41 protein-coding genes, 1 tRNA gene and 1 pseudogene (2 of these 43 cut by a window edge) are annotated in these 57671 nt (G+C 61.7%); 19 read left to right on the plus strand and 24 right to left on the minus strand.

Annotated elements, in window-relative coordinates:
- Positions 1-1597: the 5' portion of a Y-family DNA polymerase gene (locus BMYO_RS04605; RefSeq protein ID WP_094667349.1), read on the minus strand. It extends 152 nt beyond the left edge of the window; only the first 1597 of its 1749 coding nucleotides appear in the window; the start codon lies at positions 1595-1597; the stop codon falls past the left edge of the window.
- A 301-nt stretch (positions 1598-1898) separates the two neighbouring features.
- Here BMYO_RS04605 and purF point away from each other — a divergent pair, with 301 nt between their 5' ends.
- From purF to purD, 3 genes are all read left to right on the plus strand, one after another.
- The gene (purF, locus tag BMYO_RS04610) at positions 1899-3407 is read left to right on the plus strand and encodes an amidophosphoribosyltransferase (protein ID WP_094667350.1); all 1509 of its coding nucleotides are present in this window, start codon (positions 1899-1901) and stop codon (positions 3405-3407) included.
- A 257-nt stretch (positions 3408-3664) separates the two neighbouring features.
- On the plus strand, positions 3665-4711 hold the full coding sequence (gene purM / locus BMYO_RS04615; protein WP_094667351.1) for a phosphoribosylformylglycinamidine cyclo-ligase: 1047 nt from the start codon (positions 3665-3667) through the stop codon (positions 4709-4711).
- Positions 4712-4771: 60 nt separating this feature from the next.
- A complete protein-coding gene (purD, locus tag BMYO_RS04620; RefSeq protein ID WP_094667352.1) occupies positions 4772-6040 on the plus strand; it encodes a phosphoribosylamine--glycine ligase in 1269 nt (422 codons plus the stop codon).
- Between the two features lie 420 nt (positions 6041-6460).
- Here the strand turns inward: purD and BMYO_RS04625 are convergent, their stop codons facing one another.
- The 5 genes from BMYO_RS04625 to BMYO_RS12085 form a co-directional block, all read right to left on the minus strand.
- A complete protein-coding gene (locus BMYO_RS04625) occupies positions 6461-7987 on the minus strand; it encodes an aldehyde dehydrogenase family protein (protein ID WP_094667353.1) in 1527 nt (508 codons plus the stop codon).
- 212 nt (positions 7988-8199) lie between these two features.
- Positions 8200-11079, minus strand: coding sequence for a glycoside hydrolase family 2 protein (locus BMYO_RS04630; protein ID WP_158216950.1), 2880 nt, complete (start codon positions 11077-11079; stop codon positions 8200-8202).
- A gap of 788 nt (positions 11080-11867) precedes the next feature.
- Positions 11868-13940, minus strand: coding sequence for an LTA synthase family protein (locus tag BMYO_RS04635; RefSeq protein ID WP_094667355.1), 2073 nt, complete (start codon positions 13938-13940; stop codon positions 11868-11870).
- Positions 13941-14466: 526 nt separating this feature from the next.
- Positions 14467-15396, minus strand: coding sequence for a metal ABC transporter solute-binding protein (locus BMYO_RS04640; RefSeq protein ID WP_094667356.1), 930 nt, complete (start codon positions 15394-15396; stop codon positions 14467-14469).
- Positions 15397-15688: 292 nt separating this feature from the next.
- A complete protein-coding gene (locus BMYO_RS12085; protein ID WP_233428155.1) occupies positions 15689-16579 on the minus strand; it encodes a hypothetical protein in 891 nt (296 codons plus the stop codon).
- A 53-nt stretch (positions 16580-16632) separates the two neighbouring features.
- Between BMYO_RS12085 and rpmB the strand changes: the two genes are divergently transcribed.
- The 7 genes from rpmB to BMYO_RS04685 all read left to right on the plus strand — a co-directional run bounded on the left by rpmB (position 16633) and on the right by BMYO_RS04685 (position 20285).
- The gene (rpmB, locus tag BMYO_RS04655; protein ID WP_094667357.1) at positions 16633-16872 is read left to right on the plus strand and encodes a 50S ribosomal protein L28; all 240 of its coding nucleotides are present in this window, start codon (positions 16633-16635) and stop codon (positions 16870-16872) included.
- Positions 16873-17032: 160 nt separating this feature from the next.
- On the plus strand, positions 17033-17203 hold the full coding sequence (gene rpmG, locus BMYO_RS04660; protein WP_044089945.1) for a 50S ribosomal protein L33: 171 nt from the start codon (positions 17033-17035) through the stop codon (positions 17201-17203).
- A gap of 196 nt (positions 17204-17399) precedes the next feature.
- Complete coding sequence (gene rpsN / locus BMYO_RS04665; protein ID WP_094667358.1) at positions 17400-17705, plus strand: 30S ribosomal protein S14; 306 nt, start codon at positions 17400-17402, stop codon at positions 17703-17705.
- Positions 17706-17774: 69 nt separating this feature from the next.
- The gene (locus BMYO_RS04670; RefSeq protein ID WP_094667359.1) at positions 17775-18032 is read left to right on the plus strand and encodes a type B 50S ribosomal protein L31; all 258 of its coding nucleotides are present in this window, start codon (positions 17775-17777) and stop codon (positions 18030-18032) included.
- A gap of 40 nt (positions 18033-18072) precedes the next feature.
- Positions 18073-18195, plus strand: coding sequence for a 50S ribosomal protein L36 (locus BMYO_RS04675; RefSeq protein ID WP_003813936.1), 123 nt, complete (start codon positions 18073-18075; stop codon positions 18193-18195).
- The gene (gene rpmF, locus BMYO_RS04680) at positions 18195-18362 is read left to right on the plus strand and encodes a 50S ribosomal protein L32 (RefSeq protein WP_094667360.1); all 168 of its coding nucleotides are present in this window, start codon (positions 18195-18197) and stop codon (positions 18360-18362) included. The genes BMYO_RS04675 and rpmF overlap by 1 nt, the downstream gene beginning before the upstream one ends.
- Positions 18363-18659: 297 nt before the next feature.
- Positions 18660-20285 carry a metal ABC transporter substrate-binding protein gene (locus BMYO_RS04685; protein ID WP_094667361.1) on the plus strand — a complete coding sequence of 542 codons (1626 nt, stop codon included), beginning with the start codon at positions 18660-18662 and terminating at the stop codon, positions 20283-20285.
- A gap of 532 nt (positions 20286-20817) precedes the next feature.
- Here BMYO_RS04685 and BMYO_RS04690 read toward each other — a convergent pair.
- Together BMYO_RS04690 and ileS are read right to left on the minus strand one after the other, a co-directional pair.
- Positions 20818-21741 carry a CTP synthase gene (locus BMYO_RS04690; protein WP_143249115.1) on the minus strand — a complete coding sequence of 308 codons (924 nt, stop codon included), beginning with the start codon at positions 21739-21741 and terminating at the stop codon, positions 20818-20820.
- 839 nt (positions 21742-22580) lie between these two features.
- Entirely contained in the window at positions 22581-25895 is a 3315-nt protein-coding gene (gene ileS / locus BMYO_RS04695) for a mupirocin-resistant isoleucine--tRNA ligase (protein ID WP_094667363.1), read from the minus strand.
- 497 nt (positions 25896-26392) lie between these two features.
- Here ileS and BMYO_RS04705 point away from each other — a divergent pair.
- Together BMYO_RS04705 and BMYO_RS12090 are read left to right on the plus strand one after the other, a co-directional pair.
- Positions 26393-26465, plus strand: a tRNA-Arg gene (locus BMYO_RS04705).
- Between the two features lie 763 nt (positions 26466-27228).
- Positions 27229-29127: an ATP-binding protein gene (locus BMYO_RS12090; protein WP_233428156.1), complete on the plus strand. Its 1899-nt coding sequence runs from the start codon at positions 27229-27231 to the stop codon at positions 29125-29127.
- A gap of 185 nt (positions 29128-29312) precedes the next feature.
- Here the strand turns inward: BMYO_RS12090 and BMYO_RS04715 are convergent, their stop codons facing one another.
- Positions 29313-30182, minus strand: a complete 870-nt coding sequence (locus BMYO_RS04715; protein WP_094667364.1) for a MurR/RpiR family transcriptional regulator — start codon at positions 30180-30182, stop codon at positions 29313-29315.
- Positions 30183-30362: 180 nt separating this feature from the next.
- Here BMYO_RS04715 and BMYO_RS12095 point away from each other — a divergent pair, with 180 nt between their 5' ends.
- The 3 genes from BMYO_RS12095 (at position 30363) to BMYO_RS04735 (ending at position 35857) form a co-directional block, all read left to right on the plus strand.
- Positions 30363-32969: an alpha-L-arabinofuranosidase C-terminal domain-containing protein gene (locus tag BMYO_RS12095; RefSeq protein WP_233428157.1), complete on the plus strand. Its 2607-nt coding sequence runs from the start codon at positions 30363-30365 to the stop codon at positions 32967-32969.
- A 155-nt stretch (positions 32970-33124) separates the two neighbouring features.
- A complete protein-coding gene (locus BMYO_RS04730) occupies positions 33125-35062 on the plus strand; it encodes a serine hydrolase domain-containing protein (RefSeq protein WP_094667365.1) in 1938 nt (645 codons plus the stop codon).
- Between the two features lie 84 nt (positions 35063-35146).
- On the plus strand, positions 35147-35857 hold the full coding sequence (locus BMYO_RS04735) for a type 1 glutamine amidotransferase (RefSeq protein WP_094667366.1): 711 nt from the start codon (positions 35147-35149) through the stop codon (positions 35855-35857).
- Between the two features lie 161 nt (positions 35858-36018).
- On the opposite strand, the gene BMYO_RS04740 is transcribed toward BMYO_RS04735, so the two are convergent.
- The 8 genes and pseudogenes from BMYO_RS04740 to BMYO_RS04780 form a co-directional block, all read right to left on the minus strand.
- Positions 36019-36912, minus strand: a complete 894-nt coding sequence (locus tag BMYO_RS04740) for a serine hydrolase (RefSeq protein WP_094667367.1) — start codon at positions 36910-36912, stop codon at positions 36019-36021.
- 177 nt (positions 36913-37089) lie between these two features.
- A pseudogene (locus BMYO_RS04745) lies at positions 37090-38523 on the minus strand (serine hydrolase domain-containing protein).
- Between the two features lie 107 nt (positions 38524-38630).
- A complete protein-coding gene (locus BMYO_RS04755; RefSeq protein WP_094667370.1) occupies positions 38631-39458 on the minus strand; it encodes an ABC transporter ATP-binding protein in 828 nt (275 codons plus the stop codon).
- On the minus strand, positions 39458-40366 hold the full coding sequence (locus BMYO_RS04760) for an ABC transporter ATP-binding protein (RefSeq protein WP_094667371.1): 909 nt from the start codon (positions 40364-40366) through the stop codon (positions 39458-39460). Before BMYO_RS04760 ends, BMYO_RS04755 begins: the two co-directional genes overlap by 1 nt.
- A 1-nt stretch (position 40367) precedes the next feature.
- Positions 40368-41327, minus strand: a complete 960-nt coding sequence (locus tag BMYO_RS04765) for an ABC transporter permease (protein ID WP_211276826.1) — start codon at positions 41325-41327, stop codon at positions 40368-40370.
- On the minus strand, positions 41324-42430 hold the full coding sequence (locus BMYO_RS04770) for an ABC transporter permease (protein WP_094667372.1): 1107 nt from the start codon (positions 42428-42430) through the stop codon (positions 41324-41326). Before BMYO_RS04770 ends, BMYO_RS04765 begins: the two co-directional genes overlap by 4 nt.
- A gap of 183 nt (positions 42431-42613) precedes the next feature.
- Entirely contained in the window at positions 42614-42736 is a 123-nt protein-coding gene (locus BMYO_RS12315) for a hypothetical protein (protein ID WP_267889615.1), read from the minus strand.
- A 37-nt stretch (positions 42737-42773) separates the two neighbouring features.
- On the minus strand, positions 42774-44267 hold the full coding sequence (locus tag BMYO_RS04780; protein WP_094667374.1) for an ABC transporter substrate-binding protein: 1494 nt from the start codon (positions 44265-44267) through the stop codon (positions 42774-42776).
- A 278-nt stretch (positions 44268-44545) separates the two neighbouring features.
- Here BMYO_RS04780 and BMYO_RS04785 point away from each other — a divergent pair, with 278 nt between their 5' ends.
- Positions 44546-45304 carry a serine hydrolase gene (locus BMYO_RS04785; RefSeq protein WP_094667375.1) on the plus strand — a complete coding sequence of 253 codons (759 nt, stop codon included), beginning with the start codon at positions 44546-44548 and terminating at the stop codon, positions 45302-45304.
- 334 nt (positions 45305-45638) lie between these two features.
- Here the strand turns inward: BMYO_RS04785 and BMYO_RS04790 are convergent, their stop codons facing one another.
- The 7 genes from BMYO_RS04790 to BMYO_RS04815 form a co-directional block, all read right to left on the minus strand.
- A complete protein-coding gene (locus tag BMYO_RS04790) occupies positions 45639-47270 on the minus strand; it encodes an ABC transporter substrate-binding protein (protein ID WP_094667376.1) in 1632 nt (543 codons plus the stop codon).
- A gap of 302 nt (positions 47271-47572) precedes the next feature.
- On the minus strand, positions 47573-49573 hold the full coding sequence (locus BMYO_RS04795) for a beta-N-acetylhexosaminidase (RefSeq protein ID WP_094667377.1): 2001 nt from the start codon (positions 49571-49573) through the stop codon (positions 47573-47575).
- A gap of 226 nt (positions 49574-49799) precedes the next feature.
- Positions 49800-50843, minus strand: a complete 1044-nt coding sequence (locus BMYO_RS04800) for a dipeptidase (protein ID WP_094667378.1) — start codon at positions 50841-50843, stop codon at positions 49800-49802.
- A gap of 183 nt (positions 50844-51026) precedes the next feature.
- Positions 51027-52235: a DmpA family aminopeptidase gene (locus tag BMYO_RS04805; RefSeq protein ID WP_094667379.1), complete on the minus strand. Its 1209-nt coding sequence runs from the start codon at positions 52233-52235 to the stop codon at positions 51027-51029.
- A gap of 158 nt (positions 52236-52393) precedes the next feature.
- Positions 52394-52564 carry a type II toxin-antitoxin system PemK/MazF family toxin gene (locus tag BMYO_RS12320; RefSeq protein WP_267889616.1) on the minus strand — a complete coding sequence of 57 codons (171 nt, stop codon included), beginning with the start codon at positions 52562-52564 and terminating at the stop codon, positions 52394-52396.
- Complete coding sequence (locus tag BMYO_RS12325; RefSeq protein WP_267889617.1) at positions 52513-52719, minus strand: type II toxin-antitoxin system PemK/MazF family toxin; 207 nt, start codon at positions 52717-52719, stop codon at positions 52513-52515. Before BMYO_RS12325 ends, BMYO_RS12320 begins: the two co-directional genes overlap by 52 nt.
- Positions 52706-52951, minus strand: a complete 246-nt coding sequence (locus tag BMYO_RS04815) for a type II toxin-antitoxin system RelB/DinJ family antitoxin (RefSeq protein WP_094667380.1) — start codon at positions 52949-52951, stop codon at positions 52706-52708. Before BMYO_RS04815 ends, BMYO_RS12325 begins: the two co-directional genes overlap by 14 nt.
- A gap of 564 nt (positions 52952-53515) precedes the next feature.
- Here BMYO_RS04815 and BMYO_RS04820 point away from each other — a divergent pair.
- From BMYO_RS04820 to BMYO_RS04835, 3 genes are all read left to right on the plus strand, one after another.
- Entirely contained in the window at positions 53516-54316 is an 801-nt protein-coding gene (locus BMYO_RS04820) for an ABC transporter ATP-binding protein (RefSeq protein ID WP_094667381.1), read from the plus strand.
- 3 nt (positions 54317-54319) lie between these two features.
- Positions 54320-57187, plus strand: a complete 2868-nt coding sequence (locus BMYO_RS11850; protein ID WP_211276827.1) for an extracellular solute-binding protein — start codon at positions 54320-54322, stop codon at positions 57185-57187.
- Between the two features lie 352 nt (positions 57188-57539).
- On the plus strand, positions 57540-57671 hold the beginning of the coding sequence (locus tag BMYO_RS04835) for a 2-aminoethylphosphonate--pyruvate transaminase (protein WP_094667382.1). It continues 1077 nt past the right edge of the window; 132 of the gene's 1209 nt are visible here — the first part of the coding sequence; the start codon lies at positions 57540-57542; the stop codon falls past the right edge of the window.

The following is a 57671-nucleotide window of genomic DNA, read 5'->3' on the forward strand; positions in this document are numbered from 1 at the left end:
CGATGCGTCTGCCCGCCAGACCACCATCACCACCTCCGGGCGACGTTCCGGTCGTTGCCCCGGACGTCGCCCCGCGTACGGTCTTCGCCGTTCCGCCCTCCATATCCGGCACTTCCGAATCGGCAACCGCGGCGTCCCCGGAAGGCATCGGAACGCTTCCGCCTCCCCCATCCGACTCCAATCCGTCGAACAGATCGAGCTGCTCGTATCGCTTGCCAGCAGCCAACTCTTCGGGTGTAGCCAGATCATCAGCAATCACGGTCAGGCGTCTGACCATGAGCAACGGGTCCGCGATGCGCTCGAACAACATGGTCATGGCCATGCGAATCCGATCGGATGACGCGGTGAAATCACCCAAACCAATCGATCCAACGGCCGGTTTGGGCACGGTACGGCCATAATGGTCTCGCACGACCGGCCCTTGATAGTCCCGCGCCGCCCGCTCAGCGAGCCGGCGCAGCCCCAGACTTTCACAATCATCCAGCTTCGCGGGATCAAGGCTAGCGATGTCATATCCCACGGCGAGAGTGAGCCGATTCGTACGGACCCCTTTACCTACCAGATCAAGAGCAAGCGCATCCGCCATCTCCTTGGTAATGAGACGGGCAGTACGCCAATCCGCGGGCCCGGTGAGCACCTGCCCGATACTGGTACTGTGTGCGTCCGGCTCATATGACTTGATGTCCGCGATGGTGCATGGCTCCCAACCCCACGCATGGTCGATAAGCAGTTCGGCGTTGACCCCGAACATGCGGTACAGCAGATCCTCGTTGTAGTAGTCGGACGCCCGGCCCATCGAGCATCGGGCGATATCCCCCATGGTCAGCAGACCGGCATGTTCCAGCTTGCGGGCATAGCCTCGCCCCACACGCCAGAAGTCGGTCAGCGGCCGATGATCCCACAACAGCCTGCGGTATGACATCTCATCCAGCTCGGCCACACGCACGCCATCCCGGTCGGCGGGCATGTGCTTGGCCACGACGTCCATAGCGATCTTGGCCAGATACAGATTGGTGCCGATGCCCGCAGTGGCCGTGATGCCGGTGTTCTCGAGGATGTCCTTCACCACCGCCCGGGCCATCTCGTGCGGGGTCATGCCCAACGCCATGAGATACGGCGTGGCATCGATGAACACCTCGTCGATCGAGTAGACATGGATGTGTTCAGGGGCGGCATACTTCAGGTAGATGCCGTATATCCGGCCGCTGACCTTCAGATAATGCGCCATGCGCGGCCGTGCGATCACCATCGACGCCTTGAGCGCCGGCGAACGCGCCAGATCCCTCGCATCGCACGATTCGCCGACGAAACGACCACCGGGAAGCTTCGCCGCGCGCTCGGCATTGACCGTGCCCAACCGCTGCTTCGCCTCAAACAGCCGGGCCCGGCCGGGGATGCCGTAGGCCTTGAGCGAGGGGGAAACGGCCAGACAGATGGTCTTGTCCGTGCGCGTCTCGTCCGCGACCACCAGATGCGTGGTCAACGGGTCGAGCCCGCGGTCATGGCACTCCACCGAGGCATAGAAGGACTTGAGGTCGATGGCGATATACGCACGCCGGCGTCCGCCGTCCGCCTTCGTCCCATATTCCGTATCCATGACCGTGCCCTCCTTTCCCATTAATCGATTCGCATGGCCTTCCGTCCAGTCTTTCGCCCGGAGCACCACCATTCAGGTCGGCGGCGTCCGCCATCACCCGCCATCACCTGTCACCGGTTGCTGACGTCCGCCAGCCCACGAACCTCGCTCGCCCCGCCCGCAAGAGCATCGCGATGTTCTGTGTTCCAATACCATACCACAAAAGTTCGAACATTTGTTCGACACGCCGAGAAGTGGGATGTAGCCGCCGATTGGTAGGGTTAACAGGTAGTGAATCCCATGGTTGAAAAGGAGCTTTGGCTTGTCGGCTGAACTCGAAGACATTCACGAGGAATGTGGCATTTTCGGCGTTTGGGGCCATCCCGACGCCTCCCGACTCACGTATTTCGGTCTGCATGCCCTGCAGCACCGTGGCCAAGAGGGAGCCGGCATCGTCTCCAACGATCACGGCCACCTCATCGGACACCGCGGCCTGGGCCTGCTGACCCAGGTGTTCGGCGACGAACGGGAAATCGAACGACTCCGGGGAGACCGCGCCATCGGCCATGTGCGATACGCCACCGCCGGCTCCGGCACCACGGACAACATCCAGCCCTTCATTTTCCGCTTCCACGACGGCGACGTGGCCCTGTGCCACAACGGCAACCTGACCAATTGCCCGTCACTGCGCCGCAAGCTGGAGGACGAAGGCGCGATTTTCCACTCCAACTCGGACACCGAAGTGCTCATGCACCTCATCCGCCGTTCGCTGCAGCGCACCTTCATGGACAAGCTCAAAGAGGCGTTGAACACCGTTCACGGCGGATTCGCCTACCTGCTCATGACCGAGGACGCCATGATCGGCGCACTCGACCCGAACGGCTTCCGCCCGCTCTCCCTCGGCAAGATGAAGAACGGCGCCTACGTGCTGGCCTCCGAGACCTGCGCGCTGGACGTGGTGGGCGCCGAGCTCGTGCGCAACATCCGTCCGGGCGAGATCGTGGTGGTGAACGACCACGGATACAAGATCATCCAGTACACGAACAACACCCAACTGGCCATCTGCTCGATGGAGTACATCTACTTCGCCCGGCCTGATTCCGACATCTACGGCATCAACGTGCACTCCGCCCGCAAGCGCATGGGAGCACGGCTCGCCGCGGAATCCCCGGTGGATGCGGACATGGTCATCGGCGTGCCGAACTCCTCCCTGTCGGCCGCATCCGGCTATGCGGAGGCCGCGGGTCTACCCAACGAGATGGGTCTGATCAAGAACCAGTACGTGGCCCGCACCTTCATCCAGCCCACGCAGGAACTGCGCGAGCAGGGCGTCAGGATGAAGCTGTCCGCCGTGCGCGGCGTGGTCAAAGGCAAGCGCGTAATCGTCATCGATGATTCGATCGTGCGCGGCACCACCTCCAAGCGCATCGTGCAGCTGCTGAAGGAGGCCGGTGCGGCCGAGGTGCATATGCGCATCAGCTCCCCGCCGCTCAAGTACCCCTGCTTCTACGGCATCGACATCTCCACCACCCAGGAGCTCATCGCGGCGAAGATGAGCGTGGAGGAGATCCGCGACTACATCGGCGCCGATTCGCTGGCCTACCTGTCTCTGGACGGCCTCATCGAATCCATCGGACTGAACGCAGACGCGCCGTACGGAGGCCTATGCGTGGCCTACTTCAACGGCGACTACCCCACCGCACTGGACGACTACGAGGCCGACTTCCTCAAGTCGCTCACGCCGGAGGACCGTGTGCGCCTCCCCGAGTTCGCGCTGTACAAGAGCAAGTACATCGGCAACGAATACAACACCGTGCAGCCTGTCCAGTAAACGACCACAACCGTCGCGGCATCGCGCGATTCCATATGGCACCACGCGATGTCACGACGGACTCTCCTCGGCCGGTTCGGCAGCGACCACCGAACGCCCGATGCCATCGGGCCGCCGGGCACGTCCACGAACGACGCCCGGAGTGACGGCACGAACAGGCCAGTGACACATCAACGAACCATCGAATACCCGACGACCATCATGGACGGCCTTTCCCACGACGAAAGGCCACATCATCAACACAGAAAGGCCATCACATGCCCAAAGCATACGAAAACGCCGGCGTAAGCGTCGAAGCCGGATACGAAGTCGTCAACCGCATCAAGGCGCACGTCGCGCGCACCGCCCGCCCGGGCGCCGGCGGCATCGGCGGTTTCGGCGGCCTGTTCGACCTTGCCTCCCTCGGCTACAAGGAGCCGGTGCTTGTCTCCGGCACCGACGGCGTGGGCACCAAGCTCATGGTCGCCAAGATGATGAACAAGCACGACACCATCGGCCAGGACTGCGTGGCCATGTGCGTCAACGACATCCTCGCGCAGGGCGCCGAACCGCTCTTCTTCCTTGATTACATCGCCTGCGGCAAGAATGATCCGGCGCTGCTCGAGCAGGTCGTCAAGGGCGTTGCCGACGGTTGCGTCCAGGCCGGCGCGGCGCTGGTGGGCGGCGAGACCGCCGAAATGCCCGACATGTACGACGCGGACGAATACGATCTGGCCGGCTTCACCGTGGGCGTGGTCGAGAAGTCCAAGATCATCGATGGCACCAAGATCGCCGAAGGCGACGTGCTCATCGGCCTGCCGTCCTCCGGTATTCACTCCAACGGCTACTCGCTGGTGCGCAAGATCCTGTTCAAGGACCACAACCTCACCGTCGACTCCAAGCCCGAGGAACTGGGCGGCGAGACGCTGGGCGAGGAGATTCTCAAGCCCACCCGCATCTACGCGAAGCCCCTGAAGCCCCTGTTCGCCGGCGACGACCTGCTGCACGGCGTGGCGCACATCACCGGCGGCGCGTTCGTGGAGAAGGTGCCGCGCATCATCCCTGAGGGATTGGCCGCCGCCTTCGACATCACCAGCTGGGACGTGCCGCCAATCTTCCGTCTGCTGCAGCAGCTCGGCGAGGTGGATGAGCTGGAGATGTACAACATCTTCAACATGGGCATCGGTCTGGTGCTTGTCGTCGCGCCGGACAAGGTCGCCGAGGTCGAGCGCATCCTCGACGCCGAGAATGAGGAACACCACACGATCGGCAAGATCGTCAAGGACGTGGACGGCACCCGCGTGCAGCTGCACAAGGGTCTGTGAGACGGCCGCGACGGCAGACGAAGAAACCCCAAGCGAACGAACGGAACAGGAAGGAACAACATGGGACAGAAGGTTCTGGTCATTGGTTCCGGCGCACGCGAGCACACCATCGCCTACACCCTGCTCAAGGGTGCCAGCGTGGATGAAGTGACCGTGGCACCGGGCAATCCGGGCATGCTTAAGGACGGCATCCACATCACGGCGCTGAACGAGTCGAATCATGCGGCACTCATCGATTTCGCCAAGGACAACCAGTATGACTGGGTGTTCATCGGCCCGGAGGTCCCGCTGATCGAGGGTCTGGTGGACGATTTCGCCGCCGCCGGCATCAAGGCGTTCGGCCCCACCAAGGCCGCGGCCCAGATCGAGGGGTCCAAGGACTTCGCCAAGCAGCTCATGGCACGTCATGGCATTCCGACCGCACAATACCGCACTTTCGGCGATCTCGAGCAGGCTCAGGAGTATGTGCACGAGCACGGCGCCCCGATCGTCATCAAGGCGGACGGTCTGGCCGCCGGCAAGGGCGTGACCGTCGCGATGGATGAGCACACCGCCCAACGTGCACTGGAGGACATCTTCATCGATCATCGCTTCGGTACCGCCGGAGCCAAGGTGGTCATCGAGGACTTCCTCGAGGGCCAGGAGTTCTCCCTGATGAGCTTTGTGGACGGCACCCGCTTCTGGCCGATGCCGATTTCGCAGGACCACAAGCGCGCCCACGATGGCGACGAAGGCCCGAACACCGGCGGTATGGGCGCCTACAGCCCGGTGCCGCAGATTCCGCAGTCCGTAATCGACGAAGCCATCGAGAAGATCGTGCGTCCCACCGTCGAAGGCATGGCCGAGGAGGGCACGCCGTTCACCGGCATCCTGTACGCCGGACTGATCGCCACTGCAGACGGCCCGAAGGTCATCGAGTTCAACGCTCGTTTCGGCGACCCGGAGACCGAAGTGGTGCTGCCAAAGCTCACCTCCGATTTCGGTGCCGGCATCAGCGACATCCTCAACGGCGGCACTCCGGAGTTCACATGGGATGAAAACAACGCCACGCTTGGCGTGGTGCTTGCCTCCAACGGATACCCGGAGCATGTGATCAAGGGCGCCCGTGTGCCTGAAATCAACGTGGACGAGGATTCGCATGTCTACTACGCCGGCGTGGTGTCCGACGGCAAGGGCGGTCTGGTGGCCAACTCCGGCCGCGTCCTGCTCGTCGAGACCTCCGCGCCGGACATCAAGTCCGCGCAGGACAAGGTGTACGCGATCATCGACCAGTTGCCGTTGCGCGGACTGTTCTACCGTCACGACATCGGCTTCAAGGCGCTGCAGTAGTGCTAGCATGCTGCGTCATTAATTCGTTGATTAATTCTCACCACCCCTCAGACCCGCTTCGCGGGGGTAGTCCTGCAATTACGGGCGCGCTTCGCGCGTGTTCTGCTGGCTCGCTTGTCGGCTCGCACATTGCCTACAAACAGCTCCGTTGTTTGCTTCACGGCAACGTCCTAACAGGGGGAGCCAGGATATATTCGACGAATTAATGACGCGGCATACTAGGACATATGCCCTTCGGGCTGTGACAAACGAACATCAATAAGGGTGGCTCCTCTTCAGAGAAGGGGAGCCACCGTCGTATGTGGTTGTTGCGTATGTGGTCGTTGCATCTGTCGGTGTTGCGTCTATCAGGCGCCGCATGGTGGGGACATGACAAACGCAACAGGCACTCAATCAGACATGCAGCAGGCAAACACGCAGTCAGCTCAGCTTGGCAATAAGCTCGATGAGCTGTCGCTTGGCCTCATCGAAAGGCGGGTACACCAAGCCAAGCGTATCCGGGAATGACGGCTTGGCAACCACGGTCTTGAGGTGGCTGAATGTATCGAATCCCGCCTTGCCGTGGTAAGTGCCCATACCGGAAGCGCCAACGCCACCGAACGGCAGTCTACTGGATAGCAGGTGGCCCAACGGTAGATCGAATCCCAAGGCACCGGAGCTGGTGCGCCGCTCGAAGGCGAGACGCGTCCCACGGTCGCGTGAGAACACGTACGCGGCAAGCGGCTTCGGCCGTCCGTTGATGAATGCAATGGCCTCATCAGCGTCCTTGACCACCAGAATCGGCAGGATGGGACCGAAAATTTCCTCTTGCATCACCGGCGCGTCCGGCGATGTGCCGTACAGCACAGTGGGCGCGATATACCGGGCCTTGCGGTCCACTGTGCCGCCGCACACCACCCGGCCGGCGCTCACAGCAGCCGTCGTATCGTCGCCTGCGGCCCCGGCGCCGATGCGACGTCCGACCATCTCCACGGCCGCCCCTACCGCGGATGCGGCCTTGATCAGCGGCGAACTCGGTTCCGCAGACGGTACGGTTCCCGCGGGCAACAAGCCAATCAAACGCTCCATATGGCGATCGTTGACGATGCGTCCGTAATCGACGGAAGTCTGCGGATGCTCGCCGAAGAACTCCGTGACCGCCACGGCCATGCGCTTGGCGAGCCGCTCCGCCACGTCCGGGGTCGCCAGCACGTAATCCGGGGCCACGCACGTCTGCCCGGCGTTGGTGAACTTGCCCCAAGCGATGCGTCGCGCGGCCACATTGAGATCAGCCGTGCCATCCACGAAGCATGGCGACTTGCCGCCAAGTTCCAGCGTCACCGGCGTCAGATGTTCGGCGGCGGCCTTCATGACGATCTTGCCGACCCGTTCGCCGCCCGTGTAGAAAATGTGGTCGAACGGCGCCTTCAACAAGTCGCCCGTCTCCTTGGGCCCGCCCTCGACCACACATACGGCCTCACGGTCGAGATACTGCGGCACCAATTCGCTCAGCAGACGTGCGGTATTGGGCGCCAGTTCGGACGGCTTGAGGCACACGGCATTGCCGGCGGTCAATGCGTCCGCCACGGGCGCCAACGCCAGCAGCACCGGATAGTTCCACGGGGAGATGACCAGCACCACGCCTTTGGGCTCGGCAATGGTCCATCCGGCGGCGGGCTGCAATGCCCACGGCATCGGCTTGGGATGGCGGGCGGCCCAGACGCTGAGCCGATTGCGTACGAACCGGGCCTCGTCGGCCACAAGATTGAGCTCCATCAGCACGGTCTCACCGGCCGGTTTGCCCAGATCAGCAGCCACCGCCGCCACGAAATCCTCGCGGTTGTCCATCACCAGACGGCGCAGCGCGTCAAGCTGAGCGCGTCGCCAAGACAATGGCCGGGTGCGCCCGGAGGCGTAGGCAGCCGTCAATCGGGTGAATGCCATATTGGATGTCGTACTGCTGGCCATCGCCGCCTCATCTCCTTGCACCGCATGCTTGCTTCAAGCGCTCACCCTCAGTCGCTCGCCTCGGACTCCCGTCCTCTCGCCTTGGAACGATGCGCTTCCGCCATAGTATCGGAATCCGCCGGTCCGGGAACCGCCCGAAGGCGGATGCCTCACCGCACCATCACGACGCACCATCACACCACACCGTCATGCCCAACCATCGCACCGCGCCATCACGCCGGGTCCACGATGACATGAGAACGGATCGGGGTACCGGCGGGCACCCGCCAGATGGCTTGGGCGCGTCCGAAATAGGTGGTACAGGAATTGCCGGCGAGCTCGTCGGCCGTGATGGGATTGGCACTGGCCACGCCGAGCAGTTGGGCGTCGGAGCAGGCATACGCGGGCATGTCACGAGACGGCTCGCGTGGCGTCACGGTCCCGAAGGCACTGGACATGTCCCGTACCTCATGCGATACCTCATGCGATACCTCACGCGGCGACACGCGCAGTACCTCGCTCGGCGCTTCATGCGGCGACGCGCCCGCCGGCCGTACCGGTTCCGCCGCAATCAGCGGGTTCGCCACCGTCTCATTCACCGACTCATTTGCCGACTCACGGAACAGCCCCTGCGATGAATCATGCGGCGCCGCCTCGCATCCGTCACCAATCACCGTGATACTACGGTCATCGGTCACATGGACCACCCCACGCGCGTCGGTCAGGGCGATGGATTCGAACACCAATTCCGTATCATCCCAGCGCGGATCGTTCTTCGGATACGGGTTCGGCACGCGCTCAACGCTCGTGGTCACCACCATCTCATCAGCCTGCGCCGACACCAACGTATCCCGTCCAAGCTCGAGCCCGGCGGCGTCGTAGGCCACGGCCGTCAACTCCCCCGGCTCGTACGGTACGCGGAACCGAGCCATACACCGGTACACCGGCGCCATGCCGATCTCACGACCATCAAGCAGCAGCCGAACGTGCCGTCCGCCGGAATACACCTCCACCAGAGCGTCGCGTCCTTCGTAACCGGCCCAGGACCAGCTGGCCACGCCGTCATGTCCGCGTTCGATGAATCGCGCGGTGCGTCCAGGTCTCGTCGCGCCGTCGCCATACAGCAGCTGCATCGGCCGTACGGTGATGGCGGGTCGGCGACGCACGCCGGTGACGATCTGCCGGTACAGCATTTGTCCGGTCGCCCGACCGGTGATGTCGATGAGTCCGGAGCCGCCGAGCAATCCCGGATACCGGCGGTACGGCCCGGTGAGCCTCCCACGGAGAGCCATGTGGTCACCGTACTCGCGCATCCAGCCGTCCGGTTCCGGATTCGCATAAGCCCAGGCGCTGACCGACGCCTCGCCGATGTAGTCCCAGCCGGTCCACACGAAGTCGCCGATGAGATAGGGCAGTCGGCGCATGGCCGGCCAAGTGAAGGCGATTTCCTGCGGATAGGTCTCACTCGCGCAGAACACGCGCTCAGGATGGACGCGGTGGAAGTACTCCGGTCCCTGACGACAGTAGTTGAGCCCCGCCACATCGACCTCGCAGAACACGGCGTTGGTCTGCCGGTCCATAACGCCGGTGCGCAGCGCAAGCGGCATGAGCCGGTCGATCATGGTGAGCAGAATCGGTCCGGAGGCATGTTCGAGCGTGGTGTTGAGACCCGGCTCGCCCTCCACTGTGGCATCATGCTCGTCCATACCGGCCTTGGTGCGGGCGGCCAGCGACAGTGAAATCGGATTCACGCAATCGATGACAGGTCGACTCGGGTCCAACGACCGGATGATCGAGCGCATCGACCGGGCGGCTTCGGCCGCACGCGGCGATTTGGTGTCCGCGATCTCGTTGCCGATGGAATACAGCACCACGCTTGGGTGATTGCGGTCCTTGCGCACCATCGCGGCCAGATCGCTGGCGTAATGGTCGCGGAAGGAGGAGGCGTAATCATAGGAGGTCTTGTGCATCCACCACATGTCGAACGCCTCGTCCATGACCAAAAGCCCCACCTCGTCGCACGCATCGAGGAATGCCTTCGACAGCGGGTTGTGGGCCGAGCGGACGGCATTGAAGCCCTGCTCCCTCATGATGCGGGCGCGACGGTATTCGGCCTGCGGGAAGGTGGCCGCGCCAAGGATGCCGTTGTCGTGGTGCACGCAGCCGCCGTTGAGCAGCACACGCTTGCCGTTGAGCCGAAGACCATGCGTCGCATCGCAGGTCAACGTGCGTATGCCGAAACGTTCGACGTGGGTGTCGAGCAGCGTACCGGTATTGTGGTCGTTGTTGATGGTGTTGCCATCGTTGTCACCGGAAACATCGTCATCATCGGTCCTGTACAGCGCGATTCGCGCGGTGTACAGCACCGGCGATTCCGGCGACCAGGGCCGCGCACACGGGATGATGCCGGTTACCCCACGGAACTGGGCGACCATGGTGCCGGAATCATCCATAATCGTCGTTCGCAGGTACTGGTTCGCGGCAATCGGCTGGTCGAGTTCGACGGCGACGGTGGCTGAATCGTCGTGAGACACTTCGGCGGCATCCGGGAGGGAAACAGTGCTGACGCGAACGCCGTTCGGACGAATCACGTCGAATATGGCATGGGCAGTGGACGGACCGGACGAATCAGGCATGCCGGATGCGTTAGCGCCTGTATCGGCGGCGGACGTGCCCTTCGTATCCGCGACCCATAGCCAAACCGGGCGGAAGATGCCGGAGCCGGAATACCAGCGGGAGTTGGGGATTCGGGTGTTGTCCACCAGTACGGTCAGCGTGTTGGCACCGGGCCGGACCAGATTGGCGATGTCGAGGTAGTAATCGCCGTAGCCGTAGGTGAGCGTGCCCGCGGGTTCGTTGTTGACCAGCACGGTGGCGCCGGGGTAGACGCCCTCGAATTCGAGCAGGCACGCGGCGGGCGGCTCGGAGGCGAAGTGCATCACCGTGCGGTATTCGTAGCTGCCGCCGGGGTAATAGCCGGTGTTGTAGCCGTTGGCGGTGTACGGGTCGCGGCGTTCGTGAATCATCGCATCGTGCGGCAGGGTGATTGACTGCCACGATCCCCCATCGATTGAACGAAATTGCCAATGATGATTCACGTCGATGCGTTGCATGGCTTTATTGTAGGTCGCCATGTGCCGGTGCGGCGGTGCGGTACGCAATGCTCCGGCACCTGTGCGCAGAACCGCCTATGTGCGGCGGCATGTGCGCATGTGTGCGGGGCATGTGCGTGGCGCGTGTGCGGTACAACAGACGGAAAAGGCCCGATATTTCGTATTGTGTACGTATCGGCGCGGTACGATCCGTGATTATCGACGTTTTTCGCGTATCGTACCACGCGTGCCGCGGCCGCCGATTCGGATACCCATGCAGGAATGGCGGAATTGCAACGATTCTCTTTGCGCTGCCGCGGTACGACATGTGAAGACAACGATTGCAGCAAGTGTTGTACCGCAACAGCGCGGTACAACACCACAAAAACCGTGATTTCGCCGTTTCATACCGCACACGGAGATAATGACAGTGCTTCCGCAACGGCGAGCAGTCTCATACCCGTAACTCGATGAACAAACAACTACCCCTCAGGCCCGCCGGGTCAGCTCCCATGACAGGGGAGCCAAGAAGCACACCAGCAGGCTCCGCCCGCGCTTTACCGACTCGCCTGTCGGCTCGCCACACAGCTCGCCACACTGCCTACGGACCGAAATCCTCCGGATTTCCGTCGCGGCAAGCCGCTCCCCTCACCTACGGACAACCCACCGGATTGTCCGCTTCACGGCTCGGCCGGGTTGTTTGCTTTACGGCAGCGGCACTGCAATTACGGACGGGCTACGCCCGCGCTTTGCTGACTCGCCTGTCGGCTCGCCACACTGCCTACAAACAACCCACTGGGTTGTTTGCTTTACGGCAGTGTCATGAAATCGGTGTCTTTGAGGTAGTTTTTGCCGGTGGTGATGTCGTACTGGATGAGCTTGTAGTCGGCGAGGAGCTGCTTGGTCTCGTCGTCGAAATCGGCCTCGGACATGGGGTTGCCGGACTGGTCAAGATAGATGCTCTGACCTTCGGGGATACGGTCCCAGCCCTGGATCTTGTTGACCACGGGCGGTTCCATGGCGGCGATCTTGGAGTGCATCTGCGTCAGGAAGGCGAGGAACGGCGAGACCTTCGCATTCATATGCTCGGCGGCCTGGGCCACGAAGAAGTTCGGCGAGGAGTAGTCCGCGTCATCCGCCTTGTTGCCCTGAGTGCCGGAGGCCTTGTTGGACCAGATGAAGTAGTCGGTCAGATGCAGGGCGAGCGAGTTGTTCTCGTCCTCGCTGGCCGAGGAGTAGATGCCCGGCAGATGGTCGCCGTAGAAGACCACGGTGACGGGCTTGTCCAGCTTGTCGAGTTCGTTCAGGAACTCCTGAGTGGCCTGATCGGTGATCGACGCGCCCTTCTGGTAGGTCTCAATCGACTCCTGTTCGTCCTTCTCGAGTGGCGTGCCCGTGGTGGATTCGGCGGTGAAGTCGTTGTTCTCATACCACTCGTGATAGGGCATGTGGTTCTGCATCGTGATGATCTGGATGAACTTGTTCGCGGTGCCGTCCTTGATGCCCTCGAGCGCGGAATCGTAGGTGGCCTTGTCGGACACGTACGGCGACTCGTCGATCTTGTCCTGATACTTGATCACGTCCGGACCGGTAAGCGTGTAGAAGTGCGAGAAGCCGAACTTCTTGTAGTTCGTGGCGCGCGAATACATGCTGGATTCGTACGGATGGTAGCCAAGTGAGTTGGCAGGCGCGCCCCACAGCTGGTTGACGGTCGGCGTCCAGTGCTCGGTGGGCACGAGCTGCTGGTACGGACTGGTCAGCGAGGAGTCGAAATTGGCCATGGACAGGCCCGTAAGCCCCATGTACTCGAGGTTGGCCGTACCGCCGCCGTAGCCCGAGGAAAGCATGAGGCCGGAGGTGGTGGACTCCTTGATCTTGCGGATGTTGGGCATGGAGTCCTTGTTCACCTTGAGCCCCGGCACTCGGCTGGGATCGGAGAACGATTCGGACAGCACGTAGACCACGGTGGAGTCGTTGAGATCGTTGCTACGGTCCGCATTGAGCTTCTCGGCGGCTTTCTTGTAACGCGCGGCCACCTGCTTCATGGTCTCCTCGGAATAGTCGTCCGGCTTGTCCATGACCTTCGGGTTGAGCTGGCGCGTGAAGGCGACGAGCGGACCGTTGCGCTGCGCGTCGTACACCGAATCCCACATGGACGGCTTGTCGCCCATTGCATGCGAGAACTTGTTGGCCCACGAGTCGGTGGTGCTCACCTGCATGCAATACAGGGAGAATCCGAGCAGCGCGAGCAGCATAACGAGCAGTCGCACGCCGAGGTTCAGGCCGAGATTGCTCGAACGCAGCATACGGCCGTTGCGCCCGTCGAGATGGCGCAGCGCCAAAATCAACGCCAGCAATGCCGCGAATACCGCAAGTGCCACGAGGATGGTCACATGGGCGCCCGCCGGGATGAACGTGAGCATATTGCCCGTATTGGAGCCGAGGAAGTTGAGGTCCGCGGGCAGGATGGCCTCGTAGCGGATCTCGATCTTGAAATGCTCGATGGCGGCCACGAAAATCGCCACGCCCACGATCACCGCGCTCGCGACCCAGAACCGGTTGCACAGCATGAGCAGCATGAGGTACAGCAGTCCGACCAGCAGCACGTTGAGCAGGAACACGAAGTTGCCTTCGAGCCACATCTTGCTCACGAAGTTGAAGCCGACGTCCGGGCTGGAGAGCTGCACGCGGGTGGAGCTGGTCGAGACGCCCACCTCCAGCGCGGCCACGGCGATGATGTCGAATACGACGAACAGCACACCGTACAGCCAACCGGGAAATGGCTTGTGCGGGTGCTTCGGGGTGACCTCGTCCGCCTCGGCCCGATTCGTCCAGAGCCGCCAACGGAACTTCGATGTGGTGTTACTGGTGTTTTCGCTCATTCGCCTGCTTGTCCTGTGATGCTTGTCCAGTCGCATATTGTCGTTGCCGAACCTTGGAGAATCAATGTTTCTCCCGGTTTCCTCACGGTTCCCTAACTATTGGCCCCGGTTGCGGGGACACTGGCCCCGGTTGCGGGGATATTGTGGCCCCGGTTGCGGGACCCTGTGCCGTTTACCGTCTATTCATGCTCAAGCAACCTTAACGCAAAGGGTGCCTCGGGATGATCCCGAAGCACCCTGAACATGACCCTGAATATCGGGGGCGCTTTTTGCTCGCCCGCTGCACGACGTTCGCCACACGGCGCTCGCTGCACGACGTTCGCTACATGGAGGTCGCCGCAGGACAGGACGATCTGCGGAGCATCGAATCGGCTACACGCTTCCGCCGTTCACGGAACCGGCGGCACGATGATTGCACCACTCGCGACGGCCGAGCTCACCGTATGACGGCCGAGCTCGCCATCGCCGGCTTCCGGGTTCCCGAGCCGGCCGGCTTCACCCCTCTGCTCCTTTATCTTTACTGCGTCTACTTCACAGCTGCGGAGAACTGGTCAACGAGCGCGTCCATCCAATCCAACAGGTTGTCGTATTCGGCGGGCATCTGCTCGGTGAGCTCCACGACCGGCACGTTGGCGTCCTTGGCGGAGCCCGTGATCTGATCGGTGGTGGAGTTGGCCTCCTGGGAGTTGAAGACCAACATCTTGATGGAACCGGCCTTGAGCGCGTCCTGGAAGTCCTTGATGTCGGCCGGGGTCGGCTCGCTCTCGTTGGCGGAGGCCTGCGCATACCCCTTCGGCGTGGCGTCGGTCATCTTGAGGTCGTCGGCCAGATACCACGCCACGGATTCGGTGGCGGCATACGGCAGGTTCGCGGTCTTGGCGGACGTCTCCTTGATCTTGGACTCGAGCTTGTCCTCCTTGGCGTGCCAATCCTCGTTGAGCTTGGCGTAGTCGTCCTTGTGGGCGGGGTCGGCCTTCTGGTAGGCGGCGGTGATGGCGTCGGCGGTGGAAGAACGGACCTCGGCGGAGAACCAGACGTGCGGGTTGTCGCCCTCCTTGATGCCGGCGGTCTCGGCGGCGTCGACCAACGTGGCATTGGTAGCCCCGGCCGCCTTGGACGCCCACGGGTCGTAGTCAGCGCCGTTGACTACGGCCACCTTGGCCGAGCCGAACTTGGCCACGTCCGCGGCCGTGGGCTCGTAGTCATGCGCTTCGACGTTGGTCTTGGTCATGATGTTGGTGACCTCGACGTTGTCGCCGCCAAGGTCGGCGGCCACCGAACCCCACTGGTTGATGGAGGCCACGACCTCGATCTTGCCGGAAGCCTGCGAAGCGTCGGCGGCGTCAGATTTGGCCGTACTGGAAGAATCGCCGGAGCCGCAGGCGGCCATGGAGAACAGTGCCGCGGCGGCTGCGACTGCCGCGATTGCACGCTTGGCGTTGGACATGATGGACATGATGGGTTTCCTCTCTGATGGGTTCGGTTGGACTGTTCCATCGGATGCTGGCCGATGCGCGCGAGTCGTGCGGCCGGAGATATTGCGTCAAACGTTCCGCTCTTCGCGTTTCTCACGAGGCGACCGCGCTCTCGCGCCATTCGCCTCCGCGTTATGCATCCGTGTTATGCATCCGCATGGATCGGTCGATTTCCAGCACCTGAGCATAACACATATCGAGAATTATTATCATTTGCATTATTGCACGGCGTGTCACCACACCCCACCACAATCGAACCCGAAACCGCCACCATCACCGCGCAGGCAGCTTCATGCCGACGGAACAATGCGGCAAATCACGGATTCCCACAGCCCGCGCATCCTCATACACCACCGCGTCCGGTTCGGCCACGGCACGGATGATCTCCCGACAACGGCACTCTCCCGCCGCATCCAAATGCCGGGACAGGCACCCCGCACCCACCACCGGCAACTCGAGTATGCAGGACGCCTCCCGAATCAGGCGGGACACCACCGCGCCGGTAGACCGTTCATCATAGACGGCATCCTCTTCACCCAGACCGCCCAGCCCGTACAGGCACAGACGGTCGTCATCGAAGAACCGTTCCTCGAACTCATCGAGGCCCACCGCACTGGCAACGTCTCCCACATACAGCGGCACGCCCCAGTCACTGAGATCGAATAGATCAGACAGATACTGCGCCACCGGCGTACCCTCGAGCCCAACCGGCAGCGAAATCAGAAACACCGCAGGCATGGGGGCCGGCAGCGATTCCGACGACACCGGCAATCGTGATGACCCCGGCAATCCCGGCAATCCCGGCAATCCCGGCAATCCCGGCAATCCCGGCAACAATGCCGAGCACATCGATTCCAACACGCGTCCGACGTCGTGCTTCACCGTGCAGCTCATGCAGCATTCCTCCAAACCGAACGAGTCGGTCTCCCCGAACGCCAGACCGTCGACCCGCGGCCGAGTAATCGTACGCACGACATCCAGCCCGGACTCGACGGCGGCATTCGGCCGCACATCGTACGTGATCGAGCACACGGACGGACAGGAATCAGCCAGCGAAAACGCAACGGCATCAAGACTGAGCCGATCAGCCCCGGTGAGCAGCACCACCGGCACGCCAGTGCCGCGCTCCGCGTTTCCCAATGATTGCAATACCGGATGAACCATAACAACCTTCCTTTTTTGATAATGGTTATCATTATGGTGTATAGTCTGCAATCATGTCCAAACAATGTCAAATCCTGGGCACGCATGCCTCCACCGGCAATCGCGTCTCCTATTCGCATCGGAAAACCAAACGAACCTTCTCGCCTAATCTGCAAACGAAGCGGTATTGGGTCCCCTCGCTGGGGCACACCGTCACGCTCACCGTGAGCGTCAAAGGCATGAAGACCATCGACCGCATCGGCATCGAAGCGGCGCTCGCCCGCATCCGCCGCAACCAGAACATCAACCGATGACTCGCGCCCGATACGCGCTCGGCAGACGCCGGTTGCGCGACGCGGGTGACGCTCATCAGCCCTGCGATGCGCACTCGGCAGGAAATAGGCACCTAACAGCCATCCGACAGACACCTGAGATGCAACCAACAAACATCCAATAGAAAGCAGTCGAAGCATCATGTCAAGCAAATCATCGGAGATCAGACCGGTCATCACCCTTAAGTCCACGGCGGGGACCGGCTTCACCTACACGACCCGCAAGAACCGACGCAACACGCCGGACCGACTCGAACTGCTGAAGTTCGACCCGGTGGTGCGCAGGCGCGTCGTCTTCCGGGAATCGCGTTAGAAGCCCCTCGCCCTTTACATCCGCCACGCGTCGTTTCTTAGGCAGATTCTGCGTTTCCTAGGCACATCCGCCGCAAAACCGCATACGCAAAACCGCGCGAATACAGGCATCGACCGAGCACGGCATGGCAGCGAGGTGCCTAAGTAACGAGAAATCTGCCTAAGAAATGAATCCACACATTCCCAAGGAGCCACCAATGGCCAAAACCAGCAAAATCAACCGACAAATGCAACGCGAGCGCATCGTGGCGAAATACGCCGAACGGCGAGCGCAATACAAGCGGGACAGCGTCAGCCCGCACCTGTCGCCCGAGGAACGCGCCGAGGCGATGCGTAAACTGCATGCGCTCCCCCGCGACGCCAGCCCGACCCGCCTGCGTAACCGGGACTCCATCGACGGGCGGCCGCGAGCCTTCAACCGCAAGTTCGGACTTTCGCGCATCAATCTGCGCGAAAAGGCGCATAGGGGCGAATTGCCCGGCGTAGTGAAATCAAGCTGGTGACCGCTGGCAATCGCACGCAATAGACGAACAGCCAATGCAATCACCACAACAACCAAGGAGCGACAACTAATGCAACAAGGCATTCACCCCGAATACGGCCCCGTGGTCTTCTACGACCGCTCAGCCGACAAGTACATCCTGACCAAATCAACGCTGGTCGCCAAGGCGAAAAACCTGCCAAGCATCACATGGGAGGACGGCAACACCTATCCGCTGGTCAATGTGGAGGTGTCCTGCTACAGCCATCCCTTCTACACCGGCAGGAACGTCGTGCTCGACACCGCAGGCCAGGTGCAGAAGTTCCACGAGCGGTACGGCCGGAAATAACCGAGGCCCACCATCTCACTACAACCACGAAAGCAACACCATGAAAGTCAAATCCTCCATTCGATCGCTGGCACGTAAGGACGGCTCCTATGTCGTCCGACGCCGCGGACATCTGTACGTCATCAATAAGAAGAATCCGCATTGGAAAGCGAGGCAAGGCTGATGGCACTGCCGAAATACCGGACCTCACGGTCACACACCCGCTCACGCCGAGCCAATTGGAAGGCGAAAGTCCCACAGTTGGCCACGGTCACCACGCCGGAAGGCGAAGTCGTCCAAGTTCCCCAGAATCTGGCCGCAGCCGTACGGAAGGGGTATATGAAGCCCTAATGTCCCGCGTGTCCTGCGTCGGAAATGTGTTGACGAATTGGATATCCCTCAGGCCTCGCTTTGCGAGCGGCTCTCCTAGCAAGGAGCGGGAATGTCATGAACAGCCTCCGACGCCGGACATTAGCCGAACTGCCCATAGACATGGCAGAACCTCCGCAAGCCGGCATACGAGCATCTCTTTGTAGAGTCGCCGGATATATACGGCTCTCCCCCAAAATTCGCCCGCAAAGACCGACCGTTGAAACAGAGCACACCCAGAAACTGAATCATCAAAACAATCAGGTAGAAAGCCTAAACATGACTAACCCAAACGCTAGCCAGCCCACGCCCGAAACCAATCCCAACGCTCGCGCAGCCATCGGCGAACGCCGTACACCGGTCATCGCCAGCATCGCCGCATTCTGCGTCGGCGCGCTGCTCGCCGGCGGCATTGTCGGCGGATTCGCCTACGCAAGACAAGGCCAGACGTCCGGCGGTGAGCCCGGCGGCAGCACCACGGCGACGGCTGCGGATTCCTGCGACACGACATTCACCGTGGTCGCCTCGGTGAATCAGTGGGGTTCGCTTGCCGAGCAACTCGGCGGCTCCTGTGCCGAAGTCACCTCGCTGATCAACTCGACCTCCGCCGATCCGCATGATTACGAGGCCACCGCCTCGGACCTCGCGAAGCTCGCCAAGGCCGACATCGTAGTGCTCAACGGCGCCGGATACGACGGCTGGGCGGAAAAGGCTCAGCTTGACCCGGACAAGCAGGCCATCGTGAACGTGGGCGACCTCATGGGCATCACCGCCACCGAGGAGCACTCACACGAGCATGAGGAAGGGGCCGAAGGCGAGGAAGGCCACCATCACCATCACGGCTCCACCAACCCCCATGTGTGGTTCAGCCCTGAAGGCGTGCTCAAAGCCGCCGAGGCGATCAACGACGCGTACGTAACCAAGGCCGGCGAGAACTCGAAGACCGCCGCCACCGTGCAGCGCCACTTCAACGAGTGGAACGGCGAGTACGCCGACTTCGTCGCCCTCGTGAACAAGGGCCGGGCCGCAGGGGTGCAGCGCAACTACGTGGCCACCGAGTCAATCATCAGCTACCTGCTCGATTACATCGGCGCGACCGACAAGACCCCCGAAACCTACACCAACGCGATGAACAGCGAAGCCGAGCCTTCTGCCGCCGACCTCAAGAACGCGATGGACATCGTCGCCAGCGACGACGTGGACATCCTCGTCGTCAACCCGCAGGAGATGGGTGGCTTCGCCAAGAAGCTCAACGAAGCCGCGATCTCCAGCAACAAGACGATCATCTCCGCCACCGAACAGCTACCCGAGAATCAGAAGACGCTGCTCGACTGGCTCACCTTGATCGCCAAGCAGGCGCTGGCCACCGATACCACGAACGGTTTCTTCCTCACGCAGGACGTCAAGGACCGCACGCTTGCCGACTACGAAGGCGAATGGCAGTCTGTATACCCGTACCTTCAGGACGGCACGCTCGACTCCGTGATGGAGGCTAAGGCCAAGAAGGGCGACATGACCGCCGAGGAGTACAAGCAGTACTACGACACCGGCTACAAGACCGACGTGGAGAAGATCGTCATCAAGGGCGACCAGATGAGCTTCACCCGTGGCGGCAAGACCGCGACCGCAACCTACAAGTACGATGGATTCAAGATCCTCGACTACGCTAAGGGCAACCGCGGCGTGCGGTTCCTGTTCACCGCCACCGGTGACGTGCCCGCAGGCGCACCGAAGATCGTGCAGTTCTCCGATCATGGCATCGCGCCGGGCAAATCCGCGCACTTCCACATCTTCATGGGCGACGACTCCCAGGAGGAGACCCTGAAGGAGATGGACAACTGGCCCACCTACTACCCGGCGTCCCTGAGCAAGGAGGAAGTGGCCACCGAGATGCTGGCGCACTGAGCGAATCGGCCGATTCGGACAGCCATCGCCTCTGCGCACCGGCCCAGTCTCGGGCGGCGGACCGACCCGGTCTCGGGCTGCGGACCGACCCCGTCCCAGACAGCGGACCGGCAGGCCGTCGGACAACCGACTCCCCCTCAGCCCCTCTCAGGCCTCAGCGTCCGTTTTCTACCAGGACAGCCCCGCTTCCAGTAGAAAACGGCCGCTACCGAGCCGCTCAGCGGCTGTTTTCTGCTGGAAAGTCCCCACTCTTGGTAGAAAACGGACGCTAATCGGCCGCTCAGCGGTAGTTTTCTACCAGAAGGACCTCACTCTCAGTAGAAAACGGACGCTTACCGGCCTTTCAGCGGCTGTTTTCTACTGGAAGCGGGGCTCTTCTGGTAGGAAACGGCCGCTGAGTCCACCTGTCACGAAGATGTCACTAAGCATCGGGCCCGAATACAACCACCACGTCCTGGCACAACCCGAGTCACCAAACCCTTCTGTAATCCGCCACCGGCATGACCACCAGCGCCAATAAACCCCATCATCCTCAAGGCACACCGCCAACTCGTGGAATCCCCACGCCGGCCAGCTTGTCCGCCAATGGCTGCCGATGAACGACGTCATCGAAAGTAAAGCGGACTATACGACTCACGCCCCACGCATATAATCGGCGCTCGCGCTCGCTTTGCTGGTGCACCACGGCCTGAATTGTTTTGCGGCCCGTCATCGCCGGATCGACATACTTGGCCACGCCGTCATACTCGGCAACGACCGTGTACCCGCCCGGGAACAGCCACGCGAAATCGACTCGATACCATTCACCAGCATTCTGCGGATTGGCAAATATATGCTGCAACTGCGGTACCGCAAAACCCATCTCAATCATGACGGCGCGGGCCAGCGATTCGCCGCCGTTCTCACTCAACGGGTTCGCATGCGTCAGGAGGCGTTCCACCGCCGCGGTATCACGGTGAAGCGCCGAGCAGATGGCACGCACGGCGCTCGCCTCATGACCATTTCTGAATGCCGAATCGAATATGGGCAACGCACTGGCAAACGGCAGCATCAATCCGCAATCTACCAGCGTCCTGGCAACCGATGTCACTGGTATGCCTTGTATTTCAACCGCAGGCAAATCGGTCATGAAAATACGATGCACGCCCTTTGCGCCGTGTCCGGCATTCACGGAGGAAGCGATATACACGGCGCTGTGAATCGACCACTGATGGGCGAAACCGTGTATGGCCACTGCCGTCGGCCCGGCGAAGACCCATGACGGATGCCGTTGTGACAAGCACCGCACGATGTGCTTCACTTTGTCGGCGCCATTCAGCGTTTTCCAATATTGGGCGTCAATGAACAGGCCACGATGCGGACTGACCAGTTCGCCGTCGCGCGTCCGCCGCCGGAGCGCCTTGCCTTCGGCGTCGTTTGCCGCGAACACACAGCTTCGTTGCTGCTGCGCCCGCATGAGTTTGTCCGTGATGGTGTGATGCGTTTTCATGCGGACGACGCTAACGGCCGCTCGCCGTCGTTGTCCAGCTGAACCGACCTATGTGGATACAGCTTCGGCAATCCGGCGTGTTGTGGATAACTTCGCGGGGAAATAATCCGCGAAGACAGGAGATCACCAATCGATATGGCATAGCACCGACTGGAACAGCCTCCACGCCCCGGTCCAATAACCATCCGATTACTAGGGTCGCCATACACACATTTCAGCCGATATCCCAATCCGAGTCCGAGGAGAAGACCCAGCCTATGCCAACTGATGAGACATGGCCAGAACTGAATGGAAGGAAATGGAAAGGAAAGAATGGATTTGTTATTCCAAAGTGCTGTCAACCACTGGAATCGCTGCAATTACTGTCCTCCAAGCATTCCCAATCAGGCCGGAACAGCGGGAAATCAACACGAGCGTCCTACGAACAGCAACACCTTGGTCGAACATAGCTAAAAAGAAAGGTTGTGTTAGACCAAAGTGTGCTTAACCAGAGAGCGTTCCAACTAACGGGACAGTGAATTACCTCGGAATAACCAATGATGTCTGTCCTGATAAGGAACCGGTCCGCGCCGAGTCTTCCTTGGGAAAAACGCACTCGGGCCACTCGGAACACCGCGATTACTCAGAACAAATGCACACCTTGGTCTGGCACAGACAAAAGGAAGGTGGGCTGAACCGTTTGGCTCAGCCCACCTTATGTGGCACATCTTGGCGAAACCGCCGTCAGAAAACGGCCAGACGTCTGGCTAATCGCCAGCCAATTGCCAGCCAATCACCAGCCGATCAGACCGTCAATGACGACGTCATCACGCCTTGGCGACCTCCACGGCCAGTTCCTTGGCGTCCTCGTCAGCCTTGACCTCCAGCGAGGTGGCCAGCGTTTCACGGGCGATGAGGTCGCGGAACTGCTCGACCTTCGCCGCATCGGCAGCCGGCACGGTCAGCGTCAGCGCGATGCGATCGGCGATGTCGAGGCCGGCGTCCTTACGGGCGTCCTGCACGGCGCGGATAGCGTCGCGGGCGTAGCCTTCGGCCACCAGGTCGTCGGTCAGCGCGGTGTCGAGGATCACGAAGCCACCGGTCGGCAGCGCGGCGGACACGGAAGCTGCCGCCTCGGCCGCGTTCTCCTCCTCCACGCGATTGATCAGCTCGTACTCGCCTTCGACCAGCGCGATCTCGCCATTCGGCGTCTCGACCACGGGGGCGCCGGAGGCATCCACGCGCCACGCACCGGTCTTGGACGCCTTGATGGCGAACTGCACCTGCTTACCGAGGCGCGGACCGGCCGCACGGGCGTTGACCTTGAGCTGGTGAACGATCTTGAGACCCTGGGAGCCGGCGTCCTCCATCGTGCAGAACTCGATGTCCTTCACGTTGAGCTCGGACTTGAGCACCTCCGCGTAGGCACGCACGTCGTCCACGTCCTCGACCACCACGGTGAGCTTGGACAGTGGCTGGCGCACGCGGATCTGCGAGGCCTTGCGCAGGGACAGGGTGCCGGAGACGACCTCGCGCACCTTCTCCATCGCATTGACCAGCTTCGGATCGTCGACGAGCACGCGACCGAGCTCGGTGGCCTCACCGGTCTCCTCGGAGACGACGAACGGCCAGTCGGCCAGATGCACGGATTCGCCGCCGGTCAGGCCGCGCCACACGGACTCGGCCTCCATCGGGGCCAGCGGCGCGAGCACGCGCATGAACACCTCGAGCACGGTGTACAGGGTGTTGAACGCGTTGGCGTCCTCGTTCCAGAAGCGGTCACGGGTGTTGCGGATGTACCAGTTGGTGAGCACGTCGATGAAGTCGGACGCGGCGTCGCAGGCATCGGAGATCGCGAACTCGTCCAGCGCCTTCTCCACGCGCTCCACGAGCCGGCGGGTGCGGGCCAGCAGGTAGCGGTCCATCTCCGGCAGGGCGACGACCTCGTCGGGGCGCAGCTGGCGCGCGTCGAAGCCCTTGCCGCCGTTGGCCGCGTTGGCGTACAGCGTGAAGAAGTAGTACGAGCTCCACACCGGCAGCATGACCTGACGCACGGTGTCGCGGATGCCCTCGGCGGTGACAATCAGGTTGCCGCCGCGCAGAATCGGCGAGCTCATGAGGAACCAGCGCATGGCATCGGAACCGTACTTGTCGAACACGCCGTTGACGTCCGGGTAGTTGCGCAGGTGCTTCGACATCTTCTGGCCGTCGGAGCCGAGCACGATGCCGTGGCAGATCACGTTCTTGAACGCCGGACGGTCGAACAGGGCGGTGGCCATGACGTGCAGCAGGTAGAACCAGCCGCGGGTCTGACCGATGTATTCGACGATGTAGTCGGCCGGGAAGTGCTGCTCGAACTTCTCCTTGTTCTCGAACGGGTAGTGGAACTGCGCGAACGACATCGAACCGGACTCGAACCAGCAGTCGAGCACGTCGGGAATGCGGCGCATGGTGGACTTGCCGGTCGGGTCGTCCGGGTTCGGACGGGTCAGGTTGTCGATCCACGGACGGTGCATGTTGATGTTGCCGTCACGGTCGCGCGGGTAGTCGCCGAAGTCGGCCTTGAGCTCGTCGAGCGAGCCGTACACGTCCACGCGCGGGTACTTCGGATCGTCGGACACCCACACCGGGATCGGCGAACCCCAGAAGCGGTTGCGGGAGATGGACCAGTCGCGCGCGTTGGCGAGCCACTTGCCGAACTGGCCGTCCTTGACGTTCTCCGGAATCCAGTTGATCTGCTGGTTGAGCTCCAGCAGACGCGGCTTGATCTTGGTCACGGAGACGAACCAGGAGGAGACCGGCTTGTAAATCAGCGGAGTGGCGCAACGCCAGCAGTGCGGGTAGGAGTGCACGTAGCTCTTCTCCTGGAAGAGGATCGCGCGGTGCTCCTCAGGGATGGACGCGAGCGGACCGTCGCCGGCGCGCAGGTTGCGCAGGATCGGCAGATTGGCGTCGAAAACGAAGAGCCCCTCGTACTCCGGGCACTGCGCGGTAAAGCGGCAGCCGGCGTCGAGCACGTCGGTGCTCTTGATGCCCTTGGCGTTGAGCGTGTTCATATCGTCCTCGCCGTAGGGGGCCTGGTGGACCAGACCGGTACCTTCGACGGTGTCGACATAGTCGGCGGTGAAGATGGTGTAGCCGTTCGGACCGGGCACGTTGCCCTCAGTCTCGGCCTTCTCACCCGCGAAGTACGGGAAGACCGGCCAGTAACGGCGTCCCTCGAGCTCGGAGCCCTTGAGCTCGCGCACGACCTCGTAGTTCTCGCCGAGCTCCTTGCTGTAGTGCGGCAGCAGGTCCTTGCCGAGGTAGAACTTCTTGCCGGCGAACTTGCCTTCGGTGGGCTTGACCTCGACATAGTCGATGTCGGCGCCGACCACGATGGCGAAGTTGGTGGGCACGGTCCACGGCGTGGTGGTCCAGAAGACGGCGTAGGCGTCCTCGTCGCGCATCTTGACGGCCACGGACACGGTGGTGTCCTGACGGTCCTGATACACGTCGGCGTCCATCCTGAGCTCATGGGCCGAAAGCGGCGTACGGTCCTTCGGACAGTACGGCAGCACGCGGTAGCCCTGGTAGGCGAGGCCCTTGTCGTACAGCTGCTTGAAGGCCCACATCACGGACTCCATGTACGGGATGTTCAGGGTCTTGTAACCGTGCTCGAAGTCCACCCAGCGGGCCTGACGATGCACATAGTCCTGCCATTCGTGCGTGTACTTGAGTACGGAGGCGCGGCAGGCGTCGTTGAACTTGTCGATGCCCATCTTCTCGATCTGGTCGACCGAGTCGATGCCGAGCTCCTTCTGCGCCTCAAGCTCGGCGGGCAGGCCGTGCGTGTCCCAGCCGAACACGCGGTTGACCTTGCGGCCCTTCATGGTCTGATAACGCGGAATGACGTCCTTCGCATAACCGGTCAGCAGGTGGCCGTAGTGCGGCAGGCCGTTGGCGAAGGGCGGGCCGTCGAAGAACACGAACTCGTTCTGGCTGTGGTCGCCGGAAGGGTTGCGTTCGACGGACTTCTGGAAGGTGTCGTCCTTGTCCCAGTAGTCCAGGACGGTCTCCTCCATCTGGGGGAAGCTGGGGTTCGGCGCTACGTGCGCGGTCTCGCCGCCCTCGTTCGCCTTGGGATATACGTTTTCGCTCACCGTAAATCTCCTCGTGGGTCTGGTTCGGTCCACAGGGACGATTGGTTGCGATGATTGCGCCGGACGGGCGTTACGTGGTGATTCAGCCGTGGACTCCGCCGGCCTGAGGTGTTCGTGATACCATCGACCGTCCGTCTCGCAGCCGGAACCTTGCGTTCCGTCCGGAGCGACCATCTCGTCGCCCTGCTACGAGGACGATGCCGGACGACTTCCGCCGCACCCGCCACCGCGGTACCACCTCGCTTGCCGCCGCTCGACCGGACCGGAGCCCGTTCAAGCGCGACCGCTTGCGTTCGGCTGTTTCGGGCCGATCCCGTCGGGTCTACTGGGCGATGACTCGCCGTTCTTCCGAAGGCTCCCCGCTGATAACGGATCACTGCCCTGTACAACGAGGCATATCATAACACGTCCGCGAGCCAAAGATTCCGGGGATTCCAGAGATTCCGGACCGGCCTCAATTTCCGAGTCGCGACCGACTAGTATGTTTATCCGCTGATGCCCCTGTAGCTCAATGGATAGAGCCACGGCCTTCTAATCCGTCGGTTGCCCGTTCGAGTCGGGTCGGGGGCACGATGAGGCACCGGCTTTTGGTCGGTGCCTTTTGCTTTTTGCGCTGTTCAACCGGTGTTGGCGAGCATTGACAAGTATTGACAGGCAATTGATGAGTAATTGACGAATATGCCGCATCAGAATCTGTACACGTTAGAATCGTCACCCGGTAAACCGAATCGAGTCCTTCCCATGTTGTCCCATGTCGTCATGGGGTAGAGGCCTGAACGTGGGGTTATGCAGAGAGTGTGGGGTGATGCGCAGATCTTATCCGCGCGCGTTGGGTTACGGTCATGCGAATTTTGTCGTTCGAAATCGGAAGCGGTGCTTGGTGGCGTGCCCCCGCAGCCGAAAAACGGCTTAATTCGAGCTGCGGGGGCACACCCAGATTCTGGGCGAAATCGTGTGGTTTAACGAAAATGGCGGAATCATGCGGTTTCTGGTCTACAACAGTGTGCCCCCGCAGCCGAAAAACATCCATAAAGTAGCTGCCGGGGCACGGGCTGTGCCCCGGCAGGCGAATTTGACGCTTGAAACGTCTCCGGGGGCACAGTCGTGTGCCACGGAAGCTCGAAATCCGGGTAGTAAGCGCTACGGGGGCACAGAGCAGAGGACTCCGAACGCCTACCCGGATCCCACCTGCCATCCTGCAGACGCTACGGGGCACGGCGCAAGGCCCTGCATGTCAAACCGAAGGAGACCGGACAAACCGCACTCACCATATTTGCTCGCATTTGCTCGCTGTTGCGCGTGTCTGGCACAGGAAAGTACGTACCATCGAGGCATGGGGACAGCGGCACACATTTCAGCGGGCATCGATGCCGGATATTCCGGTACATCGAATCTCACGTATGACTATGCCAGGCACAGCTTCGCGACCGCCGGCCTCGACTGGGGAAACGTAGCCGAATCATTGTCGATTGACGCGATCACTGTCGCCAATACGATTGCTGTCGCCCACACAAGCACCACTACCGACGCGAACGGCACGACGGACGAAACCGGCACGACCACTACAACGAACGCGACCGCAGCAGGCGGCAGCGTTGCACCCACCGACACGACGGACGCCACCGGCACGGCAGACGCAGCCAACACAGCAGGCGCGACCTCCGCAAGCGGCAGCGTTGCACCCACCGGCAACGCCAGCACGACAAACGAAACCAGCACGGCAGACGCAACCGACGCGAACGGCACGACGGACGAAACCGGCACGACCACTACAACGAACGCGACCGCAGCAGGCGACAGCGTTGCACCCACTGACACTATCGATACGGCATACGCGACTGATGTAGCCAGTGCGGCAGACACAGCCAACACCGCCAACGCCATAGTCTCCGCCGGCACGAACAACCCGGCCCGCATGACCGCCTTTGCCACTGATTCTGCCGACACCGTCACTACGGCTACCGCCGGCACCGACGCCGACACCGCTGTTGCTGCTGCCAACACCACCACTACCACAACCGCCGCCACTGCCACAACCGCCGGCACGATACATCCACCCATCACCCCCGCATCGGCCAACCCGCTGCTCGCCACACTGCTTTCAGACCAGTGCCCGTATGCGACCAAGGCCATCATCTTTGACGGCGACAGCAAGCACAGCATCCGCGAGCGATACACGTTCACCGGCTCGCTGCTCAGTCAGCTGGACGAGGCCGGCATGTTGCTCAACCGCATCAACGAATCCGGTCGATACCCTGCCGCAGCCCTGCGCGAGGCGCTGGTCAATGCGCTGGAGCACCGCGACTACTCCTACTCCGGCCCCACACTCATCAATGTGTTCGATTCGAGACTGGAGATCATCTCCCTTGGCGGCCTGACCGACGGCTTCGCCATCAACGACCTGCTAAACGGAATCTGCCAGCCTCGCGACCCGATGCTGGCCCAGTTGCTGGCCAATCTGGGCCTGTGCGAGGACTGTGGCACCGGCGTGCAACGCATCATGGACGCCTACGCAGGCAATCCGATCAGCCCGCAGTTGCGCGTCGGACCGTCGTCAGTGGCGTTGGTGTTGCCCACGCTGGTCGAGGCGGCCAACTCCCCCAATCCACGCAATCGCGGTTCCGCCAGTTCCGGCGCCAATGCCGCCGCGGCTTCGTCCGGCAGAACCGACGGCACCGGGCATGACAACGTCTACCACTTCCCCACGTTCCAACGTGTGACCGATCAGGCGGCCGAGGCGCTGGCCGGGGCCCGCGTCATCGGGTGCTCACCGCTGCAGACGCTGGTTCTCGGCCGGGGGTTTGATTGGGAGTCATACATCTTGGCCGACGGCCATGGCGGCGTTGCAACCACCATCCCGACCACCATCCCGACTGCAGCCCCAGCCGCAGTCCCATCCACCGGCTCATCCAACGGCATCACCAACACCCACGCCGAGCCCGCGCAAAGCACCATTGCCCTAGCCTCCCTAGCCGCCGGAGCGGCATCCGGCAGCGCCGGCCCGGTCTCACCGGCTCTGGACATGACGACGCTGCGCCAGTCGAACGAGACGTTGGAACAGACGACATTGAATCTGCTGGCGTCGAGCGGAGTGAACCTGAGCCGCAGAATGATTCAGGAGCAACTGGGATTGAGCCGCGATCAGGCCGGCAAGCTGCTGCGCCAGCTGACGTTGGACGGCAAAATCACAAAGCACGGCCGCTCGCGGGCCACCACGTACTCCATCGTCTGATTCCGCCGCGCGCAATGACCGCGACGTTCGACGTTCGGTCATGCGATGCGGACACGCCAGTCGGCCGAGAAACCGGTTATTCCCGTACCCCGTCAGCAGCCACAAGCCGGCACGGCAGCATTCGCGCGGCTCCCCCGCAACGCACACCTTGCGGACGGCCCATAGGCACCGTCCGCCCCCGCGGCTCAGCCCTCGAAGACGCGGTCGCGAATCATGCGGCCGGATTCGTCCAACGCGGTCGAGAACCGGCCGTAGTCGGACAGAATCACGCCCATGTAGAGCATGTCCACCAATGCGGTATCGGCCACGCGCGAGAAAATCGCATTGCCGTAGATGGTATGCGAGTCGCGGCCGGTGAGAAGCACTACATCAGCCCAGCCGGCCAAGGGCGCACCCACGGCGTTGGTGATCGCGATGGTTTTGGCTCCCCGCGACTTCGCCAACCGCAGCGCCTTGACCGTATCGGCCGAGCTGCCTGAGTGGGAGAACGCGATGGCGACATCGCCATGTGTGAGGTGTCCGGCGCTGATCTGCTGCAGGTACGCATCGGTATTGAGGCGACACATGAGCCCCAGATACTCGAGCTTGGTGAACAGATCCATGGCCGGCGTCAGGGAGTTCTCCACGCCGAAAATATCGATGAATCGCGCCTCGGCGATGAGTGCGATCGCCTTGCGGTAGGCTTTGCCGTCAAGCGCGCTGTACAGCTCGTCCATGAGCGATTTCGCGCTGTCCACGGCCTTGGCCGGAATGTCGTCCGCGCTGTCCCACGGGTTCAGGTCGAAGCCCGCGAGCGGATTGAACGTCACCTTGTGCTCGGCGTCCGGGTGGCGCAGCACATAGCGCAGCTCACGGTAGCCGCCGAATCCGAGCTTGCGCGAAAAACGAATCACCGTGGGCTGGCTGACGTGCGCGATATCCGCCATCTGGCCGACGGTCAGATCCGCAGCCTCCTCGATATGGTCCCGGATATACTGGGCCACGGACCGCTCCGCCGGGCGAAGCGTCGGATACACGTGGTCGATGCGCTCGCGGATTCCCACCGAGGACTGCACAATACGCTCCTGACGTCATTCCGTTCAACCTTACGATTCCGAGCGTACCGGTTGCGACCGGCCGCTGGTCCGAATTGGATTAACCGCAATGTGAACTGTGACTGAACTTTCCCAAAGCCAGTGTTCCCCGGCTCTGTCGCATGCATGGCATCCGCCGCCCCGCCACTATAGAATGATGGCATGGTGCGGATCAGCGTGGGTGCGCCCACCCATCAGACAAGCGGCAGACTGTACGGCGCGTTCTTCGAGGACATCAATCACAGTGCGGACGGCGGTCTGAACGCCAACATGGTGAACAACTACAGCTTCGACGGCGTCTATCTGGACCATCACACCTGGCGCCTGTCCGGTGCGGACCGATGGCGCACACAGGCCGACCCCTTACGATTCTGGCGGTTCGACGGCTGCTCGGCGGTCAGTTGCGGTACCGAGATACGCGGCACGCATGGGCAGACGCTCGATACGTCCGCCGACTGCCCGGCACCGCCGATTCATGCGCACAGCCGGTATGCCAGGATTACGGTCGGGGACGGGTGCGAAAGCGCGGGAGCCGGCGACGCCAACGTCCAGCCCGACGATGCCGCAACCGATGGCATGACAGGGGTCACCATCACGGACGGTCCCGCAACGGCGAACCGTGCCGCCACCATCGAGAACCTCGGGTACAACGGCGGCGGCACGAACGCCGGCGAGCCCGCCTTCGCCATCACCGCCGGGCATACCTATGACGTGAGCCTGTGCATCCGCGCGGTATCCGGCGCGGCGCGACTGTCCATCTGCGTGATTGGCGGGGACGGTTCTCCGCTGACCGGAAGCGCTCGGCTCATCTGCGAGGCCGGACGCACGCCGGGTGCGAACGCCGGGGATTGCGCTGGTGATTGCGCCAGTAATTGCACCGGTGGTTGCGCCAGTGATTGCACTGCACCGTCCGTCCGCGGGATTGCTGATCCATCATCTCCGCACAACGACGGCACGGCAGACCGGACGCCCGCCGGAAACCCGTCGGACTCGCCGGTTTCCGCCGACGTCTCACCCGCGACCATCGAACAGCTGGATGACGGGTGGGTGCGCGTTTCGGCGCAGGTAAACGGCTTGGCCACCGATTACGGCAAGTTGCGCATCCGCATTGAAACCGGAATCAGCATCGGCATCAGGCCCGGCGACGTCCCCGATGCCGAGGGGCCCAGCAACCCCGACAACCTCAATGGGCCCAGCCGCCCCAATACCGCCGATGGACTTGACGACCCCGCCTCCCCCGTCGTCTTCGACTTGGACCTCGTGCAGTTCATGGATGCGGATTACTGGGGCGCCGGCGACCCGAAGTGGCGGTACGGCAAGCTGCGGCGCGACCTCGTGGAGGCCATCGCGGCACTGCACCCCGCGTTCGTGCGTTTCCCCGGCGGATGCATCGTGGAGGGCGTGACGCCCGGCAACGAATACCGGTGGAAGGACACCGTGGGCGCGTTGCCGGCCCGTCGGGCCCAGTATTCGATGTGGTCGTTCAAGATGCCGGACGGGTCCAGCTACTGCCAAAGCTACCAAATCGGCTTCTACGAATACTTCTGCCTGTGCGAGGATCTGGGCGCCAAGCCGTTGCCCACGTTGTTCGCCGGCATCGCATGCCAGTCGCCGGGCCGCGACCCGAGGCACATGGACACCGATTCCGAGCCGTTCCGCCGCAACGTGATCCAGGACTATCTCGATCTCATCGAATTCGCCAACGGCGACCCGAGCACCAGCCCGTGGGCAGCTGTGCGACGGGACATGGGCCACCCCGAACCGTTCGGATTGGATATGATCGGCGTGGGCAACGAGAACTTCGGCGCCGACTATGTGGACAAATTCGACCGCATTGCCGCCGCCATCCATGAGCGGTATCCGGACATGCTGTGTGTGATGAGCGCCGGTTTGTTCCCGTTCCGCCCGGCGATGGCGCGCACATGGCATCACGCGCGGGCGATCGCATCTGGCAGCGCCGCGACTGCGAAAACCGGAGACAGCGCAACATCCCGCGGCCCCTTGGCCGCCGTCGGCTCGGCCACCGGCGACGCGATCCTCGTGGATGAGCATTCCTACCATTCCCCCGCCTGGTTCGAGTCACAGGCCCATCGTTTCGACGACTATCCACGTTGCGGCGCCGGCGTGTATTTCGGCGAATACTCGGCCAATGGCTATTTCGCGGGCCAGCCGCAGACCGAGCAGGGCGCGAACACATGGCGTTCCGCGCTTGGCGAGGCCGCGTTCCTGACCGGCTGCGAGCGCAATTCTGACGTGGTGCGCATGACCTCCTACGCGCCGCTGCTCGCGCACATCCCCGCGAAGGGCTGGGCGCAGAATCTCATCGAGTTCAATCCGGCGCATGTGAATCCGACGGTGAACTACGAGGTGGAGCGCTTGTTCTCCACGCATCTGGGACCGTGGACCTACGACGTGGCCATCGAGTCGAATCCGAACGCCAAGCACCTGTACGTGAGCGTCACCGGGGCGGACAACGACGATCCCTACCGGCACATCAAGATCGTCAACACCGCCGAACGGCCGGTGGATGTGACGCTGGAAATCGCCCGGGGATTGGCCGGACTGAGCGCGACGGCATCCCACGGGCCCGTCCGAATCGAGGTGGAGACACTCACGGCCGAACCGGATGCGAAAACCGTCATCGGCTATCGTGGCGAGGCGACAAAGGCCATCGACCGCGCCCGACGGACGTACACGCTGCCGTCCCCGTCGTCGCTACTGGCGATGAAGATTCCACCGTACAGCGTCACGCTGGTCACCTCGCGGTGAGCCCCTTATGACACCTTCCGTTCCTCCTCCGTCGGGTCCGTTTATATCGGGCGTGTTACCGGCATATATCGCCTTGGCCGCGAGGGATAACAGGGACGGACTAGGTTGGTGCTTCGTTGGATTGCATCATAAGCGGATTGGAGCGAACGGTGACGATGCGGCACAGCTATATCCCCGATGAGGCGACGATCGCCGAGGTGGACCGTATCTTCCACGGGCTGATCGCCGAAGACAAAGCCCCCGCGTATGTCTATGGGATTTTCGACCGCCATGGGCTCATGCACTGCGGGCATGGCGGGTCGGTGTCGCGCCCGGACCATGGAGCGCAGGCCGTCGGCGCGAATCATTCCGTCTGCGCAGCCGATTCCACCGGTGCCGTCGATACCGGAGATGCGACGGATGGCGTCAGCGCCGATGGGGCGACGGTTGCGCTCAACGAGCACACGCGGTTTCGCATCGCCTCCATGTCGAAGAGCTTTGCGGCGGCGGCCGTCATGCAGTTGGCCTGGCAAGGACTGGTCGACCTGCACGCGCCGGCCTCGGGTTATGTACCGGAACTGCGCCGTGTGCAGCCGTATCGCGAGGACTCCTTCCCCATCACCGTGCATGATCTGCTGGCGATGAGCTGCGGACTGGCCACCGACGACGCATGGGCGGACCGGCAGGAATCCATCAGCAGGGATGAACTACGGTCGCTGCTGGCCCAGCGGCTCAAGTCCATCTATGCGCCCGGCGAGCGCTACGAATACTCGAATATCGGATATGCAGCCGTCGGCGAGCTGATTCGCAACGTCAGCGGCATGGATGTGCCGGATTATGTCCGCACGCATCTGCTGGAGCCTTTGGGATTGCATGAGACGACCTATGACTGGCGTGAAGTCAGCCCATCCGCGCTGGTCTGCGGCTACCATTTCGACCCGGAGACCAAGGCTTGGGCGGCGGAGCCGTTCGCCGACCCGGGCGCGTTCAGCGTGATCGGCGGGGTGATCAGTTCCGTGCATGATGTGGCCGCGTGGGATGCGTGGCTGGCGCGCGGATTCGAGGATGAGCCGTCGACCGATGACGAGGTACTGCCGAAGCGCTACCGTCGCCTGATGCAAATGCCCCACACGCCGATGCCGCCTGTGTTGCGTTCCGGCTCGAGCCGCGGTTGGCTCACGAAACGCGATTTCAACGAAATCGAGGCGTACGGATACGGGCTCATCATCAAGCATGACGAGCGGTTCGGCGACATTGCCTACCATTCGGGCGGATATCCGGGGTACGGGTCGAACATGAGGTGGCATCTCGACTCCGGTCTCGGCGTGGTGGTGCTGGCGAACGGACGCTATGCCACGCCGAGCGTGCTGGCCATTCGCGTGCTGTCGCTGCTGTTGGAGGAGGCGTCGCGCAAGGGATTGGTGGCCGGTTGGAGCTTCCCGCTGTGGGCGGAGACCCGCGAGGCGCAGCGGCGTGTGAACGCGATGCTGGGTGGATTGGTTGAAAATGCGGCGACGGCGGGTGCGGACGGCCACGCGGGCGAACGCGGCGGCGAATGTGCCGGCGAATGCATCAGCAATCACGCGGACGCCCGGGATACCGCCGACGAGCGCGCCATCGCGGCGGATGCTGCGGACGCCGAAACATGCGCCCGCGCCATCGCCTCGCTGTCCGATATCCTAGCGATAAACGTCACGATGGATTGGACGTTCGAGGAGCGTGGGGCGCAGCTCGCCCGGCTGCTGAAGGGTACCGGGCTGCCGGTTTCCCACGTTCCAGTCGCCGACGACGAAAATAATGACGAAGGTAAGGGTGACGAGACCGTGGAGAAGGCCGATGGAGGAGCCGATTATCTTGTCTCCGATTGCCTTACGTCCGGCCACTGCACGACTACCTCTCTCACGACCGTCCACCTCACGGCAACGGACGAGCACGCGGATTCACCGGCGCAACTGTCGTGGACGGTCCCCTGCGAACGGCATCCGTTGCGCTGCACCATCCAGCTCAACTCTCTGGAACACCCGCAGGTGCAGACGCTGGAGTTCGCACGGGCCGACGCGCCCCGCACCGACGACATCGTCACCGTCACGCCCGGCACCCGGATTCTTTGGTAGGGGCGTACACGCGAATCTGCGGTACCCACGGCACCTGCGGTATATCACAGCGACATCAATTACCAACCATCGAAAGGACGACATATGCCAACCGCACTGGTCATTGGGCATTCGAAAACGGCGGGTTTGCGCCGCCTCGGCCCTTGGTTCAACGAACAGGGACTCGATTATGAAGTGAAATTCGGCGGCGATGGGCTGCCGGAGTCGCTAGATGGATACGCGGCGCTTATCGTGCTGGGCGGCGCTCCCCTGCCGTATGAGGACGACCGGTTCCCGTGGTTGCCGGCCACGCGCGCGCTGACCCGTCAGGCGATTGACGGGCAGATCCCGATGCTCGGCATCTGCCTGGGCGGTCAGCTGCTCGCCTACGTGGGCGGCGGCACGGTGGAGCATCGCAAATTGCAGCCGGAACACGGTATCACGCCGATCACACTGGACGCGGCGGCGGCCGACGATCCGCTGTTCTCGGTGCTGCCGGAGTTCTTCCCGATGACCGAAAACCATGTGGACCATATCACGTCACTACCCGCCGAAGCAGTGCTGCTCGCCCATTCCGACCGTTCGCCGGTGCAGGGGTTCCGTCTGGGCGATCGCGCGTGGGGATTGCAGTTCCATCCCGAAGTGTCGGCCGCGAACATTGCCGCATGGGATGCGGACGACATCCGCGACGTCGAGCATGACGGATTCAACTGGGAGGAAGTGCTGCGTCGCAACTCCGTCTATGACGCCGAGAACACGAAGCTGGCCGAGGCGTTCGCCCGCCGATTCGCCGACATCGTGCTTCAGGCGCGATAGGCGGCCAACGCGTCGGGGCGCTGTGCTGCGTGGCCCTGAGAGAGCAGTCATCCCAGCGCGTCCGTACTTGCAGGACGAGCTGGGATGTGCGGCAGTCCTAAGGGATAGTCGCCCTGGCCCGAACTGCCCTAAGTCGCTTAACGTCCTACCCAGCCCCGCGCCTACGCCTCGATATACGCACGGATTGCGGCGCCAAGGCGTCGCATGTCGGCGAGCGCCACGTCACGCAGATGACCGTATCGCGCCTTGTCCCAGTTGGCGAGGATCGCGTAGGCGACGGTGCGGCCGGTCGGGTCGCACCGCACGAAACCGACGTCGCAGCGTACATCCGATTCGGTGCCGGTTTTGTGCCGCAGCTGGAACGGGTCGCCCGCCTCCCAATGCGCGAGCGGGTCCACGTTGAAGGCTCCGGAGGCCATCGACGTGTCGGTGTCGGTACCAAGCCATCGCTCGATCTGGGCGGACGCGGACGGCGAGACGAGCGTGCCGGCGTTGAGACGGAGCATATAGTCGCACAGTTCGCGGGCGCAGCCGCATGACATGTCGTCCGGGCCGTCGGGCCGCAGTTCCATGCGTACGTAGTCCAGCAAAGACGACCGTTCGAATCCCTGCGCCTTGGCAAACGATTGCACCCGGTCCAATCCGACCCGTTCGATGAGCAGATTGGTGGCGTAGTTGTCGGAGAACGAGCCGACGAGAAAGCCCAGGTCATGCACGCTGAGCGTCTGCTGGTCGAGCAGGTACAACAGGCCGGAGTCCTCGCAGAAGTCGTCCGACGACATTGCGCGGCGGTCGATAATCTCGTGCAAGCCCAGTTCGCCGGTCTCAATCTGATGCATGACCTCGATGAGCAGGAACAGTTTGCCGATGCTCGCCGTCTTAAGCACCGCGTCCGGCGTGCGCTCATAGAGGGTTTCACCGGTGACCGCGTCGCGAATCATGATGGACCAGTCGATGCGCGGGTCGAGCGCTATACTGCCCAAAGCGGAGAATCGTCCGCCAGTATCGGTGCCAACCCGATCATCATCGCCGACGAGTTCCTGTTGCTGGGTCATCTCGTTCCTTTCGCTCGTCCGTCATCACGTTCACAAATCCTGGCGCCTCCGTCAGCCGGTGCCACCGTCCGCCGAGTAGTCCGAACCATTCCATGGCCCAGCGTCCACACGCGTCTGCCCTCCCGGGCGAAACCGCCGGCATTCCACCCGCAATCCGCCGCCGAGAGGAGCACAGGCCTACGCGATTTTCGGCGTGACGCGATGCCCGTAGGCCACGTACTTCGTGCCATCGGACGCGCTGACGAACTCGATTTCCGTGGGCTCATGACGGTCGGGCCGTTGCACGGCATAATGGCCTTGTTCCGTGGCGTGGAGAGGCAAGGTGAGCCGTACGCCGCACGGGCCGTCATCCTCGTCCGGCTCGAATACACCTTCGACGCCGGTAGGACCGCCCGCACGGTATTCCTGATGCTCGCCGTGACGTTCGTAGACGCCGACGATGTTCACGATTTCATCGTCGCTCAGATGACGGTCGGACAGCGTGACTTTGGGAGGTGAGGCAATGCCGGCACGCGACGCGATGTCACGGGTGAGCGCCGCCGCCATCTGTGTACCCGCATCGGCGTTGGTGAGCACGGCGATGACGATACGATGCTTCGGAAACACCACGATGTTCGCACGCTGGCCTTCGGTCGCACCGCCATGACCGAACGCGGGCTCACTGCCCCAGTTCGGCAACTGCCAGCCCAATGCCCAGCCGATGTTTTCGATGCCCTGATCAGTGAGACTCACCTGCTGCGTGGTCATGAGCTTTACGGCTCGTTCGGACATCACATGCGTACCATTGGGCGCCACTCCCCCGTTGAGGAACAGGGAGGCGAAGTCCAGCAGATCGCTAATCGATGACGAAACCTGCCCGCACGGACCGGTGCAACGCGGCAGATGCCACAGCTTCGCCGGCTCGACAGGCGCGGGGAACACCTCTTTATCCAGCGCCACTGCACGGAAATGACCAAATGCGCTCGAATAGCGCAGCACATCCTCCGGGAGCGTCCACACATGGTCAAATCCACACGGTTCGGCAATCCGCTTACGCAACACCGTGTCCCAGCTGGCGCCCCGCAATGCTTCGATCACACGGCCGAGCACCACGAAAGCGCCATTGGAGTAGCTCAGCGGCCCGCCCAACGGTGTGCGCGCAGGGAACTTACCGATGTAATCCACGTATTAGGCCACGCAGTCGTCGCCTCGGCCGAGCGTTGCGGGGAAAGCGTCGCCCTCAATGCCGTTGATATGGCACATGAGGTGGCGGATCGTGCAACCGTAGGTGATTTCCGGCGAATTGATGACGCGGAAGTCCGGCAATACGTCCTTGACTCGCGTGTCCAGGCCCAGCTTGCCTTCATCGATGAGCTGCATGGCGAGCACGGTTGTCCAGATCTTGCTGATCGAGCCGATTTGGAAGAGCGTGTCCTTGAGCACCGGATAACCGGTAGTCTTGTTGACAATGCCGGCCCAGACTGTGTCAGCGCTTAGCCCATCACCGTCCGGAGCGATCACTCCGACCTGCGCGCCGGGAACGCCATACTCGGCAAGCCCCCGGTCCAACAGCTTCTGTAAATCGTCATGACCGATAAGCGTCATTTCGCCATGTTTTAGCAATTCCGTCATCTTCCGCCTCTCACTTCAGGCCGCATCCCTGTTGGATTGTCCCAAACCATCCATTATTTTGCCCGTCCCGCGTCAACCGGGATTCCGGTTTTCGCAGTGACTCTCCCTTATTCCTCGCCGTGGTAGGCGGGCAGGTGGCCCAGTCCATCGGGAACCGGAATCGCAGCGAGTAGGTTCCTCGTATAATCCTCTTGCGGATGGTTCCAAATCTCCTCTGTCGGGCCCGATTCCACAATCAGGCCCTTGTTCATGACCACGATGCGCGTGGCGATCAGTCGCACGATGGATAGGTCATGGCTGATGAACAGCAGTGACGCATCGGAACGCGCCGCCGCCTTTTTCATCAGAATGGCGGTCTTCGCCTGCAACGAAGCATCCAGCGAGGCGATCGGCTCATCACCGATGAGCAGCGTGGGTGTGGTGGCCATGGCGCGGGCGATGGCGATGCGCTGCCGCTGGCCGCCGGAGAACTGGTGGGGCAGCTTATCGGCGTCGGATGCCTCCAACTCCACCGATGCGAGCAGCTCCTCGACACTGGGCACAGGCACCGGGCTGACGGCCCGGGCCTCTTCGATCTGCGAACGAACAGTACGTCGAGGATTGAGCGAGGCATACGGGTTCTGGAACACCATTTGGATTCGGCGAAGCTCCATCGGCCGGCTGCGGAACTTCAATGGCGTGATGGGCGTGTCATCGTAAATCGCAGTGCCCTCCGTCGGAGCGACCAGACCGCAAATCACCTTGGCAAGGGTGGATTTGCCGCATCCGGACTCACCGACCAGCCCGACGACCTCGCCGGGAGCCACGTCCAGATCGACGCCGCGCACCGCATGCACGGTTCTGCCACCCATCGTGTAATCCACGACGATGTCCTTCAGATGCAGACCGGAACGGATGTCCGCAGCAGTGCGAAAATCAAGTGGCTTGTCTTCCATCACAGGTCCTCCTCGGCCGAAGCCATGGTCTTGCCTTCGGATTCAAGGCGCTGTTCGATACGTGTCGGCAACGAGTTGATGAGATCGATGGTGTACGGGTGCTTCGGATGGTTGATGATGTCGTAGCGCGGCCCGACCTCGACGATTCGGCCGCTGCGCATCACGGCGATGGTGTCGGCGAGCGCGCTCATCACGCCCAAATCATGGGTGACCAGCACGATGGTCAGGCCGAGCCGCTCGTTCAAATCCTTGAGCAGATGCAGGATGCCGGCCTGCACGGTCACATCCAATGCGGTTGTCGGCTCGTCGGCGATGAGCACGCGTGAGTCGCAGCTCAGCGCTGTGGCGATGGCGATGCGCTGCAATTGGCCGCCCGAGAACTGATGTGGGAAACGCTCCAGCGCATTCTCCGGATCGGGCACCTGCACCAGCTTCAGCAGCTCGATGGCACGTTTGCGCGCCTGCTTGCGGTTCAAATGCAGGTGGTAGCGCATGCCGTCGGTCAGCTGTCGCTCGATGGAGAGCATCGGATGCATGCTGGAGGTCGGGTCCTGGAACACCATGGAGATGCGTCGGCCTCGATATGTGTTGCGCTCGTGTTCCTTCATGCCGAGCAACTCGGTTTTGCCATCATAGAGAATCGATCCGGTGATCTGCGCACCTTCCGGAGGCAGACCGAGGACGGTCATGCTTGTCAGGGATTTGCCGGAGCCGGATTCGCCGGCCAGACCGTTGATCTTGCCGGGCGCGATGTCGAGATCGACATGGTCCAGCAGACGTTTGCCGTACAGATCCATAGTGAGTCCGCGCACGGTGATGTCCACGGGCGCACCCTGATTGGTGAACAGTTCGTTTTCCTGTGCGTTCCGGTCAGCCTTCACCGAAGCCGTTTGCGTTGCGTCAGTCATGTCAGCGGCCCTCCTGATTGCCGGAAATGTAGCTACGGTCGAACCAATCGCGCACCGCGTCGCCGACGAAGTTCTCCGCAATCACCACGGTGAAGATGGCGAGGCCGGGGAAGAACGCAAGCCACCATGAAGTCATGCGGGTCACGCCTTCGGAGACCATCTGGCCCCATTCCGGCATGGGCGGCGTGGCACCCAAACCGAGGAAGGACAGGCCGGAGAGGGTGAGCAGGCAATCGCCCAAATCCACGAACATGAGCACGAAGATGTGCGGCAGGATGTTGGGCAGGATGTCCTTGAACAACGAGGCGAACGAGCTGCGGCCCAGCAACCGGCCGACGATGACGAACTCGCTGCTACGCAAACCCAATACCAGCGAACGCACCAGTCGTGCATAGGTCGGCCAACTGACGAGCACGACGGCGATGATCGCGTTCTGGATGCTCGGACCGAGCGCCGCGGAGATGACCATGGCGAGGATGGTCGAGGGGAACGCGAACACCAGATCGGTGATGCGCATGAACACCTCATCCGCCCATCCGCCGAAGTAGCCGGCCATGGCGCCAATCAGGCTGCCGATCACGGACGAGAAAATCACGAGCACTATGGACGAGGGGATCGAGATGCGGGATGCGGCCACCACGCGGGAGAAAATGTCACGGCCGAGTGTATCGGTGCCGAACCAGTATTCCGCGCTCGGCGCCGATAGTCTGGTGCCGAGCTGGTCGAGCGGGTCGTGAGGTTCGAGCAGCGGCGCGAAGATGATGACCAGCACCCACAGGGCGAGCACGATCAGGCCGATGATGGCGAGCGGCGTGCGCAACGCGGACGGCACGCGGAACCGTCGCTTGGTCATTTTTCGCATGACCTTGTCGGGCACTCCGGCGTTGGGGGATGATACGGATGCCTTGGCCGTATCGGCTGTTGCCGTGGTGGCTTTGGCGGCAATGGTGTTCTCGCTCATTGGATTCTCACCCTCTGGTCCACGAAACCGGTGATGATGTCTACGATGAAGTTGACGAAGATGTAGATCACGCCGATGATGATGCCGACACCCATGATGCCTTGCAGGTCAAGGGCCATCGTGGCCTTGAAGGCGTACTGGCCAAGGCCGTTCCACGCGAAGATGGACTCGGTGAGCACCGAACCGGTGATCAGGCCGGCGAACAACAGGCCCATGCGGTTGAGGATGGGCACGGCCGCACCGCGCAGGATGTAGCCGAAGACGACCTTGTGAGACGGCAGTCCCTTGGCTTTGGCCGCCAGCACGTAATCCTGATTCATGGATTCCAGCACGGCCGAACGCACGAAACGCATGAGACTGCTCAGGTTCGCGGTGGCGAGCACCAACGCGGGCAGGCACAGATGCCAGACAGCATTGCCGAAGGTGGCCCAATCACCGGCAATGATTGAGTCGACCGTATACATGCCGGTCACATGCGGCGGCGGCGTGATACGAGAGTCGAGACGTCCGGAGCCTGGGAACAGTCCGAGCTCGTAGAACAGGAAGTAGTAGCACATGGCGCCCAGCCAGAAGGTCGGGATGGACACGCCGCCCAACGACAGCACACGGATGAGCTGGTCGCCGAACCTGCGGTGGTGCAGGGCCGCGTACAGGCCAAGCAGCACGCCGAACAGGATGGTGAAGATGAACACGAATCCACCCAGTTCGAGCGTGGCGGGGAACACTCGCCTGAGATCGTCCGCCACTGGCTGTTTGGTCAGGAATGACTCACCCAAATCGCCATGGACCAGACGTACCAGATACAGCCAGTACTGCTCGTAGAGCGGCTTGTCAAGTCCGAGCTTGGCCTCCATACGGGCCACCGCCTCGGGATCGTTGGCCTCCTGCTCGCCCAGAATCGAGTTCACCGGGTTGGCCGGCACCAGATTGGTCAGGATGAAGGTGATCAGTGTGACACCGAAGACCAGAAACACGCTGATCAGGAATCGCTTAAAGATATACAGCGCCAATGGATGATGAACGTGCAGCCACGCGATTGCGCCCGAATCGCTCGGACGCCGCCGAGGCCGCGCGGTTTGCGCCGCGGCCGTACTTGCTGTCATATGCTTCTGCTCCCCGGATTTTACCTGTAATACATAGTGGGTCAATGTAGGAATGGCGTGTTTCACACCAAGATGTCCGTCCATATATCAAGATGGACGATTCCAAAAATCAAAAACGGAGACGACAGGGCCGCTTCTGCCGCAATCAGCGAATGGCGGCCCTCCCGACTGCCTGCCGGACGGTCAGTCCAACTCGGTGATATCGAACGTATTCAACGTGTCGTAGTAGGCACCTTCGAGCCCATTACGTGCCACGATGGTACCGGCATCGTTGACGATTGGAATGATGGGGCTGTTCTGGTTCATGGCCGTCTGCAAGTCCTCCCAAGCCTTCTTGCGCGCATCATCGCCGGAAGCGGACTGCGCAGCCTCGACATACGGCACCACCTTTTCGGCGGACGGAGATGCAACAGCCCCCCTCGACCTTCGCTTCCGCAACACCGGCATCAGTCAGCCATCCGAAGCGCTGAGCCATGGTGCCGTCAGGAGCGAACACGAAGTAGTCGGACGGGTCGGGGTAGTCGGCGCCCCACATGCTCAGGCCCGACTGCGACTTGCCGGAACGTTCCGCGTCAAGACGCGCAGTGCCGGCCTTGCCCTCAAGTTTCACATTGACGCCGATGGCCTTCATATCGGCTTGGAACAATTGAGCAACCTGCGCGGCCGTGTCCTGATCGGATGCGTATACGAAATCTATCTCAGATCCGTCATAACCGGATTTGGCAAGATACTCCTTGGCCTTGGCTACGTCGTACGTGTTTTCCTCAGAGGACTTCAGCGAACCAAGGAATGCGGACGGGACCACGCCGAATGCCTGCTTGGAGTCACCTCCATACACGGTGGCGTACTTCTTGTAGTTCAGCGCATGACGCACGGCCATCCAGAAGTTGGGGTCGGCGGCACTCTTCCCATACGTCGGATTGGCGTTGAAATACAGGAATCGGGTGTTGCCGGACGGGCCGGACAGCACCTGCGCCTCATCCTTGGAAACCTGCGCCGCCTCATCGAGATTGACGTCCAACGCCACATCAGCGGTGCCCGACTTTACGTTGGTCAGCGCGGTGGTGGAATCAACGTTGACGAATTTCACCGCGTCAAAGCCCGGCTTCTTGCCTTTGAACTTTGGATTTTCCTTCAACGTGATCTGCGAATCCATGGCAACGGAATCCAGCTGGTATGGTCCGGAGCCTGCGGAGTGCTGGTTCAAATACTTCTCCGCACCATCCTTCTCATCCGTCGTACCACCATTGGCCTCAACCACGCTCTTCTCCACAATACCCAGATTCACACTCGGCAAAATATACGGAATAGCAGGATTCGGAGACTCACTGGTCAACGTCAGACTCCTATCATCCTTCTTCGCAACCGTCACACCATCCAAATAAAACGACGGATTACCCTTAATCCCCTGCACACGCTGATACGAATACACAATGTCATCAACAGTGACCTTCTTACCATCCGCAAAATAATGATCACCATTCAACGTCAACGTCACAACCTTGTTATCATCCGAAATCTCATACGAACACACCTCAGGCTGCGGCTTCGTCAGATCATTATCGACGAATTTCAATGCAGTCTGATACACGCCGCGCAGGATGGAGATGGTCGCGGTCTCAAAACTACGGGCCGGATCCAGCGTGATGACATTCAGTGAATTGTTAACGACAAGTGTCCCGCTATTCGAAGCATTGCCGCCGGAAGCCGCAGCCTTCGATCCCTCAGCCGCGCCGCACGCCGACATGGATATCACCATGGCCGCAGCAGCGGTCACCGCGCCAATCATTTTCCCGATATGGAATCCACGACCACTCGTCGTCTGTGCCATTGCCATGATCCTCCTTGCACTGCTCGCACCGTCGATACGGCGTCAGACGGGTTCACACTGTCGATCCCCTTCCTCCAACGGAAAACCCATCACAGATTCATCCGTCGCAGGAAGACGCATCCGCATCCGCCATCAGGCAATCTAAGACCCGCGATATTCCTGTGGAGTTTTATCGGGGTTTCCCGAATGTTACGGAATTAATCGGAGGCACAGTTCCGCGCTCCATATGAATCTAGACTGTATCCGTATTGTTTACAGCGATATTTACGGCGAAGGAGTTGCATATGAGGCCTATCAGCATCAGCTACACGCTACGTACCGCCAAAGGCGATGTCATAGCCGCATATCAAGGAAGAACACGGTATTACGCGGCTTCCACCATGAAGCTTGCCGCAGCCTTGGCCACTGCACGACTTATCGATACTGGAACACTCTCCTGGACCGACCAATTGCCGGTCTCGCACACCTATCATTCAGCGGTGGGCGGCGTCTTCACCTTCGACCCGGACGACATTGACCCGCTCTTCCCCTCCGATGGAGCACCGATCAGTATCCGAGAACTTGTCACATGCATGATTGACCGATCATGCAACGAAGCCACCAATATGCTGTTGGAACACATCGGAGTCGCGGCAGCCGAAGATGCCTGCCGATTATGCGGATTGCACGACATGCATGTCGATCGTCTCATCGGAGATGTTGCCGCCGCCAAGCAAACGGGAATAAGTAATGAAGTCACCACCGACGATCTCAGCGAAATCATGCGTCAGATAGTTCGTGGGACGCATACCAGCGAAACGGCCACTTCCGTGCTCAGACATGCGCTGATGAATCAGCAATACGCCGTCATCGGACCGCAATTGGGCGACGATGTGGTTTGGGGCTCAAAATCGGGCTGGGTGGATGGCATCAATCACGATGTGGCATTCATCGGCGACCCGAATAGCGACGATATGCGGGTATTGGCGGTCTGCACTAGCGGATACGGGGAAGAGCAGGCGCATGACATCATACGAGCCCTGACGCACGCACTTCTACGATGAGTCCTGGGACAAAGCCCTGGGACATTCGACAAAGTTGATGATGCCCCATCTCCCCTCAAAAGCGCACCATCAACTTACGCTTTCTCTCCCGCCAGCAAATGGAACCGGCGCTGAGGCCGACGAGAGACTGTAAGTACGCGGCATGACGATGGTCACGCGTACTTACAGTCTGTAAAGGCACGAAAACGGACTGTATGTACGCGGCATATTCGTTCAGACGCGTACATACAGTCGGAATGCCGTGAATCATCGAGCCGTATCCGCCAGAAGGTGGGCGAATCGCAACGGGTTCGCCCACCAAACGGCACGGACAGCGACGAATAACGGGCCGAATCTACTTCAGCACGGTGTAGTCGATGTTGTTAAGCATGTCGTACTTGGCACCGATGCCCGGACGGGAGGCGATGTTGGCGCCCTGTACGACCAGCGGGATGAACGGGCTGCTCTGGTTGAGACCTTCCTGCAGGTCCTGCCAGGTCTTGTCGCGGTCCTCTTCGCTGGTGGCCTTGCGGGCCGCCTCGACCAGCGACTGAATCTTGTCGGCGGACTCGGAACCGTTCCAGCCATTGGAGCTCTGGGCGCCTTCGGTGGTGTACCAGCCGGCGCGCTTGGAGATGTTCTGGTCAGGGGTGAACACGAAGTAGTCGGACGGGTCGGGGTAATCGGCGCCCCACGTACTCAGACCGGACTGGAACTTGCCGGAGCGGAACGTGTCAAGTCGGGTGGTGGTGGGCTGACCGACGAGCTTGATATTGACGCCAAGGGCCTTCATGTCCGCTTGGAATAGCTGGGCGATCTGCGTGGCGGAATCATCGTCCGAAGAATAAAGGAATTGAATTTCCTCATTGTTGTAGCCGGACTGCTTGAGCAGCTCCTTGGCCTTGTCAAGGTCGTACTTGTTGTCGTCCGAGCTCTTCAACGCACCAAGGAACTGGTTCGGCACCACACCGTAGGCCTGTTCGGAGCCCTTGCCGTAGACGCTCACATACTTGGGGTAATTGATGGCGTGACGTACGGCGTTTACGAAATCGACGTTGGACGCGATGTTGCCGTATTGCGAGTCAGCGTTGAACCACAGGAACGTGGTGGAGCCCGACGGACCGGCGGAAACCTCGGCCTCGCTGCTGGAAAGCTTCGCGGCCTCATCGGAGTTGAGGTCGAGGGCGATGTCGGTGGTGCCGGCCTTGATGTTGGTCAGCTCAGTAGCGCTGTCCACATTGTTGATGATGATCTTGTCGTACTTCGGCTTGTCGCCCTTGAACTTGTCGTTGCGCTTGAGCGTCACCTTGGAATCCATGGCGACCGTGTCGAACTGGTATGGTCCGGAGCCTGCGGAGTGCTGGTTCAAATACTTCTCCGCACCATCCTTCTCATCCGTCGTACCACCATTGGCCTCAACCACGCTCTTCTCCACAATACCCAGATTCACACTCGGCAAAATATACGGAATAGCAGGATTCGGAGACTCACTGGTCAACGTCAGACTCCTATCATCCTTCTTCGCAACCGTCACACCATCCAAATAAAACGACGGATTACCCTTAATCCCCTGCACACGCTGATACGAATACACAATGTCATCAACAGTGACCTTCTTACCATCCGCAAAATAATGATCACCATTCAACGTCAACGTCACAACCCGATTATCATCCGAAATCTCATACGAACACACCTCAGGCTGCGGCTCGGACATGTTGTTGTCCACGTACTTCAAGGCGGATTGGTAGGTAGCACGCAGAATCGAGACGGTCGCGGTCTCGAAGCTGCGGGCCGGATCCATGGTGATCAGATCGAAATCGCTATCCACCACCAGCGAGCCACTATCGCCGGCGGAAGACGCTTGGGCGTTCTTCGAGCCCTCCGCCCCACCGCACGCAGCCAAGGACAGTGCCATGGCACCAGCGGCACAGGCGGCAACAACGGTCCGCATGAATTTGCCGAATATCCGACGATTCGCGTTCATAGTCTTCCTCCTTCAGGTCCGTGGACCTCAGGCTGGTTCCATCGGTCTAGGAATGACGGGTAACCCCGTTCATATCTGTGCATTGAAGACCTCGCGTATTACCGTCAGATGCCGCAATGGGCATCATTGCGTTACGTCGCGAAACCTGCCGGCAACAAACACGGCGGAACAGCATCCTCTCAGTCAGCCCCACTGGCACATGTGACTCAGTCAACCGAAGGAGATTTCACAGCGTAGTGCAACGACCTCTCGCTCATCTCGCGCTATGAACATCTCTTGGCCGATTCCGCGGGAAAGAGGCCTCACTTCCGCAGCTCATCGCTACAGCGCCAGACGAGCTCTAGAATCCGGCGTAGTTCCGATTCGCGGCTGATTTCGCGCCACGTCTGGGCATAGGTCTCAGCCCAACGTTCCAATGCTTGGGCGGTTTCCAAGGCCAGATCCCCCAGCCTCGCGCTCAACTCAGAACCCGACTCCAGCCCTAGTTCCGACCCCTCGACGGCGCCGGCGCGGACGGCGAAAATCCATCCGACGGTGTTGAGCAGCATCTGCCCGTGGATGGCGACGAGCAGCGGCTGCATGATCATCGTGCGGCTCTCCTCCGATACCGCGCGGGGCAGGTGACGCAGCAGATCACGCAGATCGTCGTTCGCATGGTGCCCTGCGGCGACGCGATCGCGAAGCACCGTCATCAACCGTGTGCGAGCCTCTTCAAGGCTTGTGCTTGACCGCACCCAAGCGCTTTGCTCGGCATTCCCGATATAGAGCAGTTCGGCGACACCGCGGTTGAGCCGGCCCTCGCCATCGTCGAGTTCGACATACTGCACAAGGTCGTACCAGCGGAAGCTCGAGTCCTCGTCCACACGGTGCAGCGCGGCGGTCCAGGCCCCGCCGTCATATTGCACGACGTCGATGGCCCGGTCCGTATCATCCTCGTCGCCGTATGCCACGGCATTCCATGACATCGCCGCGCCGTACATCATGCCAGGCACCACCAGTCTCGGATCGTTCACATGCCCGAAATCGCCCCAATCGGTGACGAGGATTCCCTCGGCGCCGTACCTCAGACCGTACCGCGCCATGCGGGATATGTTGCTCCACGCGTCCCGCGTTCGCGGCGCGAGATTGCTCCAGCCCCATACGGCCGGGCACACGTACTGCCGGATGCCGGCCTCGCTCACCTGCCGAACCTTCCCGTCAGTGACGTTCGGGGAATACTCCCAGTTCAGCATGACCACGTCCTTAGGCAACCGGCCCAGTATCTCCGGCATTTCCAGCGCGATGTCACCCCACATCATCGGTTCATGGCCCTGTTCGGAAAGGTGACGGCACAGCGCCGACACGTAGTCGGCGTACATGGCGGCCACGCCCACCCGTTCGGCGTACCGATGCGAGCGCCCTTTGCCCAAATCGAACGTCTCGTCGGCGCAAATGTTGAACTTCTTCGTGCGGAACAGCTCCAGATACGAATCAATGAGCGTATATGAGAGCTTCAGTGCCCGTTCATCGGCGATGTTCAGCGTGTGGTGGGCCATGCGTTCGATGAAGCTGAACGGCCGATCGGCATCCTCCGGGAATTCGCCCAGATCGCGCAGGTCCAAGCTTCGCAACGCCGTGTACAGATGGCCGAACGTGGAGACCGAGGGCACCAGTTCGATGCCCCGCTCGGCGCAGTACCGGTCGAACTCGATGATGTCGCGGGGCTCGAGCGCATCCATGCCCCGCCATGTGCCGCTGAGCCCGTCGAACCGGAACGTGTGCTCTACGTACAGCTGCAATTGGTTGTATTTGTACAGGCACAGCTCGTCGGCCCAACGCTTCAGCCAGTCGAGCGTAGGCACCCGGCCGCGCGTGACATCCAGATAATAGCCGCGCACCGCATAGTCCGGCGTGTCCTCGATGGTGAGCGACGGCAGTGCGGGGGCACATTGGCGGATGATCTGCCGTAGCGTCTGCACGCCGTTGCGCGTGCCCTCGAAGCCGCCGCCGACCACGACGACGCCATCCTCGGCGATGGTCAGGGAGTATGAGCCCAACGCCATGCTGTCGTCGCGGCCGAGGGTGATGAATCCGCTCCAGTGGGCTCCTCGGTTGTCTCCCCAGCCAATATCCCAACGCACACCAGTCGCCCGCTCGATGTCGTCGGTGAGCTGCCCGGCCAGCACGCAGGCGTCGTCGCCGACCGATGTAGACTCGAGAATTCGGCCGGTAAGCGGCATCACCACGCTTCCACTCCCAACGCCCATATGGCGCGGAGCCGGCAACACTGTCACCGTGGACGCATCTTCAACGTTGTTTGTCATAGTTGCACTCCTTGCAGCAGACAACACGGCGCACATCCATCAGGCATATTCCGTCAACCGTGAGGATTCATCAGCTGAGCGGCGGAATCCTGTACCGAGTCGTGAGATTCATACCATGGTCGGAACCGTTCCAGCATCGACTTCATTGGAGCCGGCATGTGAATCCTATCCGCCACGGTAAGGGCATCCAGTCGTTCCGCGCTACTGAAATTCATCATTCATAACCTCACTCGCCGGCGGCCATGAACGCTTTGTACGCGGCGTCGTTGGCTTCGAGGACGCGCAGCGCGTTCTGCCAGCCGAGCTTGTTGAGGTCCGCCTCGCTCCAGCCGCGCGAGCGCAGCTCCTCGAACAGGTTCTGGTAGCGGCCGACGTCCTCCATGCCAGTGGGCATCGCGCCGGTGCCGTCGTAGTCGCCGCCGACGCCGATGTGATCCACGCCCATCACATCGCGGGCGGCCTCCACATGGTCGGCCACGTCCTTAACGCCGACGGCCGGGCGCGGGCCGTGCTCGCCGGCCGCGACCCATTCGTGTACGGCCGCGGAGACGAAACCGGGCACTGCGGTGATCATCTGCACGCCACCGTTGTCCGCGAGCATGCGCTGTACGTCCTCGGGCACGTTGCGCGGATGCGGGTTGACCGAGTAGCAGGACGAGTGGCTGAACATCACCGGGAACTTCGACGCGGCGAGCGCGTCGCGCATGGTATCCGCGGAGACGTGGGAGAGGTCCACAATCATGCCGATGCGGTTCATTTCGGCGACCACCTCGCGGCCTCGGTCGTTGAGCCCGTGCCACTTGTGCTCGCCGGCGGCAGCGTCGGCGAATTCGTTGGTGTTGTTCCAGGTGAGCGTCATGTAGCGTACGCCGAGGCGCGCGTATTCGCGCAGCACGGCCAGATTGTTGGCGATCTGATGGCCACCCTCGATACCGATGAGCGAGGCGATCCGGCCTTCCGACTGTGCGGCCCGCACGTCGTCGGCGGTGGTGGCAAGTTTGAACGTCTCCGGGTAGCGCGCGCACATGCGGTGTACGAAGTCAATTTGTTCGAGCGTGGCGACCACCGCATCGCCGCCCGCGTAGTCGCTGTGCACGTAGCCGGACCAGTACTGGGCGAGATAGCCGCCGCGGCGTAGCTTCGGAATATCGGTGTGCAGGGTCTGCGGCAGCTCCTGGTCGATACCCTCGACGCTGTAGCCGCGGTTCTCGCGCGCCTCCCACGGCAGGTCGTTGTGGCCGTCGAATACCGGGATGATGGGGTTGGACATGGTGTTCCTCTTTTCTGGATGGTGCTGTTTGAAGTGCTGCTTTCGGATGATAATCCGGCATGCCGCGCCGCACATTCGTTGACGAATTCACTACCCCTCAGACCCGATTCGCAGGCCATCTCCGCTGGACGGGAAGCCGGAAATACTATCAACGAATTGCTGCGCGTTGCTGAAGCGAGACCGCTAGCTGATGGATTCGAGCAGGATTCCGGCGTGGGACGCCGCGTCACGCAGGGACCATGTGGTGCGGCCGTCACGGCCAACGACGCTATGCGCGTGCCACAAGGAGCTCACGATGGCCTCCTCGCTGGCCGACGCAACCGCGCGGAAGCAGGCGTCCATCGCGTTGTCGCTCAGCCGCTCGACTCGGTCGATCATCGGCAACGCCCCACCCTTTTCGCTGCTGTTCACCTCGCCGGCATGCGCCTCGCCTGCCCAGTGCGGGATGCGGTTCGCGGTGCTGAACGCCACGATGATCTCGCCGCTGCCGTTGCCGATGTACCCGCCGCATCGGGCGATGCCCACGGTGACGCGCTTGGCCATGCGCTTGAGCTGCCGGGAATCGACAGGCAAGTCGGTGGCAATGACGGCCACGATGCTGCCCTTATCCGGAGTATCCGCCGCACGGGTCACATCCGCTGCGCGGGTCACATCCGGCATACCAGTCATATCCGGCGCATCACCAACCGACGTCTCTCCTGGCACGTCCTCCGGCAATCCCACGCGGGCCAGTTCGCGGCCTACCGCGCGTCCGCCGATGCGCAGACAGGCCAGAGAGCCGAAGTTCGTCAGCACCAGCACGCCGACCGTGAAATCCCTGCCGTCGAACGTGAGCACGCGCGACGCCGACCCGATGCCGCCCTTGAGCCCGAAGCAGGTCATGCCCGCCCCCGCGCCGACCGCGCCTTCGGCGAAGTCACCGGCTGCGGCGTCGATGGCTTCCATCCCGTGGTCCGCAGTCACCGCCATGGCGCGGATCGTGTTGATCGGCCCGTCGTTGCATTCCATGACCACCGGGTTCACGGTGCCGGTCTCGACGCCGATTTCAGTGTGACGATCCAGCGAATACCGTACGAGCGCGTCGAAGCAGGCGCCGCAGGAAAGCGTGTTGGTCATGAGAATCGGCGTCTCAAGGCTGCCGAGTTCCTCGACCTGCACCAGTCCCATCGACTTGCCGAATCCGTTGGATACATATGCGGCGGCCGGCAGCTTGTCCGTGAAGCAGTCGCCGGGCGGCACGATCGCGGTCACGCCGGTGTGCAGCGGGCCGGCTGGCGAATCCCCCTCCAACGTCACATGTCCCACACGCACGCCGGGCACATCGGTGATGAGGTTGCGCGGCCCCTTCGCGCAGGCGCACAGCTCGTCGTTCAGTTCAATGCTCAAACCCATAGGCGCCATGATGCCCGCCCCATGTTGCCGGGTTTGTTACGAGTCCGCATGGTGTCCGGCCGTGCGGCTGCGCACGTCTGCGCATGCCACGACCGCCGTGTCGTCCTCCGCGTCGTGTCCTCCGCGCGATCCTGTCACGACGATGTGCCGATACGGCGCTACGACAGTCCCAGCACCACCGCCAGCTGACGGCTGATCTCATCCATGGAGGCACCATCCACGACGCCAACCCGATATCCGAGCAGATTGCGGTCCACGGTGACGATTTTGTCCGTCATCACATAGCTGGTCTTGTTGAGACCGTTTTCCGCATTCGGTTCAAGCCGCACCCTCGTCTTGTGATATCGGATGAATCATACGAGGTCAGCAGACAGGTAATCACGGAATCGAACCTATCGACGGCATCGTTCTGCACGATGACGACCGGTCTCGGTTTGCTTGCATACCCGTCCGCCTGAAGCGTCCAGATCTCACCGCGTCTCATCGGACATCCTCAGCGCAAGGCGGCTTGCGTAATCCGTGGCCTCGCGCTCGGACGTGAACGGTTCGGCCTCCTCACGCGGCACACGCACCGCATAGGGAAACCCCCGGTAATCGTTGAACGCGCTGATGAACATACGCAGCGCATCCGCCGGGGTGATGCCGAGACGCTTGGTCGTCTCCCGAAAGAGCATGGCCTGATCATCGTCGACACGAGTGGCAATCTGTACACTCATGTTATCCTCCTAACACTATTTGTTACCATTTTATATCAAAATGCACGCGAATCAATCGCCGACGCTATGACTTAGCGACGCAGTCCCGCGTCCCACCGACACAACCGCGGCCGACGACCCCGAACGAAGACCCCGCGCCCCATCCCCGGGCCCAGCTTTGACCCGGCCCAAGGCACTACGACCGGGCCCGGCGCCGGCTACGCGACCTCCCCCGAAAAATACGTAGCGCAATCAATCAAAAAACAGTGACCTTCCCCACATTCCCGTCATAACCTCACCACCCGATTCGCGGCAGCTACGCAAACTACGTCGCCGATTCGTAATTTCACTCGCTATTCAATTTTCTTTCTCCCAACTTTCTCCAATGTAAGACTCAGGCAACGCGCCCCTGACCGACCATAGAGGTAACGGCATGAGGTTCAGCCGCGATAACTCAACATCGATAACTGAACACAACTGAACACCGATCCCGGTGCCGGCAACGCACCAACAGCAACGCAACAACGGCACCACCACAAACGGGCCGCCCCACGGGCCGCCCAAGAGAAGGCAAGTTGAAGAAATATGCTCGAACTGAAGAACATCACCAAATCATTCGGTGACACTCATGTCCTGAACGGCATCACCATCACGCTCGACGAGGGCCAGATCATGTCCATCCTCGGCCCTTCCGGCGGCGGCAAGACCACGCTGCTCAACATCATCCTCGGCATCACCGATGCCACCAGCGGCCAGCTGCTGTACAACGGCGAGGACCTGACCCATGTGCCGATGGAGAAGCGCGGCTTCAACATCGTGTTCCAGGACTACGCGCTGTTCCCGAACCTCACCGCATATCAGAACATCACCTACGGCCTGCGCAACAACCCGGGCATCTCCTCCGAAGCCGAAATCAAGGAGCTCATCAGCCTGCTTGGCCTTGAGGAACACCTCAACAAGCACATCGACGAGCTGTCCGGCGGCCAGAAGCAGCGTGTGGCCCTGGCCCGCACGCTCGTGATGAAACCGAAGCTGCTGCTGCTCGACGAGCCGCTATCCGCCCTCGACGGCGTGATCAAGGAGTCCATCAAGGCCAAGATCAAGCAGATCGTGGACCAGTACAAGCTCACCACCATCATGGTCACCCATGATCCGGAGGAGGCCTGCACGATGAGCGACAAGGTGCTCATCATCAACCACGGCAAGGTCGCGCAGTTCGACACCCCGGAGAACATCATCGAGCACCCGGCGTCCGACTTCGTCAAGAAGTTCATCCTCCACCAGCTCGAAGTCAAGCGCAACAACATCTACACCCTGTTCAACGAGGGCGATGCCGACGCCGCCAAGGCCAACGCCCAGCTGGCCGCCACCGCGCAGGAGGCCTGAGCGATGTCGGTCGAATCCATCCAGGCAGGCAACCAACTGCCCAACATCCGCCCCGAGATTCACAATTACGAATCTCGGCCGTCCAAGCCCAAGCAGACCGAACTGTGGACGCTGCTGATCATCGTGGCGGTATGCTTCATCGGCTTCCTCGTACTGCCGATGATCCTCGTGATCATCCGTTCGTTCACCACCCCGGGCGGCGCCGCCACCCTCGAGAACTACACGACGATCCTGTCGCGCCCCGAGTTCGCACGCTCGATCACCAACTCGCTGACCGTGGCCTCGGTCTCCGCGCTGGTGGCCGTGGTCCTCGCGTTCCTGCTGAGCTACACCATCAACTGCACGAACGTGCCGGCCGGCTTCAAGAAGGCCGTGGCCCTGCTCGCGCAGCTGCCGATGCTGCTGCCGACCATCACCTACGGCTTCGCCATCATCTACTCGTTCGGCAAGAACGGTCTGATCACGCAGCTCATCGGCCACCCGCTGTTCGACATCTACGGCTTCAACGGCCTGCTCATCGGCTACGTGATCTACACGCTGCCCACCTGCTTCCTGCTGATCAACAACAGCTTCCAGTTCGTGGACAAGAAGTTCATCATCGTCTCCCACATCATGGGCGACAAGCCGCTCACCACGTTCCTCAACACCGTGCTGCGCCCGCTCATCGGCACGATGGCCGTGGCCTTCATCCAGTCGTTCTTCCTAGCGTTCACCGACTACGGCATCCCGACCTCGGTGGGCGGCGAATACGACGTGCTGGCCATGACCCTGTTCAACCAGATGCTCGGTTCCATCCCGAACTTCAACCGTGGTGCCGTGATCGCCGTGTTCATGCTCATCCCCTCGATCATCTCGATCATCCTGATGACCGTGCTCGAGCGCTTCGCTATCCGCTACAAGCAGATCAGCCAGGTTGACCTGCCCAAGGGCAAGAAGCGCGACTGGATCTGCGGCATCCTCTCCACGGTGACGCTGGTGTGCGTGCTCTCCGTGTTCCTGGTGATCCTGCTCATCCCGTTCGTTCAGGAATGGCCCGACCACCTCGGCTTCACCTTCAGCCACATCGCCAACCTGTTCACCGACTCCCAGCTGACGCAGGTGTTCACCAACTCGCTGTACGTGGCCGTGATGACCGCCATCTTCGGATGCCTGTTCGTCTACGCCGCCGGTCTGGTGACCTCCCGCTCCAAGCTGCCCGCATGGGCCCGCCGTTCGGTGGACGCGATCTCCGCGATCATCAACACCGTGCCTGGCATGGTGCTCGGTATCGCCTTCCTGTTCATGTTCTCCGGCTCGCCGCTGCAGAACACGTTCTGGATTCTGATCATCGCGAACATCATCCACTACTTCGCCACCCCGTACCAGATGATCAAGGACTCCCTGACCAAGATGAACGCGGGTTGGGAGACCACCGCCAAGCTCATGGGCGACAACTGGATCAAAACTCTGGTGCGCGTGGTCACGCCGAACGCGTGGCCCACACTGCTGCAGATCTTCGGCTACTACTTCGTCAACGCCATGGTGACGATCTCCGCCGTGGTCTTCCTGACCGGTGCCCGCACCCAGGTGATCACCACCAAGATCTCCGCCCTGCAACATATCGCCAAGTTCGACGACGTGTTCGTGCTCTCACTGCTCATCCTCGTGGTGAACCTCGTGGTCAAGGGCCTGATCGCCCTCGCCACCCGCGACCGCTCCAAGGAGCGCGCCAAGGAGGCCAAGAAGGCCCGCGCTGCCGTGAAGACCCCGCAGGTGGCCGCCGCGGCCGCCGCCGTACGTCCGAGCAGCCAGCTGACCGCAGCCGCGGCCGCCTTCCAGCTGCCGAACGACAACGGACGCCACACCCGCAACATGATCACAAGCGCGGTCTCGGCCGTGGTCGTGGTGCTGCTCGTGGCCTTCGGCGCCTTCTCGACCGGCGCCGCCGCGAACGGCGGCAAGGTGGTCATCTACACCAACGCCGACGAGGAGGCCGTCACCGCCTTCGAGAACGCGCTGGATAACAACGGTTACAAGGACCAGTACATCATCCAGGAGTTCGGCACCTCCGAGCTCGGTGGCAAGATGCTGGCCGAAGGCAAGGCGCTTGAGGCCGACATGCTCACCATGAGCTCCTACTACGTGGACTCCGCGCAGGAGCGCAACCACATGTTCGCCGACCTGACCGATGTGCACTCCAAGCTGCTCGGCACCACGGAGAACTCGAAGGCCCCGGCCTACCGCTCCCCGACCACCGCCCAGGAGGGCGCCATCATCATCAACACCGAGGCCCTGAAGGCCGCGGGCGTCGAGGCGCCGAAGAGTTACGCCGATCTGGCCAAGCCCGAGTACAAGGGCCTGATCTCCGTGCCAGACATGGAGGGCTCCTCCACCGGCTGGCTGATGGTCCAGGCCATCGTCGATGCCTATGGCACCGGCGACAAGGGCAAGCAGATTCTGACGGACATCTACCGCAACGCCGGCCCCCACCTTGAGCAGTCCGGCTCCGGCCCGCTCAAGGCCGTGCGCGCCAAGGAGGTGGCGATCGGCTTCGGCCTGCGTCACCAGGCGGTCGCGGACAAGAAGAAGGGTCTGCCAATCGATTACGTCGATCCGACCGAGGGCAACTACTCGCTGACCGAGTCGGTGGCCGTGCTCGATAAGGGCGCGAACACCAACCCGAAGGCGCAGAAGATGGCCGGCGTCATCATCGACAAGGGCCGCCAGGAGCTGCTGCAGACCTACCCGACCCCGCTGTACGAGGGCGAAGAGGCACCGTCGAACGCCTCCAAGCGTTCGAAGTCCTTCCCCAAGCCCCTGACCGTGGACCTGCTCCAGCAGCATCAGGACTTCTCGTCCGAGTGCAAGCGCATCGCACAAAACGAGGAATAAGCGAACAGTCCAGTGGACTGTCCATAGCCGAGCCCCAAGTGAGGCGATAGCCGAACGAGGGCAGAAACACAGGCTCGCCGCGAGGCGAGACCCACAAACCGGAGAGCGTGATGAACAGTCCACCATGACTGTTCATCACCAGTCCCGGACTTGACGCCCTCCCACATCCCATATAACCCACCCCCTAATCCACAGGCGTGTTGCCTGTAGTTAATTACAGGCAACACGCCGTTCTTATCACACAGACTACGTAGAAGATTACAGAAATTACATCCGCGACTAGAGTCGGCAACCGAATACGGCATACGACGCGAATCGCGGAACTGAACAGATGAACAGAAAGGAACCCATCATGGCGAACGAATACAAGCTGCTGACCCCCGGCCCGCTGACCACCACCCGCACCGTCAAGGAGGAGATGCTCTTCGACCACTGCACCTGGGACGAGGACTACCAGCAGATCACGCAGAAGATCCGTCGCCAG

Origin of the sequence: Bifidobacterium myosotis (genome assembly GCF_002259745.1) — a bacterium.
Lineage (GTDB): Bacteria > Actinomycetota > Actinomycetes > Actinomycetales > Bifidobacteriaceae > Bifidobacterium > Bifidobacterium myosotis.

Bases quoted from the DNA above. Each gene is read 5' to 3' on its own strand.
- BMYO_RS04815 (WP_094667380.1), bottom strand. From the start codon at position 52,951: ATGAGTGTACAGATTGCCACTCGTGTCGACGATGATCAGGCCATGCTC.
- BMYO_RS12315 (WP_267889615.1), bottom strand. From the start codon at position 42,736: ATGAACCAGAACAGCCCCATCATTCCAATCGTCAACGATGCCGGTACC.
- BMYO_RS04675 (WP_003813936.1), top strand. From the start codon at position 18,073: ATGAAAGTCAAATCCTCCATTCGATCGCTGGCACGTAAGGACGGCTCC.
- BMYO_RS12090 (WP_233428156.1), top strand. From the start codon at position 27,229: ATGGGGACAGCGGCACACATTTCAGCGGGCATCGATGCCGGATATTCC.
- BMYO_RS04780 (WP_094667374.1), bottom strand. From the start codon at position 44,267: ATGGCAATGGCACAGACGACGAGTGGTCGTGGATTCCATATCGGGAAA.
- BMYO_RS04765 (WP_211276826.1), bottom strand. From the start codon at position 41,327: ATGAGCGAGAACACCATTGCCGCCAAAGCCACCACGGCAACAGCCGAT.
- purM (WP_094667351.1), top strand. From the start codon at position 3,665: ATGCCCAAAGCATACGAAAACGCCGGCGTAAGCGTCGAAGCCGGATAC.
- BMYO_RS04625 (WP_094667353.1), bottom strand. From the start codon at position 7,987: ATGGCCAGCAGTACGACATCCAATATGGCATTCACCCGATTGACGGCT.
- BMYO_RS04690 (WP_143249115.1), bottom strand. From the start codon at position 21,741: ATGCGGGCGCAGCAGCAACGAAGCTGTGTGTTCGCGGCAAACGACGCC.
- BMYO_RS04820 (WP_094667381.1), top strand. From the start codon at position 53,516: ATGCTCGAACTGAAGAACATCACCAAATCATTCGGTGACACTCATGTC.
- BMYO_RS04770 (WP_094667372.1), bottom strand. From the start codon at position 42,430: ATGACAGCAAGTACGGCCGCGGCGCAAACCGCGCGGCCTCGGCGGCGT.
- BMYO_RS12095 (WP_233428157.1), top strand. From the start codon at position 30,363: ATGGTGCGGATCAGCGTGGGTGCGCCCACCCATCAGACAAGCGGCAGA.
- BMYO_RS04805 (WP_094667379.1), bottom strand. From the start codon at position 52,235: ATGGGTTTGAGCATTGAACTGAACGACGAGCTGTGCGCCTGCGCGAAG.
- BMYO_RS04800 (WP_094667378.1), bottom strand. From the start codon at position 50,843: ATGTCCAACCCCATCATCCCGGTATTCGACGGCCACAACGACCTGCCG.
- BMYO_RS04730 (WP_094667365.1), top strand. From the start codon at position 33,125: ATGCGGCACAGCTATATCCCCGATGAGGCGACGATCGCCGAGGTGGAC.
- BMYO_RS04635 (WP_094667355.1), bottom strand. From the start codon at position 13,940: ATGAGCGAAAACACCAGTAACACCACATCGAAGTTCCGTTGGCGGCTC.
- BMYO_RS04670 (WP_094667359.1), top strand. From the start codon at position 17,775: ATGCAACAAGGCATTCACCCCGAATACGGCCCCGTGGTCTTCTACGAC.
- BMYO_RS04735 (WP_094667366.1), top strand. From the start codon at position 35,147: ATGCCAACCGCACTGGTCATTGGGCATTCGAAAACGGCGGGTTTGCGC.
- BMYO_RS12085 (WP_233428155.1), bottom strand. From the start codon at position 16,579: ATGGTTCATCCGGTATTGCAATCATTGGGAAACGCGGAGCGCGGCACT.
- BMYO_RS04785 (WP_094667375.1), top strand. From the start codon at position 44,546: ATGAGGCCTATCAGCATCAGCTACACGCTACGTACCGCCAAAGGCGAT.
- BMYO_RS04740 (WP_094667367.1), bottom strand. From the start codon at position 36,912: ATGACCCAGCAACAGGAACTCGTCGGCGATGATGATCGGGTTGGCACC.
- rpmB (WP_094667357.1), top strand. From the start codon at position 16,633: ATGTCCAAACAATGTCAAATCCTGGGCACGCATGCCTCCACCGGCAAT.
- BMYO_RS04640 (WP_094667356.1), bottom strand. From the start codon at position 15,396: ATGTCCATCATGTCCAACGCCAAGCGTGCAATCGCGGCAGTCGCAGCC.
- BMYO_RS04795 (WP_094667377.1), bottom strand. From the start codon at position 49,573: ATGACAAACAACGTTGAAGATGCGTCCACGGTGACAGTGTTGCCGGCT.
- rpmG (WP_044089945.1), top strand. From the start codon at position 17,033: ATGTCAAGCAAATCATCGGAGATCAGACCGGTCATCACCCTTAAGTCC.
- BMYO_RS04790 (WP_094667376.1), bottom strand. From the start codon at position 47,270: ATGAACGCGAATCGTCGGATATTCGGCAAATTCATGCGGACCGTTGTT.
- rpmF (WP_094667360.1), top strand. From the start codon at position 18,195: ATGGCACTGCCGAAATACCGGACCTCACGGTCACACACCCGCTCACGC.
- BMYO_RS04685 (WP_094667361.1), top strand. From the start codon at position 18,660: ATGACTAACCCAAACGCTAGCCAGCCCACGCCCGAAACCAATCCCAAC.
- BMYO_RS12325 (WP_267889617.1), bottom strand. From the start codon at position 52,719: ATGAGACGCGGTGAGATCTGGACGCTTCAGGCGGACGGGTATGCAAGC.
- BMYO_RS04755 (WP_094667370.1), bottom strand. From the start codon at position 39,458: ATGGAAGACAAGCCACTTGATTTTCGCACTGCTGCGGACATCCGTTCC.
- BMYO_RS04630 (WP_158216950.1), bottom strand. From the start codon at position 11,079: ATGCAACGCATCGACGTGAATCATCATTGGCAATTTCGTTCAATCGAT.
- rpsN (WP_094667358.1), top strand. From the start codon at position 17,400: ATGGCCAAAACCAGCAAAATCAACCGACAAATGCAACGCGAGCGCATC.
- BMYO_RS04760 (WP_094667371.1), bottom strand. From the start codon at position 40,366: ATGACTGACGCAACGCAAACGGCTTCGGTGAAGGCTGACCGGAACGCA.
- purD (WP_094667352.1), top strand. From the start codon at position 4,772: ATGGGACAGAAGGTTCTGGTCATTGGTTCCGGCGCACGCGAGCACACC.
- BMYO_RS11850 (WP_211276827.1), top strand. From the start codon at position 54,320: ATGTCGGTCGAATCCATCCAGGCAGGCAACCAACTGCCCAACATCCGC.